Source organism: Streptomyces sp. NPDC101776 (assembly GCF_044766845.1).
Lineage (GTDB): Bacteria > Actinomycetota > Actinomycetes > Streptomycetales > Streptomycetaceae > Streptomyces.
Window position 1 is genome coordinate 574648 of sequence record NZ_JBIWMV010000004.1, and the last position, 56240, is coordinate 630887.

Annotated in this window: 52 protein-coding genes, 1 tRNA gene and 1 pseudogene (2 of these 54 only partly in view); 27 read left to right on the top strand and 27 right to left on the bottom strand. The window is 69.1% G+C overall.

The genetic code is table 11. The features are described from left to right. Positions 1-615: the 5' portion of an aldo/keto reductase gene (locus tag ACIRRY_RS17930; protein WP_403973354.1), read on the bottom strand. Its footprint begins 378 nt before the window's first position; the window shows 615 of its 993 coding nt (coding positions 1-615); it begins with the start codon at positions 613-615; its stop codon lies beyond the left edge, outside the window. A 123-nt stretch (positions 616-738) separates the two neighbouring features. Here ACIRRY_RS17930 and ACIRRY_RS17935 point away from each other — a divergent pair, with 123 nt between their 5' ends. Next, positions 739-1365, top strand: coding sequence for a TetR family transcriptional regulator (locus ACIRRY_RS17935; protein ID WP_403973356.1), 627 nt, complete (start codon positions 739-741; stop codon positions 1363-1365). 400 nt (positions 1366-1765) lie between these two features. Here the strand turns inward: ACIRRY_RS17935 and ACIRRY_RS17940 are convergent, their stop codons facing one another. Next, a complete protein-coding gene (locus tag ACIRRY_RS17940; protein WP_403973358.1) occupies positions 1766-2716 on the bottom strand; it encodes a helix-turn-helix domain-containing protein in 951 nt (316 codons plus the stop codon). A gap of 130 nt (positions 2717-2846) precedes the next feature. Here ACIRRY_RS17940 and ACIRRY_RS17945 point away from each other — a divergent pair, with 130 nt between their 5' ends. The 4 genes from ACIRRY_RS17945 to ACIRRY_RS17960 all read left to right on the top strand — a co-directional run bounded on the left by ACIRRY_RS17945 (position 2847) and on the right by ACIRRY_RS17960 (position 5448). Next, positions 2847-3242 carry an MmcQ/YjbR family DNA-binding protein gene (locus tag ACIRRY_RS17945; RefSeq protein WP_403973360.1) on the top strand — a complete coding sequence of 132 codons (396 nt, stop codon included), beginning with the start codon at positions 2847-2849 and terminating at the stop codon, positions 3240-3242. Then, the gene (locus ACIRRY_RS17950; RefSeq protein ID WP_403973362.1) at positions 3239-3583 is read left to right on the top strand and encodes an MmcQ/YjbR family DNA-binding protein; all 345 of its coding nucleotides are present in this window, start codon (positions 3239-3241) and stop codon (positions 3581-3583) included. The genes ACIRRY_RS17945 and ACIRRY_RS17950 overlap by 4 nt, the downstream gene beginning before the upstream one ends. A gap of 734 nt (positions 3584-4317) precedes the next feature. Then, positions 4318-5019 carry an SDR family oxidoreductase gene (locus tag ACIRRY_RS17955; protein ID WP_403973364.1) on the top strand — a complete coding sequence of 234 codons (702 nt, stop codon included), beginning with the start codon at positions 4318-4320 and terminating at the stop codon, positions 5017-5019. Between the two features lie 57 nt (positions 5020-5076). Then, the gene (locus tag ACIRRY_RS17960) at positions 5077-5448 is read left to right on the top strand and encodes a DUF1330 domain-containing protein (protein WP_403973366.1); all 372 of its coding nucleotides are present in this window, start codon (positions 5077-5079) and stop codon (positions 5446-5448) included. A gap of 108 nt (positions 5449-5556) precedes the next feature. On the opposite strand, the gene ACIRRY_RS17965 is transcribed toward ACIRRY_RS17960, so the two are convergent. Then, positions 5557-6372 carry an oxidoreductase gene (locus ACIRRY_RS17965; RefSeq protein ID WP_403973369.1) on the bottom strand — a complete coding sequence of 272 codons (816 nt, stop codon included), beginning with the start codon at positions 6370-6372 and terminating at the stop codon, positions 5557-5559. A gap of 115 nt (positions 6373-6487) precedes the next feature. On the opposite strand from ACIRRY_RS17965, the gene ACIRRY_RS17970 reads away from it, so the two are divergent. Beyond that, on the top strand, positions 6488-7012 hold the full coding sequence (locus ACIRRY_RS17970; protein WP_403973371.1) for a TetR/AcrR family transcriptional regulator: 525 nt from the start codon (positions 6488-6490) through the stop codon (positions 7010-7012). Between the two features lie 37 nt (positions 7013-7049). Here ACIRRY_RS17970 and ACIRRY_RS17975 read toward each other — a convergent pair whose 3' ends face one another. The 4 genes from ACIRRY_RS17975 to ACIRRY_RS17990 form a co-directional block, all read right to left on the bottom strand. Beyond that, complete coding sequence (locus ACIRRY_RS17975; protein WP_403973373.1) at positions 7050-7619, bottom strand: TetR/AcrR family transcriptional regulator; 570 nt, start codon at positions 7617-7619, stop codon at positions 7050-7052. A gap of 280 nt (positions 7620-7899) precedes the next feature. Further along, the gene (locus tag ACIRRY_RS17980) at positions 7900-9024 is read right to left on the bottom strand and encodes a 4Fe-4S binding protein (protein ID WP_403973375.1); all 1125 of its coding nucleotides are present in this window, start codon (positions 9022-9024) and stop codon (positions 7900-7902) included. A 500-nt stretch (positions 9025-9524) separates the two neighbouring features. Then, on the bottom strand, positions 9525-10094 hold the full coding sequence (locus tag ACIRRY_RS17985) for a TetR/AcrR family transcriptional regulator (RefSeq protein WP_403973378.1): 570 nt from the start codon (positions 10092-10094) through the stop codon (positions 9525-9527). A gap of 208 nt (positions 10095-10302) precedes the next feature. Beyond that, a complete protein-coding gene (locus tag ACIRRY_RS17990; protein ID WP_403973381.1) occupies positions 10303-11802 on the bottom strand; it encodes an MFS transporter in 1500 nt (499 codons plus the stop codon). 322 nt (positions 11803-12124) lie between these two features. Here ACIRRY_RS17990 and ACIRRY_RS17995 point away from each other — a divergent pair, with 322 nt between their 5' ends. After that, positions 12125-13003, top strand: coding sequence for an alpha/beta fold hydrolase (locus tag ACIRRY_RS17995; RefSeq protein ID WP_403973383.1), 879 nt, complete (start codon positions 12125-12127; stop codon positions 13001-13003). A gap of 498 nt (positions 13004-13501) precedes the next feature. Here the strand turns inward: ACIRRY_RS17995 and ACIRRY_RS18000 are convergent, their stop codons facing one another. From ACIRRY_RS18000 to ACIRRY_RS18015, 4 genes are all read right to left on the bottom strand, one after another. Further along, positions 13502-14353 carry a carbohydrate ABC transporter permease gene (locus ACIRRY_RS18000; RefSeq protein WP_403973385.1) on the bottom strand — a complete coding sequence of 284 codons (852 nt, stop codon included), beginning with the start codon at positions 14351-14353 and terminating at the stop codon, positions 13502-13504. A gap of 8 nt (positions 14354-14361) precedes the next feature. Further along, positions 14362-15360, bottom strand: a complete 999-nt coding sequence (locus ACIRRY_RS18005; RefSeq protein ID WP_403973387.1) for a carbohydrate ABC transporter permease — start codon at positions 15358-15360, stop codon at positions 14362-14364. A 96-nt stretch (positions 15361-15456) separates the two neighbouring features. Next, positions 15457-16800, bottom strand: coding sequence for an ABC transporter substrate-binding protein (locus ACIRRY_RS18010; RefSeq protein ID WP_403973389.1), 1344 nt, complete (start codon positions 16798-16800; stop codon positions 15457-15459). A gap of 159 nt (positions 16801-16959) precedes the next feature. Beyond that, a complete protein-coding gene (locus ACIRRY_RS18015; protein WP_403973392.1) occupies positions 16960-17979 on the bottom strand; it encodes a LacI family DNA-binding transcriptional regulator in 1020 nt (339 codons plus the stop codon). A gap of 180 nt (positions 17980-18159) precedes the next feature. Here ACIRRY_RS18015 and ACIRRY_RS18020 point away from each other — a divergent pair, with 180 nt between their 5' ends. Then, the gene (locus ACIRRY_RS18020) at positions 18160-19500 is read left to right on the top strand and encodes a mucin-1 (RefSeq protein ID WP_403973394.1); all 1341 of its coding nucleotides are present in this window, start codon (positions 18160-18162) and stop codon (positions 19498-19500) included. Beyond that, positions 19497-20373, top strand: a pseudogene (locus ACIRRY_RS18025) (family 1 glycosylhydrolase). The gene ACIRRY_RS18020 and the pseudogene ACIRRY_RS18025 overlap by 4 nt, the downstream one beginning before the upstream one ends. 294 nt (positions 20374-20667) lie before the next feature. Here the strand turns inward: ACIRRY_RS18025 and ACIRRY_RS18030 are convergent. Beyond that, positions 20668-20738: transfer RNA gene (locus ACIRRY_RS18030), tRNA-Gly, on the bottom strand. A gap of 511 nt (positions 20739-21249) precedes the next feature. On the opposite strand from ACIRRY_RS18030, the gene dcd reads away from it, so the two are divergent. The 3 genes from dcd to ACIRRY_RS18045 all read left to right on the top strand — a co-directional run bounded on the left by dcd (position 21250) and on the right by ACIRRY_RS18045 (position 22986). After that, entirely contained in the window at positions 21250-21825 is a 576-nt protein-coding gene (gene dcd / locus ACIRRY_RS18035) for a dCTP deaminase (protein WP_329254500.1), read from the top strand. 2 nt (positions 21826-21827) lie between these two features. Continuing rightward, on the top strand, positions 21828-22337 hold the full coding sequence (locus ACIRRY_RS18040; protein ID WP_262059512.1) for a phosphoribosyltransferase: 510 nt from the start codon (positions 21828-21830) through the stop codon (positions 22335-22337). Positions 22338-22518: 181 nt separating this feature from the next. After that, complete coding sequence (locus tag ACIRRY_RS18045) at positions 22519-22986, top strand: VOC family protein (protein ID WP_403973396.1); 468 nt, start codon at positions 22519-22521, stop codon at positions 22984-22986. A gap of 37 nt (positions 22987-23023) precedes the next feature. Here the strand turns inward: ACIRRY_RS18045 and ACIRRY_RS18050 are convergent, their stop codons facing one another. The 5 genes from ACIRRY_RS18050 to ACIRRY_RS18070 form a co-directional block, all read right to left on the bottom strand. Beyond that, entirely contained in the window at positions 23024-23827 is an 804-nt protein-coding gene (locus ACIRRY_RS18050; RefSeq protein ID WP_403973398.1) for a hypothetical protein, read from the bottom strand. 228 nt (positions 23828-24055) lie between these two features. Next, complete coding sequence (locus ACIRRY_RS18055) at positions 24056-25099, bottom strand: YIP1 family protein (protein ID WP_403973400.1); 1044 nt, start codon at positions 25097-25099, stop codon at positions 24056-24058. Positions 25100-25757: 658 nt separating this feature from the next. Continuing rightward, positions 25758-26189, bottom strand: coding sequence for a hypothetical protein (locus ACIRRY_RS18060; RefSeq protein ID WP_403973402.1), 432 nt, complete (start codon positions 26187-26189; stop codon positions 25758-25760). Positions 26190-26256: 67 nt separating this feature from the next. Beyond that, positions 26257-26658: a hypothetical protein gene (locus ACIRRY_RS18065; protein ID WP_403973405.1), complete on the bottom strand. Its 402-nt coding sequence runs from the start codon at positions 26656-26658 to the stop codon at positions 26257-26259. A 193-nt stretch (positions 26659-26851) separates the two neighbouring features. Continuing rightward, positions 26852-29143: a (Fe-S)-binding protein gene (locus tag ACIRRY_RS18070; protein ID WP_403973407.1), complete on the bottom strand. Its 2292-nt coding sequence runs from the start codon at positions 29141-29143 to the stop codon at positions 26852-26854. 225 nt (positions 29144-29368) lie between these two features. On the opposite strand from ACIRRY_RS18070, the gene ACIRRY_RS18075 reads away from it, so the two are divergent. The 5 genes from ACIRRY_RS18075 to ACIRRY_RS18095 all read left to right on the top strand — a co-directional run bounded on the left by ACIRRY_RS18075 (position 29369) and on the right by ACIRRY_RS18095 (position 34690). Further along, positions 29369-30391 (top strand): MraY family glycosyltransferase, encoded by a 1023-nt coding sequence (locus tag ACIRRY_RS18075; protein WP_403973410.1) that lies wholly within the window; start codon positions 29369-29371, stop codon positions 30389-30391. A gap of 96 nt (positions 30392-30487) precedes the next feature. Further along, the gene (gene dnaK, locus ACIRRY_RS18080) at positions 30488-32332 is read left to right on the top strand and encodes a molecular chaperone DnaK (RefSeq protein WP_403973413.1); all 1845 of its coding nucleotides are present in this window, start codon (positions 30488-30490) and stop codon (positions 32330-32332) included. Continuing rightward, positions 32329-32985: a nucleotide exchange factor GrpE gene (gene grpE, locus ACIRRY_RS18085; RefSeq protein ID WP_403973416.1), complete on the top strand. Its 657-nt coding sequence runs from the start codon at positions 32329-32331 to the stop codon at positions 32983-32985. Before dnaK ends, grpE begins: the two co-directional genes overlap by 4 nt. 33 nt (positions 32986-33018) lie before the next feature. Further along, positions 33019-34224, top strand: a complete 1206-nt coding sequence (dnaJ, locus tag ACIRRY_RS18090; protein ID WP_403973418.1) for a molecular chaperone DnaJ — start codon at positions 33019-33021, stop codon at positions 34222-34224. A 7-nt stretch (positions 34225-34231) separates the two neighbouring features. Next, positions 34232-34690 (top strand): heat shock protein transcriptional repressor HspR, encoded by a 459-nt coding sequence (locus ACIRRY_RS18095; RefSeq protein WP_403973421.1) that lies wholly within the window; start codon positions 34232-34234, stop codon positions 34688-34690. A 78-nt stretch (positions 34691-34768) separates the two neighbouring features. Here ACIRRY_RS18095 and ACIRRY_RS18100 read toward each other — a convergent pair whose 3' ends face one another. After that, positions 34769-36799 carry a fibronectin type III domain-containing protein gene (locus ACIRRY_RS18100; protein WP_403973423.1) on the bottom strand — a complete coding sequence of 677 codons (2031 nt, stop codon included), beginning with the start codon at positions 36797-36799 and terminating at the stop codon, positions 34769-34771. Between the two features lie 296 nt (positions 36800-37095). On the opposite strand from ACIRRY_RS18100, the gene ACIRRY_RS18105 reads away from it, so the two are divergent. Beyond that, a complete protein-coding gene (locus ACIRRY_RS18105) occupies positions 37096-38202 on the top strand; it encodes a substrate-binding domain-containing protein (RefSeq protein WP_403973425.1) in 1107 nt (368 codons plus the stop codon). Positions 38203-38224: 22 nt separating this feature from the next. Here the strand turns inward: ACIRRY_RS18105 and ACIRRY_RS18110 are convergent, their stop codons facing one another. The 3 genes from ACIRRY_RS18110 to ACIRRY_RS18120 are packed head-to-tail and all read right to left on the bottom strand — an operon-like array spanning position 38225 to position 41545. Then, complete coding sequence (locus tag ACIRRY_RS18110; protein WP_403973427.1) at positions 38225-39067, bottom strand: transglutaminase domain-containing protein; 843 nt, start codon at positions 39065-39067, stop codon at positions 38225-38227. A 1-nt stretch (position 39068) separates the two neighbouring features. Beyond that, positions 39069-40001, bottom strand: a complete 933-nt coding sequence (locus tag ACIRRY_RS18115) for an alpha-E domain-containing protein (RefSeq protein ID WP_403973429.1) — start codon at positions 39999-40001, stop codon at positions 39069-39071. Next, positions 39998-41545: a circularly permuted type 2 ATP-grasp protein gene (locus ACIRRY_RS18120; protein ID WP_403973431.1), complete on the bottom strand. Its 1548-nt coding sequence runs from the start codon at positions 41543-41545 to the stop codon at positions 39998-40000. Before ACIRRY_RS18120 ends, ACIRRY_RS18115 begins: the two co-directional genes overlap by 4 nt. Before the next feature lie 263 nt (positions 41546-41808). Here ACIRRY_RS18120 and ACIRRY_RS18125 point away from each other — a divergent pair, with 263 nt between their 5' ends. Continuing rightward, complete coding sequence (locus ACIRRY_RS18125) at positions 41809-42867, top strand: LuxR C-terminal-related transcriptional regulator (RefSeq protein ID WP_403973433.1); 1059 nt, start codon at positions 41809-41811, stop codon at positions 42865-42867. Here ACIRRY_RS18125 and ACIRRY_RS18130 read toward each other — a convergent pair. Together ACIRRY_RS18130 and ACIRRY_RS18135 are read right to left on the bottom strand one after the other, a co-directional pair. Then, on the bottom strand, positions 42830-43804 hold the full coding sequence (locus ACIRRY_RS18130; RefSeq protein ID WP_403973435.1) for a LuxR C-terminal-related transcriptional regulator: 975 nt from the start codon (positions 43802-43804) through the stop codon (positions 42830-42832). The two genes, ACIRRY_RS18125 and ACIRRY_RS18130, sit on opposite strands and share 38 nt — an antisense overlap. Then, positions 43801-44838: a helix-turn-helix transcriptional regulator gene (locus tag ACIRRY_RS18135; protein WP_403973438.1), complete on the bottom strand. Its 1038-nt coding sequence runs from the start codon at positions 44836-44838 to the stop codon at positions 43801-43803. The genes ACIRRY_RS18130 and ACIRRY_RS18135 overlap by 4 nt, the downstream gene beginning before the upstream one ends. A gap of 294 nt (positions 44839-45132) precedes the next feature. Here ACIRRY_RS18135 and ACIRRY_RS18140 point away from each other — a divergent pair, with 294 nt between their 5' ends. After that, a complete protein-coding gene (locus tag ACIRRY_RS18140; protein ID WP_403973440.1) occupies positions 45133-45468 on the top strand; it encodes a hypothetical protein in 336 nt (111 codons plus the stop codon). Positions 45469-45609: 141 nt separating this feature from the next. On the opposite strand, the gene ACIRRY_RS18145 is transcribed toward ACIRRY_RS18140, so the two are convergent. Continuing rightward, positions 45610-46035 carry a pyridoxamine 5'-phosphate oxidase family protein gene (locus ACIRRY_RS18145; RefSeq protein ID WP_403973443.1) on the bottom strand — a complete coding sequence of 142 codons (426 nt, stop codon included), beginning with the start codon at positions 46033-46035 and terminating at the stop codon, positions 45610-45612. Between the two features lie 121 nt (positions 46036-46156). Here ACIRRY_RS18145 and clpB point away from each other — a divergent pair, with 121 nt between their 5' ends. Both clpB and ACIRRY_RS18155 read left to right on the top strand, forming a co-directional pair. Next, the gene (gene clpB, locus ACIRRY_RS18150) at positions 46157-48754 is read left to right on the top strand and encodes an ATP-dependent chaperone ClpB (RefSeq protein WP_403973446.1); all 2598 of its coding nucleotides are present in this window, start codon (positions 46157-46159) and stop codon (positions 48752-48754) included. 125 nt (positions 48755-48879) lie between these two features. Then, positions 48880-49416: a YbjN domain-containing protein gene (locus tag ACIRRY_RS18155; protein ID WP_403973449.1), complete on the top strand. Its 537-nt coding sequence runs from the start codon at positions 48880-48882 to the stop codon at positions 49414-49416. A gap of 80 nt (positions 49417-49496) precedes the next feature. Here the strand turns inward: ACIRRY_RS18155 and ACIRRY_RS18160 are convergent, their stop codons facing one another. Beyond that, entirely contained in the window at positions 49497-49979 is a 483-nt protein-coding gene (locus tag ACIRRY_RS18160) for an ATP-binding protein (RefSeq protein ID WP_403973452.1), read from the bottom strand. Between the two features lie 176 nt (positions 49980-50155). Here ACIRRY_RS18160 and ACIRRY_RS18165 point away from each other — a divergent pair, with 176 nt between their 5' ends. The 5 genes from ACIRRY_RS18165 to ACIRRY_RS18185 all read left to right on the top strand — a co-directional run bounded on the left by ACIRRY_RS18165 (position 50156) and on the right by ACIRRY_RS18185 (position 53472). Continuing rightward, the gene (locus ACIRRY_RS18165) at positions 50156-51070 is read left to right on the top strand and encodes a helix-turn-helix domain-containing protein (protein WP_403973649.1); all 915 of its coding nucleotides are present in this window, start codon (positions 50156-50158) and stop codon (positions 51068-51070) included. Continuing rightward, positions 51033-51149, top strand: coding sequence for a DUF397 domain-containing protein (locus tag ACIRRY_RS18170; protein ID WP_403973652.1), 117 nt, complete (start codon positions 51033-51035; stop codon positions 51147-51149). The genes ACIRRY_RS18165 and ACIRRY_RS18170 overlap by 38 nt, the downstream gene beginning before the upstream one ends. Positions 51150-51445: 296 nt before the next feature. After that, complete coding sequence (locus ACIRRY_RS18175) at positions 51446-52354, top strand: hypothetical protein (RefSeq protein WP_403973455.1); 909 nt, start codon at positions 51446-51448, stop codon at positions 52352-52354. 85 nt (positions 52355-52439) lie between these two features. Further along, the gene (locus ACIRRY_RS18180; protein ID WP_403973654.1) at positions 52440-53096 is read left to right on the top strand and encodes a DUF433 domain-containing protein; all 657 of its coding nucleotides are present in this window, start codon (positions 52440-52442) and stop codon (positions 53094-53096) included. Then, complete coding sequence (locus ACIRRY_RS18185) at positions 53086-53472, top strand: toxin-antitoxin system, toxin component, PIN family protein (RefSeq protein ID WP_403973457.1); 387 nt, start codon at positions 53086-53088, stop codon at positions 53470-53472. The genes ACIRRY_RS18180 and ACIRRY_RS18185 overlap by 11 nt, the downstream gene beginning before the upstream one ends. Before the next feature lie 193 nt (positions 53473-53665). On the opposite strand, the gene ACIRRY_RS18190 is transcribed toward ACIRRY_RS18185, so the two are convergent. Together ACIRRY_RS18190 and ACIRRY_RS18195 are read right to left on the bottom strand one after the other, a co-directional pair. Then, on the bottom strand, positions 53666-54982 hold the full coding sequence (locus ACIRRY_RS18190) for an SWIM zinc finger family protein (RefSeq protein WP_403973459.1): 1317 nt from the start codon (positions 54980-54982) through the stop codon (positions 53666-53668). After that, positions 54979-56240, bottom strand: partial view of an SNF2-related protein gene (locus ACIRRY_RS18195; RefSeq protein WP_403973461.1) — the 3' end only. It continues 1657 nt past the right edge of the window; only the last 1262 of its 2919 coding nucleotides appear in the window; the start codon falls outside the window, past its right edge; the stop codon is at positions 54979-54981. Before ACIRRY_RS18195 ends, ACIRRY_RS18190 begins: the two co-directional genes overlap by 4 nt.

Consider the following 56240-nt stretch of genomic DNA (forward strand, 5'->3'; position numbering starts at 1 on the left):
GGAGTAGGGCACCAGGCCGATGCCGAGTTCCCGCAGGACGGGAAGGATCTTCTCCTCGACCTCCCGCTCGAAGAGCGAGTACTCGTACTGGAACACGGAGACCGGGGTGACGGCGTGGGCGCGGCGGATGTACTGGGGGCCGACGTTGCTCAGGCCGAAGTACTTCACCTTGCCCTCGGCGATCAGTTCGCCGACCACGCCGGCGACCTCCTCGACCGGAACGTCGGGGTCGGAGATGTGCTGGTAGAAGAGGTCGATGTGGTCGCTCCGCAGGTAGCGCAGGCTGTTCTCGGCGACCTTGCGGATGTTTTCCGGGCGGCTGTCGAAGCCGGGGCTGTGCAGCGGGGCGGTCATGTCGAAGCCGAACTTGGTGGCGAGGACGACCTCGTCGCGGAAGTCCTTGACCGCGTTGCCCAGGAGGATCTCGTTGCTGCCGGTCCCGGCGCCGTACAGCTCGGCGGTGTCGAAGAAGTCGATCCCGAGTTCGTGGGCGCGGCGGATGGTCGCGATGCCCTCGTCGTCGTTCGAGGCGCCGTAGGCCATGGACATGCCCATGATGCCCAGGCCGAGCGCCGAGACGCGCAGACCCTGAGAGCCGAGGTTGCGGTGCTGCATGAGTTCACTCCTCAGTGTGTCGTCGGCTTCACCCGCAGAGGTCAAACCGAACTGTTCCGTTTGACTCTACGCGCCGATCGCCCGGATGCCAAACCAAACGGTTCGGTGTTCTATCCTGGGGTCATGTCCCAGTCCCGCGACTCCGGCCAGACCGCAGCGCCCGCAGCAGCAGCCGGCGGCGACACCACGCGCGAGCGCGTTCTTACCGCTGCCATGGAGGAGTTCGCCCGCCACGGCATCGCCGGCGCCCGCGTGGACCGCATCGCCAAACTCGCCAGGACCAGCAAGGAACGCGTCTACGCCTACTTCCGCAGCAAGGACGCGCTCTATGCCGACGTCGCCGCACAGGAGCACGCCGTCATCGCCGAGGCCACCCAACTGGACCCGTCCGACCTCCCCGGCTACGCGGGCCGCCTGTTCGACTACTTCGTCGCCCGTCCGGACCACCACCGCCTGATCACCTGGGGCCGCCTCGAACTGCCGGGCACCACAGCCGTTGCCGACGATCACGCCCAAGCGTTGATCGCCCGCAAAATCGGCCTGCTCCGCCAGGCGCAGCAGGCCGGACAGCTCGACTCCGCCTGGGACCCGGCCGACGTCCTCGCCCTGGTCAACCAGATCGCCACCACCTGGGCGGCACAGCCCGAGCACAGCGAGGCCGCCAGCGCACACGCCGAGGACCCCACCACCGCCGCCCGCCGCGCCGCGGTGGTGACCGCCGTCGAACGCCTTTTCCCCCAAGCACGCTGACGTGCCACCACTCGTAAGCCGCCCGATCGTCCATGGTCGCGTCGCGCCGGTCGCACCGACCTCGCCCGAACCACAGGAAGTAGAAGTAGGTACGCAGGTCCCGGGCATGCGCGGCCTGCGCGTTCCACGGTGAAGATGCCGGCCGCACCGAGAAGCAGCGGTTCGACGCCACGTCGTACTTGCCCGCGGGGCTGATCAGAGACGGCTGTCCCTCGGGTACGCCCAGTTCGTCCGGACGCTGCTCCAGACCGGCGAACAGGGCCCTGAACTCCCGCATGAGCGGCGTCACTTCCCGCGGCCGCACCAGGTCCCGGCGAGTGGGGTGCACCCGCCAACCGGTGATCGACATGATGCTGGACGATGGTCCGTGGACAGCTCAACAGCGCATAACCGGAGATCGTCAACCGAAAAGAGGAGGGGGAAGGGTCGGGGCCTCGCCGGCCGTGAAGGCGGCCGGGGTGAGGCCGGTGCGGTCGCGGAAGAAGCGGCCGAAGTTCGCGGGGTCGGTGAAGCCGAGGTGGACGGCCACGGCCCGGGCATCCCACTGGGCAGCTCCCAGCAGGCGCCGGGCTTCCAGGAGGCGCCGCTCGTCGATGAGTTCACGTACCCCCTTGCCGGTGGCGTCCCGGGCGGCGCGGCTCAGGGTGCGGACCGAGCAGCCGAGCAACTCGGCGTAGTCCGCGGCTTGGTGCAGCTCGCGAAAGCGCAGCTCCAGGACGTCCAGGAAGCGTCTGTACCTGTCGGCGCGGCCGGTGCCGTTGGTGGCCGTGCCGGTGGGGGTGATGTCCGGGGAGTTGGCCAGGCGCAGCAGCAGTGATTCGAGGAGGCTGCGCCGCAGGGCGTGGTGGATGCCGAGGGGGCGGCGTCCCAGTGCGCGGTGTTCGTCCAGGAGCTGGACTGCTGTCTGCTGGAGCCAGGCGGTGTCGTCGGGGTGCGGGGTGAGCACGGCGGGGGCCTCGTGTGCCGTGAGCGGGGCCAGGAGGCGGGCGAGGTCGGGCCGCAGTACGTCCGGTTCGAACAGGATGAACAAGCCGCGGGCGGCACCGGGCGGATGCCAGCACTGCGCGTGTCCGGGACGCACCCACAGCCACTGGCCGGGAGCGACGGTCCGCGTGACGTGGTCGACGTCGTGCCGCAACTCACCCTCGGTGACCGCGATGAGGTAGTGGAAGGTGGCACGGCCCGGACGGGGCGGGTTCCACGGCCAGTCGTCGTGCTCGGCGAAGAAGTCCTCGACGGTGCTCACCTCAAGGCCGTACGGGGTACCGACCGGGGGCTGGAAACCGTACAGCGGAACCGCAGCTGGTGCGGCCTGCCCGCTCGGCCCGGAGTGTCGCTTGTCGACCATCACGTGTCCGCAGCCTAGCGCCCGTCCGGTCGGCTGCGGCGGAAGGATGGGACGTGCTACCGCGGCCGCGCGGCGCGCCCTGCGCCTCCTTCGATGCCACAGTCCCGCCCTACCTGAGAAGGCTCACCCCCCTATGAACGGATCGGCCCTGCACCAGACCGCCGCCGACTGCGCGGAGGAACTCCCCGGAGCCCGGCTGGAGCACCCCTTCGGCCCCGACTGGGAGGTCTACAAGGTGCGCGGCAAGGTGTTCATGCTGATGACCGACGTCCCGGGGCGTCCCGTCGTGATCCTCAAGGCGGACCCCGGCGAGGCCGACGCCCTGCGGGAGCAGTACAGCCACATCACGCCCGGGTACCACATGAACAAGAAGCACTGGATCACCCTGGAGAGCGGAGAAGGCGTCGACGAGGAGCTCGTCAGGGAACTCGTCACGGACTCCTACCGGCTGGTCGTCGCCCATCTGCCCAGGGCCGAGCGGCCCGTCGACCCGCGTACCTACGGCACCGGCACGCGGGCGGCCCGGTGAGCGCGGCCGGTGACCGGCTCCAGGACACCGCCCGCCGGGCGGCCCTGGCCCTGCCCGACGTCAGCCACGGATACCCCTTCACCCCGGGACTCGACGTGTACAAGGTCGCGGGCAAGGTGTTCCTGATCGTCACCGACGACCTGGACGAACAGATCATCACCGTCAAGTGCGAGCCCGAGCATGCGCGGGCACTGGAGCGCGGCTGCGCCTCGATCACCCCGGGCCGCTATCTCGACAAGCGCCACTGGATCTCACTGGGGCCGGGACCCGGCATCACCGAGAGGCTGATCACCGACGCGGTCGAGAATTCCTACGACCTGGTCGCCGAGCGGCTGCCGTGACACGACCGTCCCAGTGCCCGATGAGCGCCGCGAGATTCCTGCGGGGTCGCCCGGCCTCGGGAAGAGACCACCACCGTCCGGCGCCCCCGACGACAGCGGCATGGCTTTCGATCCGGTGTCGGCCATCTTCTCCGGCTCGGCGGAACCGCTCCAGGCCGCCGATGGTAAGTGGATCGACTCGCCTCACGGGTGGCGCGGCAATACCGGTCTTAGGGGCACGCTGTGGGCACGGCACTTGCCTAGGGGGAGGTGCCGCGCTGAGGTGGCCCACATTTTGTAGGGGTCGTCCGTGTCGAGGCCGACTGCGCGTGCTGGTGGGCCCCGCAGGTGGCGGCATCCATGGACACCGTGGACCAGTCAACGCGGCCCTGCGCGTCGGCGTCGGCCAGGACGGCCGCGAGGGCCTGCCTAGTGTGCCGTCCGCCGACCTGCGTCTGCGCCTCTCGTAAACGGTCTTCCGCTGCACGGAACGTGCAAGCGAGAACCCTCCACGGCACGCCGGTCCGATTCCGGTACGGAATCCCCTTGATGACCCTGCGGCGGCTGGCGCACCGACTTCCGCGCAGCCCGGCCTTCGGCAGGTGCACGGGCCCTTGGAGGAGCTCCGGGGTCACCCCTGGCCCGAGCTCACCCGCTGACGCGGCGGGGATCGGCCGACGCTTGAGCTTGCGTCGGGAAACCGATCGGTTTACGCTTCTTGAAACCGATCGGTTTCCCGTTTTCTGGAGGTAGCCATGACCGCTCTGAAGGGCGCGAACGTCTTCGTCACCGGCGGCAGCCGCGGCATCGGCAAGGCGCTGGTGGAGGAGTTGTACATGCGCGGTGCCGCCAAGGTCTACGCCACGGCCCGCGACCCGCACAGCGTGACGCACCCCGACGCCGTCCCGGTGGCGCTGGAGGTCACCGACCCGGCCTCGGTGGCGGCGGCCGCCGCGCAGGCGCAGGACGTGACCGTGCTGATCAACAACGCCGGTGCCTCGGTCGGCGCGTCCTTCCTCGACTCCCCGGTCGACGACGTACGCCGGGAGTTCGAGACCAACTTCTACGGCCCGCTCCTCGTCGCCCGGGCCTTCGTGCCGGTCATCGAGCGCAACGGTGGCGGCCATCTCCTCAACGTGCACTCCGTGCTCTCCTGGATCGCGCTCGGCGGCTCCTACAGCGCCTCCAAGGCCGCCCTGTGGTCGCAGACCAACTCCCTGCGCCTGGAGCTGCGACCACGCGGCATCGCCGTCACCGGACTGCACGTCGGCTACGTCGACACCGACCTGACGACAGGCGTCGACGCCCCCAAGTCCGACCCCCGCGACGTGGCCGTACTCGCCCTCGACGGAATCGAGGCCGGCGCCCACGAGGTCCTCGCCGACGACATCTCGCGGCAGGTGAAGGCGGGCCTGGCCGGCGACCTGGCGGGGCTGTACCCCCAGCTCGCCCAGTAGACCGGGCCCCCGACGATGCCCACCACCCATCGCGATTCATCGGAAAGGGTATTGGTAATGAGCGGGAATTCAGAGAAGAAGAAATTTTACGCCCTGAATATGTTTGACGTGGTCGACCTGGAGAAATACCTCGCGTATTTCAGCCGCTTGCCGGAAGCGGCTCCGCAGTACGGTGGTCGCATGGCGGCGTTCGGTCGCTTCCGGGACAACGTCGCCGGTGACCTCGCGCCCCGGCAGGTTCTGTTCCTCGTTGAATGGGAGTCCGAAGAGGCGTTCAACAGGTTCCGGGACGATCCGGAACTGGCCGACCTGCATCCGCTCCGGGAGGACGGGACGGCGTCCTACGTCTGGCAGACTTTCGATGGTTCCGATATGAGTGACCCCGCCGCCGTTTCGCTCGACGATGTACTGGCGGTGCTCAAGCCCTAGGCTGGCCTCAGTCTCGATCTTTTGTGGGTCCGCCGACGGAGTCGGTGGGCCCTTTCGCTTTCCTTTCGCTTTCCGGAGCTGTTCGGAAAGCGCGGGCGGAGCTGTGCGTCAGCCGGCCAGCTGGTTCATCCTGCGGATCTGCTGGTCGAAGACTGCGGCGGGAGCGAGGCGGCGCAGTACGCGTGCGCGTCCGGCCAAGGGGCCGGCGGTGTAGCGCGGCTTCGGCCTCGGGTCGGTCGCGGCCGCCACGATCGCCCTGGCGACGACGGCGGGGGCGTCGCCGCCCCTGACGGCCTCCGCCATCACCCGGTCGACGGTCTGCCGCTGCTTCGCGTACACGTGCAGGGGCATCTCGGGCTTCGCGCTGTTGGCCTCGAACCCGGTCCGGGTGTAGGCGGGTTCGACGATGAGCGCCCGGACACCGTGGTCGCGGACCTCGTGGTCCAGGGACTCCGTGTAGCCCTCGATCGCGTGCTTGGAGGCGGCGTAGGCGGCCATGTAGGGCTGGGGCAGGAATCCGAGCACGGACGAGATGTTGATGATGCGCCCGCTTCGCCGGGCGCGCATGTGCGGCAGGACCTCGTTCACCATGCGCATGACGCCGAAGACATTGGTGTCGAAGACGGCCCGGGCCTGTGCGACGGAGGTTTCCTCCGCCGCCCCCGTCGAGCCGACGCCGGCATTGTTGACCAGGACGTCGATCCGCCCGAACCGCTCGTTCGTCTCCTGGACGGCGGCGGCGACCGAGGCGTCGCTGACCACGTCGAGGTCGAGGAGCGTCACACCCCCGAGCGGGGTGACGCGTGAGGTGTCGCGGCCTGTGCCGACCACGTGGAAGCCCGCTGCGACGAGGGCGAGCGCGGTTTCCTTCCCGATGCCGGATGACGCGCCCGTCACGAGTGCCACCGGCTGTTCTGTCGTCATCCTGGACTCCCGCTCGCTCGCAGTAGAAACCGATCGTTTTCCGATACAATAAACCGATCGGTTTCCGGGTGCAAGGTCAAGCGGGTCCGGGCAAGTTCGAGCAAGGAGTGGGGTCATGGGTGGAGTCAGTGCGCGGGAGCGGCGCGAGAGCGTCATTCGTGCGGCGATCGCCGAGTTCGCGGTCGCCGGCTACCGCGGCACCACCACGGCTGCGATCGCCGAGCGGGTCGGCGTCTCGCAGCCGTATCTCTTCCGGCTCTTTCCGGACAAGAAGGCGATCTTCGTCGCCGCTCTGGTGCGGAGCGCGGAAGACACCCGCTTGGCTTTCGAGAGGGCGGCCGACGGGGTGGAGGGAGGCGAGCGGGCCCGGCAGGCGATGGCGGACGCCTATGCGGAGCTGATCTCGACGTACCCCGAAACGCTCCTGATGCAGATGCAGGGATACGTCACCGTGGCGGCCGCCGAGGCGCAGGGCGACGCCCTGATCGGTGAAGTCGTCCGGGCCGGCTGGACGAGTATCTGGGAAGCCGTGCACCTGCCGCTGGGTGCTGATGCCGAGAAGACCGCGGGCTTCTTCGCCTGCGGCATGCTCGGCAACACGCTCACGGCCATCGGGCTTCCCGCGGACGCCGGGAGGTGAGGGGGCGTTCCGGACGGGGACGCGTCAGCGCATGCCGTCAGCGCACGCCTGCCGCGTCGAGCAGGGTGGTCACGGTGGGTGTGACGAGCCCGGTCAGGTTGTCGGCCTGGATTCCCGCGCGGGCGCTCGCGCCGTCGAAGACCAGGCTGAGCTGCCGGGCCAGCAGATCGGGATCGGCCGCCCCGCCCCGCTCGGCCTCGGCGCGGAAGAAGGCCGTCAGATTCGCCTTGACCTGGTGAGCCACGCGGCTCGCCGGGTGGCTCTGGTCCTTGAGTTCGACCTGCACCGCCAGATACCGGCAGCCCTGGAAGTCGGGTGCCCCTGCCTGCGATTCCACCTGCTCGAAGACGTGCAGGATCCGCTCGCGGGGCGACCGGCCGTCGTCCGCCCCGGGCAGGAGGGTCACCACGTAGGCGGAGGCGCGCTCCTTCAGGCTCGCTGCCAGGAGCTCGTCCTTGCTCTCGAACAGCTGATACATGGAGCGCTTCGACACCCCCGCCGCCTTGCACAGCGCCTCGACTCCGATGCTGACGCCGTCTCGGTAGGTGAGTGTGGCCGCCGCCTCCAGCAGGCGCTCCCTGGGGCTCGATTTCACTTCGGTGCTCATACCGTGAGGTTAACCCGGAGCGGACAAAATGAAAACCGATCGGTTTCCGGCGGCTTCCGGCAGGGGCTCGGCGACGGCCGGGGGAAGGGCCGTCGCCGAGCCGTGAGGGTGTGCGCGCCTGTCGTCCCCGTCCGGGCGACGCACACCGGGGCCACTCCGAGTGATGGCCCGTCCTGGGTGACCCGCCGTCATGCCCGTGCGGCGGTCTTCTCCGGCTTCGGCTTCGTCTTCGCCGGGATGCCGTGCGGTTCCTTGCGGTCGTAGAAGAGGTGACTGCCGCTCATGGCGTACGTCGCTCTCGGTCGGTGGACGCGGAACGGCTCGCCGGGGGCTGCCAGCCGCCGGTGACCTCCTTGGCGGGCTTGTGGGGGAAGCGGCGCCGGGCGTACTCCTGCGCGTGGGAGCCCGGCAGGACGTAGAGCGTTTCCCTCTTGTCCTGGAGCGGGCGCAGCACGGTGTCCATGAACGTCTTGCGGTCGTCCAGGTACGGGCCCAGGACGTCCTCGCCGGCGGGGCAGACGGCCACGCAGTAGCCGGACTTGTAGCCGGGCGGAGAGGTCAGGCTCTGCCACATGGAGGCGCTCTCGGAGTCGGTGACCCGGGAGCGGTAGTCGGCGGCGTCCTCGCTGTCGGCCACGGTCTGCGCCCAGTCGGTGAACCCGCTCATGAACTCACGGTAGTTGTGCGTGGTGCAGGCCAGCGCGTCGAAGGCGCCGTCCTTGGCGATGGCGCCGACCGGGCAGGCGGCGACGCACAACTTGCAGTCGATGCACGGGTTGTAGTCCAGTGCCTGCCCGTACTCGCTCACCTCCGCGTCCACCAGCACGGTGACCAGCAGGACGAAGCTGCCGAACTTCGGGTGGATGACGTTGCGGTGCAGCCCCATCACACCGAGCCCGGCGGCCACCGCGACCGTCTTGTGCGCCACCACCCAGATCCGCTCGCGGGGGAAGCGGTCCATCTCCTGGGGGAAGCCGACGGACGGATTGAGCGCACGGTACCCGGCGTCCTGGAGCGCCCGGGTGACCGTGCGGGCGGCATGGTTGGCCTGCTCGTCGGTCTGATGGAACTCCTGGTTGGCCACGCTGCGGGCGGGGGAGCGGCAGTTGTCGCGGTTCATCCGGACCGCCATCGCGATCAGGGTGCGGGTGCCGGGCAGCGCCGACCGCGCGTACTCGCGCTCGCCGGCCAGGTCGGGGTGGTCCAGGCTGACCGCGGCAGCGTCGTCCGCCCCGGCCGCCAGGCACAGCTCGCGCAGCCAGGCCGCGTCGATCACCGCCGGCGGGCGCGCCGTGTCACCGGTTCCGCGCCGGGCGAGTACGGCCTGTACCGACGGATGTGCCGCCAGTTTCGCCGGAAGCGGGGGGTGGGTGGGTTGCCCCTCGGCGTCGCGCGCGGCAGTCATCCGGGCTCCTGGGGATGCGGGTACGAGGCTCGCCACCAAGGGCGAGATGCGGGTACGAGGCTCGCCACCAAGGGCGAGAAACCGATCAGTTTCACCACCGTAAACCGATCGGTTTTCGCGCGCAAGCCCAAGCGGCGAGCTTCCCCTTCGGGCCGTCGATCGGGTTCCTCGCGGGTGTTGGCGGTCGATCGTCAGGCGATGGGGGCTCGCTCCGCGCATCGGGCCGGGATGTGGGCCCTCGGTCGGCAATGGGCGTGGGCCCCATGGGCGTTGCCAAGCAGGCCGGGCGAAGTCCACCGCGGTTGGGCAGTTCCCTGAAGGGGCGCGGGGAACTGCGCGACCAGCCACAATGGCGCCGCAGACGAACGACGACACATCGCCGCACGTCCAGCGGAGCGCTTAGGCCCCCCGGCGGTGGCTGCGACTAGTCGTGGCGCATCGCTCGCCGCGGCCGCTCGTCAAGAGCGTCGCCCGGCCGCACCCGCTCGTTACGCGCCGCGTCAGCGCATGTCCGCCGCATCGAGCAGGGCGGCCACGGTGGGTGCGACGAGCCCGCCCTGTGTGTCGGCCTTGACTCCCGCACGGGCACTGGCTCCGTCGAAGACCAGGATCAGCTGACGGGCCAGCAGGTCCGGGTCGCTCGCCCCGCCCTGTTCGGCCTCGGTGCGGAAGAAGGCCGTCAGGTTCTCCTTGACCCGATGGGCCACCTGGCTCGCGGGGTGGTCGGGGTCCTTGAGCTCGATCTGTACGACGAGGTACCGGCAGCCCTGGAAGTCGGGTGCGCCCGCCTGCGCCTCCGCCCGTTCGAAGACGTGCAGGATCCGTTCGCGGGGTGGGCGGTCGTCGTCCGCCGCGGGAAGGAGTGACCCCACATAGGCGGAGGCGCGTTCCTCCAGGCTTGCCGCCAGTAGTTCGCCCTTGCTCTCGAACAGCTTGTACATGGAGCGCTTGGACACCCCCGCCGCCTTGCACAGCGCGTCGACGCCGATGTTGACACCGTCTCGGTAGGTGAGTGTGGCCGCTGCCTCCAGCAGTCGCTCGCGGGAGCTCGGCATTGCTTCGGTGGTCATATTCCGAGGTTAACCCCATTCCGACTCATTGGAAACCGATCGGTTTACGGGTGGGTGCTGTGAGGAGGCGGCAGAAGCCGGGCGGCGCCTTGACGGGGGTGCCGACGTCCGGACGTCGGCACCCCCGTCGCGGTCTGCGGAACCGGTGCGCTCCCCCTTCTCGGCCGCCCTCGGTGTGCCCGGCATTCCCTGCCGTGCGGATTCAGCCTCAGTGGGCGATCACAGGCTCGCCCTCCGACGGCGCCAGAGCCGAATTGGGCATCAGGAACACCGTGAGCACCGCACCGACCGCGAAGATCCCGGCGCCCCACGCCAGGGTGGCCGTGTAGCTCTCGACCCCGGCCCGGGCCACGGTCAGTGCGCCCGGCTTGTGCGAGGACAGGTAGTCGGTCGCGGCCGACGAGGCGACGGTGGTCAGCAGCGCCGTACTGATCGAACCGCCCACCTGCTGGCTGGTGTTGATCAGCGCCGAGGCGACGCCCGCGTCCTCGTGGTGCACGCCCGCGGTCGCACCCTGGAACGCGGTGGTCATCACCGCGCCGATACCGAGACCCAGCAGGATCATGCCCGGCATGATGTCGGCGACGTAGGCGCTGTCCAGCGTGAGCCGGGTCAGCAGGGCCATACCGGATGCGGAGACCAGGAAGCCGGCGCTGACCACGATCTTCGGGCCGACCCTGGGCAGCAGGAGTGAAGGCACCGTGGTCGACGAGGCGACGATGGCTGTGACCATCGGCAGGAAGGACAGACCGGCCTCGATCGGCGAGTAGCCGATGCTGGCCTCCAGGTAGTAGGTCAGGAACAGGAAGATCGAGAACATCCCCATGCCCAGGACGAACACGGCCAGGAACGAACCGCCTCGGGTCCGGTCCAGCACGAGTCGCAGGGGCAGCAGCGGACGCGCGACCCTGCGTTCCAGCCAGACGAACACCGCGAGCAGGACCACGCCGCTGACCATGGAGCCGAGGGCGACCGGGTCGGTCCAACTGGTGGATTCGACGTGCGCGAAGCCGTAGACGATGCCGAACAGCGAGGCGCTCACCACGACGGTGCCGGGAACGTCGATCTTGGGTCGCTCGGTGAGCACGGGCTTGGCCAGCAACAGCAGCGCGCCGGCCAGCGCGACGCCCGCGAATACGACGTTCACGTACATCACCCAGCGCCACGACGCCCATTCGGTGAGCATGCCGCCGAGCAGGAGTCCGACCGCGGCGCCCGCACCGGACAGCGCACTGAAGATGCCGAACGCCTTCGGCCTTTCGGCCGGGTCGGTGAAGGTCACGCTGAGCAGGGAGAGCGCGGCGGGCGCGAGCAGCGCGGCGAAGAGCCCCTGGGCCACGCGTGCCGCGACGAGCATCTCGAAGCTGGTGGCCGCGCCGCCGACGACGGACGCGGTCGCGAAACCGATCAGGCCGGTCACGAAGGTCGTACGCCGGCCGAACAGGTCACCGAGTCGGCCCCCGAGCAGCAGCAGGCTGCCGAACGCCAGGGCGTACCCCGTGATGACCCACTGCCGGCTGCCGTCACTGAAACCGAGGGCATGTTGCGCTTCGGGCAGTGCGATGTTCACGACGGTCGCGTCGAGCGTGACCATGAGCTGTGCCACGCCCAGCACGACGAGCACCCACCAGCGCACGGCATGTGAGCCGCGGCGGCCCGAGTCTGTTTTCCCGGAGGCGGGCGCCCCGTGGTCGAAGGTGGTACTCACTTTTCCCCTTAGTCGCTCAGTCGCTGGTCGTGGGCCGACCGTCGATCGGAAACCGATCTGTTTCCACCCAGGAAAACAGATCGGTTTCCTAGGTGCAAGTGAACGGGTCGCTTCCGGCTCGGAGTGGGCCTGAGGTGCGACCTGGAGAGCTCGTCGCCCCTTGGGTCCGCGGGCGCGGCGCAGCATGGTGAAGCCGGGTCCCCTGTTGGGCTTGCGCTCGGAAACCGATCGGTTTACCTTCATTGAAACCGGTCGGTTTCTCGTTCTCGGGAGAGAGTCACGGCCGTTGTGGTAACCCCCTCACACACAAGGAGTCGGCGAGATGTCCAGCCAAGAGTCACGTCCCACGATTCACATCCCGGGGACCAGCAGCCATACCCTCGCCCCCCGCCCGGGAGCCGACGTCCGCGAGGGAACGCTGCGCTACCTCAAGGCGGGCACCGGCGCCCCGCTGGTCCTTCTGCACACCGTGCGCACCCAGGCCGAGCACTTCCGCCACCTCATCCCGCTGGTCGCGGACCGGTACACCGTGTACGCCCTCGACCTGCCGGGGATGGGCTACTCCGAGATCGTGCCCGGGGCGTCGTACGACGAGCCCGCGATGCGTGCGGGAGTCGAGCGGCTGCTGACCGAACTCGACCTGAATGACGTGACGTTGGTCGGCGAGTCCATGGGTGCGGTGCTCGCCCTGACCACCGCGGCCGACCTCCCCGAACGCGTCAGACGCGTCGTCGCGGTCAACACCTACGACTTCCCGGGCGGGATCGCCCGCTCCAGCCTCCTCGCCCGTGTGGTGGTCAGCGGTGTCCTCGCCCCCGTGGTGGGCCCGGTGATCGCTGGGGTCGAGCCGAAGCCCGCGCTCAGCAAGATCCTCCAGGGTGGTCTGGGCGACAGGAGCGCGCTGCGGGCCGACTACCTGGACGAGCTGCTCCGGGTGGGCGGCCGCCCCGGCTACCCGACCGTCGCGCGAGGCGTGTACCAGGCCCTGCCCAGCCTCATCGCGGCCCGCTCGCACTACCCCGACGTCAAGGCCCCCGTCCACCTCGTCTACGGCGAGAAGGACTGGTCCCGGCCCTCGGACCGGGAGGCCAACAGGAAGCTGCTGCCGGCCGCCGACTTCACGCAGGTGCCGAAGGCCGGCCACTTCATCGCCCTGGAACGGCCCGACGTACTGGCCGACTTGCTGAACGCGGTGGCGTAGGCGCTCCGGGCGCGCACCGGCCGGTCCTCCGAAGGGCGGCGCTGATCTATCAGCACTCCGACGAGGAGCGGCAGCGCGACCTGGCCGCCGGGCTCGACGACATGGTCCGCGCCGAACGTGCGAAGAACCACAACGACAGCCGCGCGCACAGTAAGGAGAAGCCCACCGCCAGCTAGCAGCGCCCCTATGGTGCGGTTGTGGTGCGCACCCCACCCACAGGTCTAGACAACAAACAACCCCCGGGTCATCGACCTGGGGGTTCACGTTGGAGCGGGTGACGAGAATCGAACTCGCACTCTCAGCTTGGGAAGCGACGCCGCTCAGGTGTGCTCCCGTGCTCTGAACTGCGCAGGTTCGCTGTCCTACTGTCGGCGTGAGTGCCTGGTGGCACCGCTGCCGACCGTGGGTTTCCGCTCGGAAGGGCACTCCAAGGGCACTCCAAGGGCACTCCATGGGCGCGACGAGGGCACGGCGCCAATCGCCGTGTTGATGCAGTGCTCACCCCTTGACGGCGGAACTGGCGACGCCCTGGACGAACCAGCGCTGGAAGAAGGCGAAGACGATGAGGACGGGCAGCACGAGCAGGACGCCGAAGGCGAGGATCTGGCCCCAGTCCGGGGGCTGTTGGCCCTGGAAGACGCTCATTTCGAGGGGGAGCGGGCGGACGGAGGGGTCGGAGACCATCAGGACCGGCCACAGGAAGGAGCCCCACTGGGTGAGGAAGGTGAGGATCGCGACCGAGGCGAACGCCGGCTTGGACATCGGCACGATGATCGCGAAGAAGGTGCGCCAGGGGCCCGCGCCGTCCAGCCGGGCGGCTTCCTCGATGCTCGGCGGGATCGAGCGGAAGAACGTGTGGAACTGGTAGACCGAGAAGGCGTTGGCGATGAACGGGATCGCCTGGACGTAGATCGTGTTGCGCTGGTCGTTGAACATGTAGAAGAGCGGGACCGCCACCGACTCGAACGGCACCAGCATCAGCAGCAGGACCAGGGTGAACACCGCTTCCCGGCCCCGCCACTTCAGCCGTGACATGCCGTACGCCGCCATCGAGTTGACGAACAGGCCGCCGGTCACGACCACGAACGCGACGAGCAGTGAGATGCCCATGAAGCGCCAGAAGTAGCCGGTGCTGTCGGAGTTCAGGGCGTCGAGGACGTGTGCGTAGTTGTCGAAGGACAGGTGGGTGGGGAGGAAGCCGGACAGGCCGTTCAGCACTTCGTCGGAGGGTTTGAGACTGCCCAGCAACAAGTAGAGGACGGGCAGGACGAAGAGGAACGCCAGGACGCTGAGGACGGCATAGTCGGTGAAGCGGCGCAGGTGGTGGTAGGGCGCGCGGGTCGTGGCCATGGTCGGTGTCAGACCTCGTTGTCGTTGTCGGGCCGGACGACGCGGCGCTGGATGAGGGTCAGGGCGACGACGATCAGGAAGAAGACGACGGTGATCGCGGACGCCTGGCCGATGTTGTTCTGGTCGAAGGCTGTGGTGACGGCCTGGTACATGACCGTTCGGGTGGCGTCCTCGTCGAGACCGCCGCCGTGGATGAGGACGTAGACCTGGTCGAAGACGCGGAAGGACAGCACCGAGGTGAGCATGGCGACGAAGACGAGGGTGCCGCGGATGCCGGGCAGGGTGACGTGCCGGAACTGCTGCCAGGGCGTGGCGCGGTCCAGTTCGGCGGCCTCGTAGAGCTCGTCGGGGATCTGCTGGAGGCCGGCCAGCAGGATGACCATCTGGAAGCCCACCCCCTGCCACACCGACAGCACGATGACCGAGGCCATCGCGGTGGCCGAGTCTCCGAGCCAGTCGAAGGCGCCCCAGTTGCCGAAACTCACCGTGTGCAGCGCGGAGTTGAGCAGGCCCTGGTCACTGCGGGCGAGGATGAGCCGCCAGATCACGGCGACCAGCGTCATCGGGAAGACGACCGGCATGAAGAACAGCGAGCGGAACAAGCCGATCGCCTTCAGCTTGCGGTTGAGGAGGATTGCGAGAGCCAGCGCCAGGCCGGTCTGGAGCGGAACGACGACCACGGCGAACGTCAGGTTGTTGAGCAGGGCCCGCAGGAACGGCCCCGAAAGGTCCGGGTCGGTGAACAGCCGCCGGTACTGCTCCAGGCCGAAGAATCTGGGCGCGAGCGGGGAACCCAGGCGCACGTTGTAGAAGGAGAGGACGACGGCGTACCCGAACGGGACGCCGACGAAGGCGACGAGGCCGGCCACGGCGGGCGTGGACATGAGCAGTCCGTGCAGCCCGTCGCGGTTCCTGGGCCGCCTGGCACGCGCCGGCTTCACGGAGGTCACGGGCGGGCCTGCTTCCCTGCCGGAGGGCGCTGCGGGCGCGGTTTCCACGGTCATCACGGGGTCCTGTTCCCGGCCGGGGCGGGCGCGCCGTCGACAGTGTCGTACGCGCACCCGCCCCGCCGAAGCGTCCTGCTGGGGCACTGGAGCACTGGCTTACTGGATCTTGTAGCCGTCGTTGTCGGAGAAGTCCTGGTCGATGGAGCGGGCGGCCTTCTCCAGAGCGCTCTTCGGGTCGGCGCCGCCGTAGACGGAGTTCAGGGCGTCGCTGAACTTGGCGGTGACCGTGGGATATCCGGCGGTGACCGGGCGGGTCACGGCGACGCAGGACTTGGTGATGTCGCTGTCGCCGCAGGGCTTGGCCAACTGGTCGGCGAAGAGCTGGAGCGGGCCGCCCTGCTTGTAGAGGGGGCTCTTGGCGAGCGCGGTCTTCGTGGCGGGCGGGGCGCCGTTGGCCGTGGTCATCGCGGTGACGTTGGTGTCGTTCAGGAGGTAGTCGAGGAAGGCGCCGGCGGCCTTGCCGTTCTTGGAGTTCGCGCCGATGCCCCAGGCCCAGGAACCCTGGCCGGTCTTGGGGCCGTTGCCGAAGTCGGGCAGCGGCAGGGCGACGAGGTCGCTGCCGAGGGCCGTGCTGTAGGCGGGGTACATCCAGTGGCCGACCCAGCTCAGCGCGACGCGGCCCTTGGCGAAGGCGTTGCCGTCCGTGTTGGGGTCGACGTACGTCTTCCAGGACTGGAAGGTCTTCATCGCCGACACCACGGCCGGGGTGTCGAGGGCGCCTTCCGCTTTGCCGTCCTTGAGGAGCGAGCCGCCCGCCGACCAGACGACGGGGGCGAAGCCGTAGGTGCCCCACTCGGTGGCGAGGCCGTTGTTCTCCTGGATGTCCAGGGTCTTGCCGTCGGAGTCCTTGGCCTTCAGCGCCTTCAGCGCGGCGGTGAACTGTGCGGCCGTCCAGTCATCGGACAGGCCGGTCGGGTACTTCACCCCGGCCGCGTCCAGGATTTTCTTGTTGCCGTAGATGCCGAGCCCCGAGTCGTACATGCCCAGGCCGTAGTGCTTGCCGTCGATCTCGCCCTGCGCCTTGCTGGCGTCCGTGGCGTTGCCCATGGTCTTGGCGGAGACGTAGGAGTCGATCGCGGCGAGCTTCTTGTTGTAGACGAAGTTCGCGATGGTCGGCCCGTCGAACTCCATCACGTCCGGCAGCTTGGAGGCGTCGGTGGCGGTGATGGTCTTGGTGTAGTCGTTGGCGGGGATCAGCTTGAGCTCGACCTTGATCTTGTCCTGGGAGGCGTTGAAGGATTTCACCGCGTTCTGCAGGGCGGTGTCCTCGCTCTTCTGCCCCTGGTGGGCCCAGACGCTGATGGTGCCCTTGCCGCTGCCCGCCGCGGCGGAGGCGTCACCGCCGCTGCCACCGCCACAGGCGGCCAGGGCGGCGAGGGGCAGGACGAGAGCGAGGCCCGTACAGGCTGTACGGCGGTACCTTCTGCTGGTCGAGCTCATGGCTGTGCCTCCGTGCGGTGCGAGGGTTGCGAGGGTTTCGAGGGTTTCGAAGTGCGCTGGTGCTTTCCGGCGTGGGGGAGTGGGGCCTCGGGGGGCCTTGATGGTCGTGGAGGGGCTGAGGGGTTACCGGGGGCTGCGGAGTTGCTCGGGTCTGAGGGGTTACTGGGGTCCGCGCGGGCGCGGCGGTGCGGTGGTCTCGCGCAGGACCAGACGGATGGGCATCTGCACATGCCCGGGTGCCTCGGTGTCCGGCCCGTCGAGCTGGCGCAGCAGCAGCCGGGCGGCCTCGGCGCCTTGCCCTGCGACCGGCTGGGCGACGGTGGTCAGCCCGATCACGTCGGCGAGTTCGTGATCGTCGAAGCCGACCACGGACACGTCGTCCGGCACCTTCAGCCGGTGCCGCCGCAGGGCCCGCAGGGCGCCCATCGCCATCTCGTCGGACTGGGCGAACACGGCGGTCGGCGGCCGGGAGGCGGCCAGCAGTTCGGTCATGGCCCGCTCACCGCCCTCGACGGTGTAGTCGCCGTCCGCCTCCAGGGCCGGATCGTGATCGATCCCGGCCTCGGCCAACACGTCGAGGTATGCCTGGCGGCGCGCGACGGGCGTGGTCCAGTGCTGCGGCCCGCTCGACCCGCTGATCATGCCGATCCGGCGGTGGCCGAGGTTCACCAGATGTCGTACGGCGCTCTCGGTGCCGGCCCGGTCGTCGATGCCGACCACGGTGAAGCCGGGCCGGGCGCCGCCGACCGTGCTGGCCAGCGGCACCCCGAGCGACCGCAGCGCCGCCGACTCCTCCTCGTCGGGGATGAGCAGCGACAGCACGGCGTCGACCCGCTTGCGGACCGGCATCCTGGTGAAGAAGCGCTTGCGTGTCTCCGGGGAGCCCAGGTTGTACAGCAGGACGTCGTAGCCGGCGGCGCTGAACACGTGCTCGGCGGCGTCCAGCACGGTGCCGAAGAACCAGCGGCCCACGTACGGCACCACGACCCCGATCGTGAAGGTCCGCCCGCTGGCCAGGCTGGAGGCCGAGCGGGACGCCGTATAGCCGAGTTGTGCGGCGACGGCCGTGATCTGTGCCCGCACTTCGTCGGAGACACCCGGCCGGCCGCGCAGGGCACGGGACACGGTGGACGCCGAGACTCCGGCGGTGCGGGCGACATCGGTGATGCTGACGGTCACAGCGCTTTTCTCCCGTCGGTTTCACGTCGGTGTGATCTGTGGGTGACGTGACCGTAAACCCGGCCTCGTTGTTGCGCAAGCGTTTGCGTTCAGTTTTACTGGGGCCGATTCTCAAGCGAGACCTTCGAGATCATTGGTCAGCGCACGCGTTTGAGCGCTGCGAGCCGACAGGAACTGTGCATGCGATACGCCCCGCCCGGCCTCTGCGTGAACGACTTCGCCCTGCTCCGCGACGACGACGGCACCTACACCGTGCTGCACCTTCAGGGCCCCTGGACGAGCGAGTTCGACCACCTGAGGATGGAGACCTCCTACGGCAGGGCCACCTCCACCGACCTGGTCGCCTGGCGGCCCGAGGGCACCGCCTTCGGCAACGGCCTGCCCGGCCGATTCGACCAGCAGGCGGTGTGGACGATGCACCCCGTACGACAGGGGGCCGGGTCGGCGATGTTCTACACGGGCGTCAGCGGACTGACCGACGGCGGCTGGCCGTTGCAGTCCGTCGGCCTCGCGTACTCCGACCGCACGGACGGCACCGGCTGGCGCCGCCACGGCACCGGGCCGGTCGCCGAGGCGGACGACCGCTGGTACCGCACCGGCGAACGCATGGGCTGGCGCGACCCGTTCGTGGTGCGCGACGACGAGTCGGACGGCTGGGTCATGGTCGTCTGCGCCGCCGACGCGTCGCTTCCCGTCGAGGTCAGCGGCTGTGTGGGGTGGGCGACTTCGGACGACCTGGAGCACTGGACGGTCCACCCGCCGCTCATCTCACCCGGTGACGTGGACGAGTTGGAGTGCCCGGTCCTCGAACGCCTCGACGACGAAAGCTGGTTGCTGATCGGCTCGCTCGGCGCGACCCGCGGCTTCGAGGCGTGGACCGCGCCGCGGCTGCGGGGACCGTGGACCCGTCGTGGTCCGCTGGGCCCGACCGGCTCGTACGCCCCTCGCGTCATCACGGCTCCCGACGGCTCCCGCGTCGTCCTGCACACCACACCCCGCCGGGTCGATCTGAAGGATGCGGGTGACCGCTGCCGCGGCATGCTGGCCCAGCCCAAGTCCCTTGTCATACGCGAGGGTTCGGCACCCCGCCTGGAGTGGTGGCCCGGCCTCGACACCTGGCTGCTGGAGGAGACGACGGACCCGGCACTGCACGCGGTCGGCGATATCGCTGTCTCCGGGCGTGTGGAGGTCACCCTTCGAACCGGCGACGACGGTCCGGCCCTGGTGGTCGGCTGCGACGGCAAGAACCTCTGGATCACCGGTCCCGCCGGCGCGCCACTGGGCGAGACCGTCCTGACCGAGCCCGCGACCACCCTGCGTGTACTCACCATCGGCGAGTACGTCGAGGTCTACGCCGACGGCGTCTTCGTTCTGACCGGCCTGTGCTACGCGGGACACCCCGCCCGCTGGACGGCGGTGACGCAAGGGCACACCCGCACCGTCCCGGTCCGCCCGGTCCGCCTGCCCGATCCCGGTCGCGACGACGCGTCCGCCGTCTGGCCCGGACCGACCACGAGTTGAGCGGCCCGGCCGTGAAAACCCCTTCCACAGGTCACCCCTTCCCCGCAGATTCCCTCCGGGGCACCTCCACCGCCGCCCACCGGAGCGAGGGCAACAACGTCAACAGCGACTGGTGACACCGGGAACACGAAGCGGACAGCACGCTCCCCGAACCCCAGTGGTGACGCCTGCGACAGCTACCACCGCCGGCACGAGGACATGGACCTGCTCGCCGAACAGGGCTTCACCGACTACCGGTTCAGCATCGAACGGGCGCGCGTCGAACCCGCCCCTGGAAGGTTTTCCAAGGTGGAGATCGCCCTCCCTCATAGCCCTAAAGGCCGCCAACCAGGTCCATCAGCAGGCGATGCCCGGCGCGGAGGCCGCGACCGCCGCCTACGGCAACCCCCGAGAGGACGTCTTCGTCGAAGCCGCCCGCGACGACGACTGGATCGGAGTCCGGTCCTCCACGCGTGCGAGGATCGGCGTGGACGGCCCGATCCCGACCCCCGACGACGCGGAGCGCACTTCACGGGCTGGGAGCACTACCCCGAGGCCATCCGCCACGCTCGGCGTCACACCGCCGCCATCATCGGCGACGTCCCGCTGATCGTCACCGAGAACGGCATCGCCACCGCCGACGACAGCCGGTGCGTCGACTACGGCGCCGGCGCCCTCTCCTCGATCGCCGCCGCCCTGGCGGGTGGCCTCGACATCCGCGGCCATCTTTCCTGGAGCGCCCTCGACACCTATGAATGGGGGCTCCTACCAACCCACCTTCGGCCTGATCGCCGTAGACCCCGACACTCTCGAACGCACCGCACCCCTAAGCCCTCCGCCGCCCGGCTGGGGAACCTGGGACACACCAGGATGCTGCCGAGAGCGCACCACTGAAGCGCCCCGCACGGCAAGGGCGAGGCGGAAAGCCCGGCCCGCTTCCGTGGAAGCCTCGGCGTAAGCGGCGGACTGCGTCGAGGGACGGCGAAGCTGAGGGCTTTCACCGGCGAACGTGCCGATCCTTCGAGCAACATTGCAGATCAGCGGCCTCCCGCTGGCCGACTCTGCGACATGCCCCGGGAGTTCGTGCCCTCCGCGTGCCCGATCTTCCGAGACTTCACCTGCCGCAACGGCACCGAAAGACCCCGCAAAAGCAGAAGCCCCAGGTCGCTGACCTAGGGCTTCAAAAAGAGCGGGTGACGAGAATCGAACTCGCACTCTCAGCTTGGGAAGCTGATGTTCTACCACTAAACTACACCCGCGTGAGACGCCGGTTGAACCGGTGTCGGAACGCTCTGTCACTGTACCGCATGTCGGGTCCCCGGTGCTGAGGCCGCGGTGGCCCGGTCGCGTTTCGGAGGGCGGACACGGCTGCGGGGGGCCGGAGTTGGGGCGTACGGTGGAGGCGTGGAAGAGGGTCTGGGTGAGACCGGAGTGCCGCCTGGAGAGTCGTTCCTTTCATCCCGTAATGTGGCATTTGGTGTTCGGCGAGCAGCAGCCGGACGCGGCTCTTGGGGAAGGGACTCATGGACTTGATGGAGCGCACCGTCGTCCGATGTGCCGATGGGCACGTGTTCAGTACCGCTTCGTTCCCGATGCAGCAGGCGGAGCGCCTCGGCCCCGGCCGGCTCGTGCGGTGTCCGCGGTGTGCCCGGCTCCGCAGTGTGGTGCTGGTGACCTTGGAGAAGCAGTAGCGGTGACACGGTAGGCAGTCGCTGGCGCGCGGGTCCGTCCGATGGTGGTCGGTCCGCGCGTCTTGCGTATCCTCGGGGCGTGCTTCTCTCAGACAAGGACATCCGGGCCGAGATCGACGCCGGGCGGGTCCGGATCGATCCCTACGACGAATCCATGGTGCAGCCGTCGAGTGTCGACGTGCGCCTCGACCGCTACTTCCGGGTGTTCGAGAACCACCGCTACCCCCACATCGACCCCTCCGTCGAACAGGCGGATCTGACACGGCTGGTGGAGCCGGAGGGCGACGAGCCGTTCATCCTCCACCCCGGCGAGTTCGTGCTCGCCTCGACCTACGAGGTCGTGTCGCTCCCCGACGACCTCGCGTCCCGCCTCGAAGGGAAGTCCTCCCTCGGCCGGCTCGGGCTCGTCACGCACTCCACCGCCGGCTTCATCGACCCCGGCTTCTCCGGGCACGTGACGCTGGAGTTGTCGAATCTCGCGACGCTCCCCATCAAGCTCTGGCCCGGCATGAAGATCGGCCAACTGTGCCTGTTCCGGCTCAGTTCACCGGCCGAGTTCCCCTACGGCAGCGAGCGCTACGGCTCCCGCTACCAGGGCCAGCGCGGGCCGACCGCCTCCCGCTCCTTCCTCAACTTCCACCGGACGCAGGTGTGAGCGTGGACGCCGTACGGGAGAACCTGACCTACGACACGTTCGGCGTCGCCGTGCGCGAGCTCGCGCAGACCATCGCCGACGACGGCTACGAGCCCGACGTCATCCTCAGCATCGCCCGCGGCGGGGTCTTCGTCGCCGGGGGCCTCGCCTACGCCCTCGACTGCAAGAACATCAGCCTCGTGAACGTCGAGTTCTACACGGGCGTCGGCACCACCCTCGACATGCCCGTGATGCTCGCCCCCGTCCCCAACGCGATCGACTTCTCCTCCAAGAAGGTCCTGATCACCGACGACGTCGCCGACACCGGCAAGACCCTCAAGCTGGTCCGCGACTTCTGCCTGGACACCGTCGCCGAGGTGCGCAGCGCGGTCGTCTACGAGAAGTCGCAGTCGCTGGTGAAGTGCGAGTACGTGTGGAAGCGCACCGACGACTGGATCAACTTCCCGTGGAGTGTGCTGCCGCCGGTGCACAGGTCGGGAGAAGCGGCCAAGCCGAACACGGAAGCGGTCTGACCTGGGGGTGGGGGTTGGGGGTGCCGTGGCCGGCGGGGTTGCAGGCGCTGGGCAGCAGGGCTTTGAGCGCGCCGATCAGTGAGCGAAGGGGGGTATGTCGGGGGCGAGTGACCGATGAGTTCCGTCGGCCGGAGCGGTCTACAGGGACGTACGCCATCGAGCCAATGACCGGAGACCCGTCATGACCACTTCCGCACACCCCGGCCGCATGCTGTTCCTGAACATCCCCGTTGTGGACATCGAGCGCAGCAAGGCGTTCTTCGCCAAGCTCGGGTTCGGCTTCAACCCGAAGTTCGCCGACGAGAGCTCCGCCTGCATGCTGGTCGGCGAGCAGGCCTTCGTCATGCTGCTCAGCCGGGAGAAGTTCGCGCAGTTCGCGAAGCTGCCGCTGGCCGATCCCGCCACGCACACGCTGGCGCTGTACTGCTTCAGCGTGTCCTCCCGCGACGAGGTCGACGCGGTCAGCGCCGCCGCCCTCGCGGCGGGCGGCACCGAGGTCGACGGCGCCGAGGACTACGGCTTCATGTACTCGCGCAGCTTCTACGACCTCGACGGCCACGGCTGGCAGGTCATGTGGATGGACCCGGCGGCGGCGGAGCAGGGCCCCGAGGAGTTCGCCGCCGCGCAGGACACCGACACCCCGGCCTGACCCGCCACCGCGTTCCGTTCGAGTCAGCGGGCAGGGGTCACTTCACGTCGACGTAGTCGGTCCAGCCGCTCGCGGGCTGGGTGAGGCTCGTGCCCGCGAACTCGTAGCGGTACGCACCGTCCGCCGTCGCCTTCACGGTGGCCCCGGCCCAGCCGTTGCTGTCGGTCTTGAGCTTCTTCAGCGTCACGAAGGGGCCGCTGGTGCCCTTGCGGTACTGGAGCAGCACCTGGTGTCCGATGAGGGGCACGTTCTTGTGCTGCGCCCAACTGGCCACGGTCATCTGGGCCTTGACGCTCAGGTTCTGGCCCTTCTTCACCGGCTCGGGGGTGGCGTCGGTCTGGGACAGGTAGGTCGGGCGCTTGATGCGGGCGAAGTAGGCGCCCTCCCCGCGGGTGACGTTGCCGTCGCCGTCGACGGCGACGGGGGCCATGTACCAGAGACCGGCGAGGGCGTTGCTGCGGAGGTTGACGTTCGGGTCGGCGGTCAGGAGGGCCTCGCAGTAGGAGGTGAGCGCGTTGATCTTGTGGCACTGGGCGGAACCGGTGATGACCCCGTCGGCCTTCGCCCGGTCCTCGTCCCCGTGCCACAGCTCGAACGACGCGCTCTTGACGCCGGACGGGTCGCTGACGGTCGCGGAGACCGAGAACACTCTCTTCTGCGTGGCCGTGACGCCGACGGTGTAGTCGCGGTCGTGGTTGACGTCGATGTTCCAGAACGTCGAGGCCGAGTCGTCCTGGGCGCCCCGGGCGGCCCCGGCAGCCGGGGCGGCGAGTGCGGCGACGGCCAGGGCTGCGCTGAGGGCGGCGGCGGTCGCGGTGGCGACGACGGTACGGATGCGCATGGTGTGGTTTCCCCCCACGTGTGATGCGTCGAGTGGTGACTTCACCCGCATCTGACAGAGGGGGTGGATGGGAGGTTGTGCGTGATCGCCGAACCGGCCCAGCACTTCATCCCGGCTTCGCCGGGGGTTGGCGGGCTCGCCGGCTGCCAGTCAACTTCCGCCACTCGCCCCTTCCACGCCGAAGGGCTCCCGGTACGGAACCGGGAGCCCTTTGGCGTGGTGAAGTCTCTAGAACGTGCCCAGCTTCACGATCGACAGCAGGGCGATCAGTTGGATCGACGCGGCACCCAGGGCCTTGGGCCAGGGGAGGTCGTGGGAACGGCTGACCATCATGGTCAGGAGGGCTCCGGCCGCGATCCAGGTGGCCCAGCCGAGGGCCTGGACGAAGGTCGCGTCGCCGCCGAAGAACATGGCGAAGACCAGGCGGGGGGCGTCGGTGAGGGACATGATCAGCATCGACAGGCCGACCGTGGGCTGCCAGGCTCCGTCGCCGCCCAGTTGGCGGGCCAGGGTGTGGGTGACCACGCCCAGGACGAAGGACGACAGCACCATCGCCACGGACGTGATCAGGACGATCGGGACCGCGTTCGCCAGGGTGGCGCTTATGGCGTCCGCGCGGGCGCCGTCGAAACCGAAGACCGCGAGCAGGCCGTAGAGGAACGTCACGATCAGGGCGGGGCCCCACATCGTGTAGTCCCGCATCTGGAGGAAGGTCTGCTGGGGGGCCAGGACGATGCCTCTCAACAGGTCCTTCCAGTGCAGGCGGGGGCCGACCGGGCCCGCGGGCGCCTGGGTGGAGCCCGCGCGGTACGTACCGCCCTGGGTGTACGGGTCCTCACCTACGGAGAAGGCCTGGGTGTTGCCCGGGTTGTTCGCCGCGTACGGGTCCGGGGTGCCCGGGTGGGCGCCCTGCGGGTACCCGCCGCCGTCACCGAAGTACTCCGGCTCGTCGCCGTAGGCGCCGTTGCCGCCGTTCCCCTGGGACCACTGCCGGCCGCCGCCACCCGCAGGACTTCCGTACTGCGGGTGCTGCTGCGGGTACGGCTGCGGCGCCGAGGGGTAGCCGTACGGCTGTCTCTGCGGTGCCCCCTGGGGTGCGGGGGGTGCCTGCTGCCCGTACGGAGGTTGTTGAGGGCGCGCTTGCGGGGCCCTGTTGTCCCGGCCGCCGCGTCCGATCCTGAATCCAGCCACGTCATCGAACGTACCTGGTTCCGCGGAGACACGTGTCGGGCCGGGGGTTTCAGGTGGGGCTTTGCTGCCGAGCTGTGACATCCCCTAAGGGACGGACACGGGGTCTTGTGGGGGGTGGTGCGATGTGACCGTTGGGCCACTCGCTTCTTTACCAGTGTCGGGCTTCCACGGCCCGAGTAAAGGGCGCTCCGCTGCGCTACGCGTCGGCTTCGCCGATTCCGCTCCGCTCCACCCTTGACACGGCCCGCTCCAGCCCGTGGGAGAAGCGAGCGAGCGGCCCGAAGGAACGGGTGGCCGAGGCATTCATGCCCTTACCTGTACTGCGTTCTCGGCCGGAGTGGAGGGGCGCGCTGCCGTCTCGCCTGCACGCCGGGCCGGCTCAGCGGCCAACGGTGGATGGGTGGGCATGGGTGGGTGCTGGAAGCTGGGGTCGTTTCTAACCACTGTCAATACTTGTTACTGGTTAGAAGTGACCCCAGCTTCCTGAGGGTGCAGGGTGGGAACCCAGGGGGCGGAACCGATCGCAGACGCACCCACCACCCGGGCCGAGCCGGATGGGCCCGGTCCAGGGCCGGTCGGGAGTTTGGTTCTGGAAGTCCCCACCGGGGGTTGGCCGCTGAGCCTGCCCGGCGTGCTGGCGAGGCGCGGGTGCGTCCCTGCACCCCGGCCGAGAACACAGCTCACCCAAGGGAGTTCATGCCTGGCCCAACGGTCACGTCCGAACAGGCGCTCTCTGTCGCTATGACGTGCAGACGTTCTTGAGTTTGTCCGCTGCCGCGTCGATCTTGCTGGAGTCGGGGTTCGTATCGCCGTTGAGGATCGACTTGTTGTAGTCGGAGATCGCCTTGTCGAGGTCGCCGACCGCCTTGTCGACCTTGTTGTCGTCCGAGTCGGAGCCGATCTTGTCCAGGTTCTTCTCGAGTGAGTCGATGGCCCTGTCGCTCTTGGTTGCGTCCGTCGGGTCCTTGGCCGCAGCTTCGCCGGTGTCGTGGATCTCCTTGAGGCTGTCGGAGATCGTGCCCCAGTTCTGGATGCAGTCGAGGGAGTTGGACGTGTCGGTGGGGTCGCAGGCCGTGAGGAGCCCGGTGGTCAGGGCTATGGCTGCGGCGGTCATGGTCAGGGTGGTCGTACGGCGGCGACGGTTCGTGGTTGTGGTCGTGGTCCTGGTCATGGGCGTGTCCTTTTCGGGTGAGGTCGGAAGAGAGGGACGTCGCGGGCGAGCTCGTCAGGCCCAGAGGTCAGGCCCAGGGCTCTTCCACTCGCGCCTCGGTGGCCGGCGCGCGGTGCGCCGCGACCAGACCGCCCGCCGCGCCGATGGAGACCAGGCCCATACCGGCGGCGGTCGCGATGCCCTTGATGCCGTCCATGGAGAAGTAGCAGAACGCGGCTACACCGCCGTTGAAGAGGAACAGGAACCACAGGGTCGACGGCTTCGACAGGAACGCCTTGATCCTCGGCTTCTTCGCGATGCGTGAACCGGTGAACAGGGAGACGGCGATACCGGCGAAGGTGGCGGCGCTCTTCGCCGTACCGTCCAGCACCGCCCCGGAGGCCGTGCTCGCGGCGAGGCCGCCGACGAAGAACGACCACAGCAGCAGGTTGGCGACGAACGACTTCACGGTGGCGAGCAGCGACTTCACGGGAATTCCTAAGGGAGGAGGGGACGTGATCTCTGCCCTCTACGATTCCGTCGCGCGCCCGCCGCCACGAGGGACCGCCCTCCCGGATCCATGGTGTAGCGCACTACACCATGGGGACGGACGGCGGACGCTACGACGACGCCCCGCGCCCTCCGATGAGGGTGCGGGGCGTCGTCGTAGCGGACTGGCTGGGTTACTTCACCGGCTGGGGCTCCGGGGCGTTCTCCGGTTCCGTGGTGCCCGCCGGGGGCTCGTCGTCTGCCGGCTTCTTGACCGAGTCGAGGAGCAGTTGGGCCACGTCGACGACCTGGATGGACTCCTTGGCCTTGCCGTCGTTCTTCTTGCCGTTGACCGAGTCGGTGAGCATGACGAGGCAGAAGGGGCAGGCCGTGGAGACGATGTCGGGGTTGAGGGAGAGGGCTTCGTCGACGCGTTCGTTGTTGATGCGTTTGCCGATGCGCTCTTCCATCCACATCCGCGCGCCGCCCGCGCCGCAGCAGAAGCCGCGTTCCTTGTGGCGGTGCATCTCCTCGTTGCGCAGGCCCGGGACGCTCGCGATGATCTCGCGCGGGGGTGTGTAGATCTTGTTGTGGCGGCCCAGGTAGCAGGGGTCGTGGTAGGTGATGATGCCCTCGACCGGCGTGACCGGGACCAGCTTGCCCTCGTCCACCAGGTGCTGGAGGAGCTGGGTGTGGTGGATGACCTCGTAGTCGCCGCCGAGCTGCGGGTACTCGTTGCCGATGGTGTTGAGGCAGTGCGGGCACGTCGCGACGATCTTCTTCGCCGACTTCGGCTTCGCGGAGGCCGCGACCACCTTGCCGTCGTCGTCGAGTTCCTCGCCGAACGCCATGTTGAGTGCCATGACGTTCTCCATGCCGAGCTCCTGGAACAGCGGCTCGTTGCCCAGACGGCGTGCGGAGTCGCCGGTGCACTTCTCGTCACCGCCCATGATCGCGAACTTCACGCCCGCGATGTGGAGGAGTTCCGCGAAGGCCTTCGTGGTCTTCTTCGCGCGGTCCTCCAGGGCGCCGGCGCAGCCGACCCAGTACAGGTACTCGACCTCGCTGAGGTCCTCGATGTCCTGGCCGACGACCGGGACCTCGAACTCGACCTCCTTGAGCCACTCCAGGCGCTGCTTCTTCGCCAGGCCCCAGGGGTTGCCCTTCTTCTCCAGGTTCTTCAGCATCGTCCCCGCCTCGGACGGGAACGCGGACTCGATCATCACCTGGTAGCGGCGCATGTCGACGATGTGATCGACGTGCTCGATGTCCACCGGGCACTGCTCGACGCAGGCTCCGCAGGTGGTGCACGACCACAGGACGTCCGGGTCGATGACCCCGTTCTCCTCGGCGGTGCCGATGAGGGGGCGTTCGGCCTCGGCGAGGGCTGCGGCGGGGACGCCTGCGAGCTGCTCCTCGGTGGCCTTCTCCTCGCCCTCCGCCGACTTGCCGCCACCCGCGAGCAGGTAGGGGGCCTTGGCGTGCGCGTGGTCGCGCAGGGACATGATCAGGAGCTTGGGGGAGAGCGGCTTGCCGGTGTTCCAGGCGGGGCACTGCGACTGGCAGCGACCGCACTCCGTACAGGTGGAGAAGTCCAGGAGGCCCTTCCAGGAGAACTGCTCGACCTGGGACACGCCGAACACGTCGTCGTCACCGGGGTCGGTGAAGTCGATCGGCTTGCCGCCCGACGTCATCGGGAGCAGGGCTCCCAGGGACGTCTCACCGGTCGCGTTCCGCTTGAACCAGATGTTCGGGAACGCCAGGAAGCGGTGCCAGGCGACGCCCATGTCGGTCTTCAAGGCGACCGTGATCATCCAGATGAAGGAGGTCGCGATCTTCACGCCGGCGAAGAGGTACGTGAGGTTCTGGAGCGTGGAGACGTCCAGGTGCCGAAGGGCCGAGACCACGGGGTACGAGATGAAGAAGGACGCCTCGTACGCGTCGACGTGGTGCTGGGCGCCTTCGAGGGCGTGCAGCATGAAGATGCAGACGCCGACGATGAGGATGACGGCCTCGACGAAGTACGCCTGGCCGAAGTTGGAGCCGGCGAAGCGGGACTTGCGGCCCGGCCGGTTCGGCTTGCTGAGCTGGCGGATCGCGATCAGGACGAGGATGCCGAGGACCGTCATCGTGCCGATGAACTCGACGAAGACGTTGTACGGCGCCCATTCGCCGATGACCGGCAGCAGCCAGTCGGCCTGGAAGAGCTGGCCGACGGCGTTGACGATCGTCAGCAGCAGTGAGAAGAAGCCCACCGCCACGAACCAGTGCGCGACGCCGACGACACCCCAGCGGTTCATCCGGGTGTGGCCGAGGAACTCCTTGGCCACCGTGACAGTGCGCTGGACGGGTTCGTCGGTGCGGGTGCCCGCGGGCACGTTCTGGCCGAGTCGCATGAAGGTGTAGATCTGCAGGACGGCGCGGGCGAACAACGCCACACCGACCACGATCAGAACCAGCGACACGATGATCGCGGCGAGTTGCATTTCAGGGCTCCTCGGGCCTGCGAGGGGTCAAGGCATTACCAAGAGCATGACCAAGAATATTACTAAGCGGTAACTTAATCGGTCCGACCGAGATTACCCCCATTCTCTGTCGCACTGTAGCCAGCCGTGCGGTGATCTATGTCGCTGAGGGTCGCCTTAAAAACCTGTGACGGTCCGATCGTGTTATTCGTACTGAATTGGTACATTTGCGTCTAATTTAGAACCGTGCTCTACGGGATTCTCGCCGCCACGACCGCCCTTCTCCTCGCCGCCCTCCTCGCCGCACTGCTCCGGGTGCCCGCACTGCGGGCGGGAGTCGTCGACCGCAGACGGCGGACGCGGCAGGTACCGCTGCTCGGGGGACTGGCCGTCGCGCTCGCCGTCGTGTCGGTGACCTGGGCGTGCGACCGGACCGGCGTCGCCCCGCTCGGTGACGGCGTCGGCGGACTGCTCACCGCCGGATCCGCGGTCGCCGCGCTCGGGCTCGTCGCCGACGTCTGGCGGCTGAAGGCGCGGTTCCTGGTCTTCGGTACGGCGGTGGCGGCGGCCTGTGTCGTGCCGTACGGCGAGATCGGGGTGCCCGGCGGGCTGCTGGCCGTGGTGTGGATCGTGTGTGTCGCCGCCGCCTTCAAGGGGCTCGATCACGCGGACGGGCTCGCGGGGACCGTGGGGGTGGTCACCGCCTTCGGGGTGGGGGCCTGTGCCGCGCTGGAAGTGATGGACGGGCTCGCGGTGTTGTCGAGTGTGCTGGCCGCGGCGCTCACCGGGTTCCTGATGCACAACTGGCATCCCGCGCGGATCGCGCTCGGCGCGTGCGGGTCGCTGTTCACGGGGTTCCTGCTCGCCTCGGCGGCCGTGCTCACGCAGGCGGGGCGCGGGTTCGCGTCCGGCGCTGGGGTGCTGTTCGCGCTCACCGCCGTCGTCGGCGCCGATGCCGTCCTGGTGCTGCTGTCGCGGCGGCTGGCCGGGCGGGCGCTGCTGCGGGGCGGACCCGACCATCTCGCCCACCGGCTGCGGAAGTTGGGGCTCACCCCGCAGGGGGCGGTGGTGCTCGTGGGGGCCGGCGCGTTCTCCGGAGTGCTCGTCGGGGTGCTCGTGCACAACGGGTGGGCAGGTGAATCCGCCGTCGTGTGGGTGGCGGGCGGGGCCGTCGTGGTCGTATTCGGACTGCTTAAAGTCGCTGTCTACGGGACGCGGCGTGCGGTGTCTTCGCAGGTCAGGGCTCAGTTGCGTGTAAGGAACGGATAAGAGTTGAGCCTGGTCGACTCAGCTCTGTTGACCCAGCGGTGAGTGTCGTGCACACTTGAGCCTGTTCCACTCAAGTCATTGCTGGAGGAATCAACCATGGCACGTGCGGTCGGCATCGACCTGGGCACGACTAACTCCGTCGTCAGCGTTCTTGAAGGCGGCGAGCCCACCGTCATCACCAACGCAGAGGGCGCCAGGACCACGCCGTCCGTCGTCGCCTTCGCCAAGAACGGCGAGGTGCTCGTCGGCGAGGTGGCCAAGCGCCAGGCGGTCACGAACGTGGACCGCACCATCCGCTCCGTGAAGCGCCACATGGGCACGGACTGGAAGATCGAGCTGGACGGCAAGAGCTTCAACCCGCAGCAGATGAGCGCCTTCATCCTGCAGAAGCTGAAGCGCGACGCCGAGGCGTACCTGGGCGAGAAGGTGGCCGACGCGGTCATCACCGTCCCGGCCTACTTCAACGACTCCGAGCGTCAGGCGACGAAGGAGGCCGGCGAGATCGCGGGCCTGAACGTCCTGCGCATCGTGAACGAGCCGACGGCGGCGGCGCTGGCGTACGGCCTCGACAAGGACGACCAGACGATCCTCGTCTTCGACCTCGGTGGCGGCACCTTCGACGTGTCCCTCCTGGAGATCGGCGACGGCGTCGTCGAGGTGAAGGCCACGAACGGCGACAACCACCTCGGTGGTGACGACTGGGACCAGCGGGTCGTCGACTACCTGGTGAAGCAGTTCGCGTCCGGCCACGGCGTGGACCTGGGCAAGGACAAGATGGCCCTCCAGCGTCTCCGTGAGGCTGCCGAGAAGGCCAAGATCGAGCTGTCCAGCTCCACCGAGACCTCGATCAACCTGCCCTACATCACGGCGTCCGCCGAGGGCCCGCTGCACCTGGACGAGAAGCTCACCCGCGCCCAGTTCCAGCAGCTGACGGCCGACCTGCTGGAGCGCTGCAAGACGCCGTTCCACAACGTCATCAAGGACGCCGGCATCTCCATCAACGAGATCGACCACGTCGTCCTCGTCGGTGGCTCCACCCGGATGCCCGCCGTCGCGGAGATCGTGCGCGAGCTCACCGGCGGCAAGGACGCCAACAAGGGCGTCAACCCGGACGAGGTCGTCGCCATCGGCGCGTCCCTCCAGGCCGGTGTCCTCAAGGGCGAGGTCAAGGACGTCCTGCTCCTCGACGTGACCCCGCTGTCCCTCGGTATCGAGACCAAGGGAGGGATCATGACCAAGCTCATCGAGCGCAACACCACGATCCCGACCAAGCGGTCCGAGATCTTCACCACCGCCGAGGACAACCAGCCCTCCGTGCAGATCCAGGTCTACCAGGGCGAGCGCGAGATCGCGGCGTACAACAAGAAGCTCGGGATGTTCGAGCTGACCGGTCTGCCGCCGGCCCCGCGTGGTGTCCCGCAGATCGAGGTCTCCTTCGACATCGACGCCAACGGCATCATGCATGTCACGGCCAAGGACCTCGGCACCGGCAAGGAGCAGAAGATGACCGTCACCGGCGGCTCCTCGCTGCCGAAGGACGAGGTCGACCGCATGCGCCAGGAGGCCGAGCAGTACGCGGACGAGGACCACCGTCGCCGCGAGGCCGCCGAGTCCCGCAACCAGGGCGAGCAGCTCGTCTACCAGACGGAGAAGTTCCTCAAGGACAACGAGGACAAGGTCCCCGGCGAGGTCAAGACCGAGGTCGAGGCCGCCGTCGAGGAGCTGAAGGCCGCGCTGAAGGGCGAGGACACCGCCGAGATCCGCACCGCCACCGAGAAGGTCGCCGCGGTCTCGCAGAAGGTCGGCCAGGCCATGTACGCCGACGCCCAGGCCACGCAGTCCGCGGGCGGCGACGCCCCCGGTGCCGAGGCCCCGCGGGCGGACGACGACGTGGTGGACGCCGAGATCGTGGACGACGAGCGCAAGGACGGTGCCGCGTGACGGAGGAGACTCCGGGCTTCGACGAGAAGCCCGACGTCCCCTCCGGCGCCACCCCCGACGACGCCGAGCCGCAGGTCGCCTCCCCCTCCGGTAGTGGGGAGGGGGCGGCCCCGGCAGGGGACGCAAGTGCTCAGATCGCCGGTCTGACGGCCCAGCTGGACCAGGTGCGCAAGGCGCTCGAAGAGCGCACCGCGGACCTCCAGCGGCTCCAGGCCGAGTTCCAGAACTACCGCCGCCGGGTCGAGCGCGACCGGATCGCGGTCAAGGAGATCGCCGTGGCGAGCCTCCTGACCGAGCTGATGCCGACGCTCGACAACATCAACCGCGCGCGGGAACACGGTGAACTCGTCGGCGGTTTCAAGTCGGTGGCGGAATCGCTGGAGACCGCCGCGGCGAAGATGGGACTGCAGCAGTTCGGCAAGGAGGGCGAGCCCTTCGACCCGACGATCCACGAGGCCCTGATGCACTCGTACGCGCCGGACGTCACGGAGACGACCTGCGTGGCGATCCTGCAGCCCGGGTATCGCATCGGTGAGCGCACCATCCGCCCCGCGCGGGTGGCCGTCGCCGAGCCGCAGCCCGGCGCCGTCAAGGCCGAGGACGAGTCCGAGGCCGGCGACGAGAAGAAGGACAACGGCCCTGAGGAGGGCTGACGCAACGCGCGCACGAAAGGAGGGACGTCGAGGATGAGCACCAAGGACTTCATCGAGAAGGACTACTACAAGGTCCTCGGCGTCCCCAAGGACGCCACCGAGGCCGAGATCAAGAAGGCGTACCGGAAGCTCGCCCGCGAGTTCCACCCGGACGCCAACAAGGGCAACGCCAAGGCCGAGGAGCGCTTCAAGGAGATCTCCGAGGCCCACGACGTCCTCGGTGACCCCAAGAAGCGCAAGGAGTACGACGAGGCCCGCGCCCTGTTCGGCAACGGCGCCCTCTTTGATAGGCACGGTCGCCCGGGACCGGGCGGCGCGGGCGGCGGCAACTTCAACTTCGACCTGGGCGACCTCTTCGGAGGCGGCGCCCAGGGCGGCGGCGGTGCCGGGGGCGCCGGTGGCTTCGGCGGCGGCATCGGTGACGTCTTCGGGGGCCTGTTCAACCGCGGCGGCACGGGCACGACCCGTACGCAGCCCCGGCGCGGCCAGGACATCGAGTCCGAGGTCACGCTCAGCTTCACGGAGGCCATCGAAGGGGCCACGGTGCCGCTGCGGATGTCCTCGCAGCAGCCCTGCAAGGCCTGTTCGGGCACCGGCGACAAGAACGGCACACCGCGCGTGTGCCCGACCTGCGTCGGCACCGGCCAGGTCGCGCGCGGCTCCGGGGGCGGCTTCTCGCTCACGGACCCGTGCCCGGACTGCAAGGGCCGCGGCCTGATCGCCGAGCACCCCTGCATCGAGTGCAAGGGCAGCGGGCGCGCCAAGTCGTCGCGGACCATGCAGGTCCGGATCCCCGCGGGGGTCACCGACGGCCAGCGCATCCGGCTGCGCGGCAAGGGCGCTCCGGGTGAACGGGGCGGTCCCGCGGGCGACTTGTACGTCATGGTGCACGTCGACACGCACCCCGTGTTCGGCCGCAAGGAGGACAACCTCACGGTGACGGTCCCGGTGACGTTCGCCGAGGCGGCGCTGGGCGGCGAGGTCAGGGTGCCCACCCTGGGCGGGCCGCCGGTGACGCTGAAGCTGCCGCCGGGCACGCCCAACGGCCGCACGATGCGGGCCCGCGGCAAGGGCGCCTTCCGCAAGGACGGCACCCGGGGTGACCTCCTTGTGACCGTGGAGGTGAGTGTCCCGAAGGACGTCACGGGGAATGCTCGTGACGCGCTTGAGGCGTACAGAGAGGCGACCGCGGACGAAGACCCGCGGGCGGAGCTGTTCCAGGCCGCGAAGGGAGCATGAGAGAGCCATGGATGGGACCGGCCGTCGACGCAACCCGTACGAGCTGACCGAGGAGACCCCGGTCTACGTCATCTCCGTGGCTGCCCAGCTCTCCGGCCTGCACCCGCAGACGCTGCGCCAGTACGACCGTCTCGGCCTGGTCTCCCCCGACCGCACGGCCGGACGCGGTCGGCGCTACTCGGCCCGCGACATCGAACTGCTGCGCACCGTCCAGCAGTTGTCGCAGACCGAGGGCATCAACCTGGCTGGCATCAAGCGCATCATCGAGCTGGAGAACCAGGTCGTCGCGCTCCAGCAGCGCGTCGCCGAACTCCAGTCGGCGGTCGAGGGCGCGGCGGCGACGATGCAGCAGCGGGAGGCGGCGGTACACGCTTCGTACCGGCGCGACCTGGTGCCGTATCAGGAGGTCCAGCAGACCAGTGCGCTGGTGGTGTGGCGGCCGAAGCGGCAGCAGTCCTCGGACTGACGTCCACTCTCACACGGAAGAAAAGGGGCCCGGAGGTCAGTGACCTCCGGGCCCCTTCCGTTCGTGTTCCGTTCGTGCTTACGCGGAGGTGCCGATCCGGAACACGTGGTCGCCGGCCGTCTCTGCCTCGGTGCCGTCCGTGTACACGGCGGTGACCTTGTAGAAGACGGTGGTGTCGGTCGGCGCGCCGGTGTCCGAGTAGTGGTCGCCGAGCCCGACGGGAGTGTCGGTGAGCAGCGTGTAGGCGCCGGTCGAGGTGTCCCAGCGGTAGACGTTGAAGCCGGTCGCGGTGCCGTTCGGGTCGCGCCGGGCGTTGTAGTCCACCCGGATGTCGGGACCCTGGGCGATGTCCGTCGCGTCCACGTACAGGGCACCGGAGGAGGACTCGTCCGGGTAGGTCTCCGTCGGCACGATGTCGAGCTCCGTGACCTCGACGCCGGCGGCGGAACCGAGATCCAGGGTGTTGCCGTCGTGGTCGACGGCCACGACCACGTACCGCAGCTTCTCCCCGTCGGGCAGGCTCACGTCCCGGTTCTGGGACCAGATGCTGCCGAACGGAAGGGTGTCGGTGATGTCCGTGTACGTCCAGGCGCCGTCGACGTACACACCCCGGTGGATCCGGTAGTCGGCGAAGTCCCCGGCCGGGCTGTCGTCCCAGTCGAGCCGGACGCCGTACCCCATCGGCGTCGCCGTCAGGCCGGTCACCGCGGCGGGGGCGGTGTAGTCGCCGACATGGTCGATGGTGACCGAGTTCGAGACGGGGCCGAAGTTGCCGTGCCGGTCCACGGCCCGGACCCAGTAGGTGTGCGTCGTGGAGCGCTCGATCTCCGTGTCCGTGTAGGACTCTCCGGCGATGGAGCTGTCCAGTCCGACGCCGTCCCGGTAGACGGAGAAGTACGCGATGTCGTCGTCCGCGTCCGTGCTCCAGGTCCAGTTCAGGGTGACGCCGCGTTCCCCGTCGACGGCCGTCACGTCGTCCGGGGCGTAGACCGGGGCGACGGTGTCGATGTCCTCCGACCAGTACTCGGCCGTGCCCGAGGGCGGTGACGCGTTGCCGTGGGTGTCGACGGCGGTGACGACGTAGTAGAAGGGCTCGCCGGTCGTGGGCAGGTCCTCGATCCAGACGCTGTCGCTGATCGGCGTCGGGCCGCTCACCAGGTTCGCGGCGGTGACGGCGACGGGGTATCCCGTCGACCGGTACACCCGATAACCGGCCAGGTCGGACTCGGTGTTCGAGCCCCAGTACAGGCGCGCCGTGATGACGTTGCCGATGGCCCAGTTGTCCTCCACACCGGTGGGTGCGGCGGGAGCCGTCGTGTCGACGGTGGTGACACCCTGGTCGGCGGTGCCGGTCGACTCGCGGCCGGCCTTGTCGTAGGCGCGGACCTCGTAGTAGTAGGTGTCGCCCGTCTTCGGGAGCGCGCTACCGGTGTACGACGTGGCGGTGGTCGTCGCCAGCGGTCTGCTGCCGAAGGAGGCACCCTTGAGGCGCCGGTAGACGTGATACCCGGCGAGGTCCATCTCCTTGTTCTTGGACCAGGTGAGCTTGGCCTTGCCGGTGGTGGTGTCGTACGTCACTGAAGTGCCCGTCGGGGTAAGCGGCTTGACCTTGTCGACGGTCGCCGAGGTCCGGGGCGCGTACGTGAACTTCACCGTCGCCTTGCCGGTCCAGTTGACGTAGTCGACGCGGAGGGTGTGTTTGCCGGACGGGACGGTGACGTTGACGGTCTTCTTGACGGTCGACGTGACGTTCTTCCACAGGTCGATCTTGCGGCTGCCGTCGAGGTAGACGCGGATGCCGTCCTGGGCGGACGCGGCGAAGGAGAAGGGGCCGCCGGAGCCGAAGTCGCGGGTCACGGACCAGCGGACGCCGAAGTTGTCCTTGGGGAGTCCGGTGGCGGGGGCGCCGGTCCAGTTCTGGTCGATCGCGTTGTCGCAGTCCGTCTTCTTGGGGGTGCCCTTGAAGGTGGTGTTCGCGAAGAACTGCCGTTTGTGGACCGGGGAGGCGCAGGTCGTGGCTGCGGAGGCGGTCGCGGTCGCGCCGGCGAGCAGACAGCCCGCGATGGAGAGGGCGACGGTGACGGCCGTCGCGGGTCTTGCTGGGTTCATGCGTACCTCTGTGGGATCGGGCACGGCGACAGGTGGCCGTTGACGATCACGACTCGCGAGGAACGGACTTGGTTGTGCTGATCTTTGCCCGTTCATGAACTCCCGTTGAGTGAAGGGTCGGTAAAGAGCGTTTGGATGGGATTCCGCAGCACCTCCACATACCAAACGGAACGTGCTGTTGCCATCTCGTTAAGTGGTTCCGCTTGACGCCGGTGGTGGCAGCCGCGTTGGCTTTTCAGTCACCTGGGTTGCAATGCTGCACCCTCGTCCGGACGGCACCAGAAGTGAGCACCCCAATGCGTCGTATCGCCATATCCGTGGCCGCGTCCTCGCTGGCCCTCCCGCTGGCCGCCTGTGGCGTGCTCAACTCCTCAGGGAGCAGCGCGGAGGAGACTCCGGCGAAGGGCAACGACATCACGGTGGGCGTACTGATGCCCGAGAAGACGAACACGCGGTACGCGGAGTTCGACTACCCGATCATCAAGTCGACGGTCTCCGAGCTGACCAGCGGCAAGGGCAAGAGCGAGTACGCCAACGCCAGTGGCGACGCGAAGATCCAGGACGGCCAGATGCAGAAGATGATCGACAGCAAGGTCGACGTCATCCTGCTCGACGCCGTCGACTCGCACCTCATCCTGCCGATGGTGAAGAAGGCCAAGGCCGCGGGCATCCCGGTCATCGCCTACGACCGCCTGGCCGAGGGGCCGATCGACGCGTACATCTCCTTCGACAACGAACTGGTCGGCGAGGTGCAGGGGCGCTCCCTGGTGGAGGCGCTGGGCGGCAACGTCGACACCTCCGACAAGATCGTGATGATCAACGGCTCGCCGACCGACCCGAACGCCGGACAGTTCAAGGCGGGCGCGCTCTCCGAGCTCCAGGGTAAGGTGACGATCTCCGAGAGCTACGACACGAAGGCGTGGAGCCCCGAGGTCGCGCAGGCGTCCATGACCAAGGCGATCGACAAGCTCGGCAAGGGCAACATCGCGGCCGTGTACTCCGCCAACGACGCGATGGCCGGCGGCGCCATCAAGGCCCTCCAGGCGGCGGGCGTGACCACGATGCCGCCGATCACCGGCCAGGACGCCGAACTCTCCGCCGTGCAGCGGATCCTCACCGGCGAGCAGTACATGAGCGTCTACAAGCCCTACCCGGACGAGGCCGAGGCCGCCGCCAAGGCCGCGGTGTCCCTGATCCAGGGCCACGACATCGAGTTCGACTCCCTCACCCGCGACACGGTCGACAGCCCCACGAACAAGAAGATCCCGGCCCAGCTGGTCTCCGTGGTCGCGCTGACGAAGGACAACATCAAGTCGACGGTGGTCGCGGACGGGATCTACAAGGTCTCCGACATCTGCACGACCAAGTTCAAGTCGGCCTGCGCGGCGCAGGGGTTGAAGTAACCCGCCCGCCCCGCAGGGGAGTTCACGCCACCCGCGTGAACTCCACGGTCACCTCCGGCGGGCCCCCGGCCACTCCCCGGTAGATCCCCTTGTGCGGCGTCACGTCGTCGTAGTCCCGCCCCCGCCCGACCACCACATGGGACTCGTCGGGCCGGGTCCGGTTGGTCGGGTCGTAGCCGGACCAGTCGCCCGCCCAGTACTCCACCCAGGCGTGGCTCTGGCCGGCGACCGGGCGGTGCAGCTCCGCCTCGCTCTCGGGGTGGAGGTAGCCGGAGACGTAGCGCGTGGGCAGACCCAGGCTCCGCAGCAGGGCGATGGTGACGTGGGCGATGTCCTGGCAGACGCCGGCGCCCTGTTCCCAGGCCTCGGCGGCGGAGGTGTTCACGCCGGTGACGCCCGGGAGGTACGACACCCGGTCGGCGACCAGCGCCGAGACCGCCACCGCCGTCTCGTGCGGGTCCAGGCCCGTGGCCGCCTTGCGCGCCTTCTTCAGCAGCTTCGGCGGGACCGTCGTACGGACCGTGGGGCCGATGAACTCCAACAGGCGGGAGTTCGTGGTGCGTTGGCCGATCTCCTGCCAGGTGGGGGCGGGGGCCGGTGCGTCCGGCGGGGACGTCTCGACCAGGCTCGACGCGGTGATCGTCAGGTCCGCGTGCGGGTCCATCAGGTCGAAGCCGGTGACCTGGGTGCCCCAGTAGTCCCAGTACGACCAGGTGGGGGTGGTGGGGTTCACGGTCACCCGCGCGTCCAGTGTCGTCTGGCCGGGGAGCGTGAGCGGGGTCATCCGCACCTCGTTGTGCGAGGACACGGCCGCCTGGGCGTACGACACGCGCGTGGTGTGACGGATGCGAAGCCTACGGGTCATCTCAGGCTCCTTCCTGGGCCCACTCGACGGGCCCCTGGTACGGGAAGAACAACTCCGCGACCGCCTCCGCCGAGGCCATGCAGGCGTGCTGCAAGTCCTTGAGGAGAGCGGGGAGTTGTTCCTCCAAGGCGTGCGAGTCCAGGTATTCGAGGCGGGTGCGGAGCCGGCCGATGGGACGGCGCGCGGGGTCCTGGCGCTGGCGGCCCAGCGCCGTGAGGCACTCCTCGGCCGTCGTCAGCGCGTGCAGCGCCGAGCGCGGGAAGTCCCGGTCCAGGAGCAGGAATTCGGCCACGCGCGGGGTGTCCCCGAAGCCGCCGTACACGCGCGCGTACGCCTCGTCGGCGCCCGAGGCGCTCAGCAGCGTCGTCCAGTCGGGCGCGTGTGCCGCGTCCAACACCCGTACCGACAGCAGCCGTACGGTCATGTCCACCCGCTCCAGGCTGCGGCCGAGGACGACGAAACGCCAGCTGTCGTCGCGGCTCATCGTGGAGTCGGCGAGGCCGAAGAACAACGCGGCGCGTCTGCGCACGAGTTCGAGATAGGCGTAGGGGCCCGTACGGCGGGCCGCGAGGCGTTGGTCGGCCAGCGCGTGCCAGGTGGAGTTGAGGCACTCCCACATCTCCGAGGAGACGGCTTCCCGGGCGCTGCGGGCGTTGAGGCGGGCGGCGCCGAGCGCGCCCTCGATGGAGCAGGTGGAGCGGGCGTCGAACGCGAGCTGGTCCAACACCTGCTGCATGTCCACGCGTTGGCCGCCCGCGTCGACCCCGAGGATCGCGTACAGCGACCGGCAGGCCACGTCCTCGTCGCGCCAGGGGTCCTCCAGCATGCGGTGCAGATACGCGTCGAGGATGCGCCCGGTGGTGTCCGCGCGCTCGACGTAACGGCCCGTCCACGTCAGGGCCTCGGCTATCCGGGAGAGGATCACGTCGTTCACTGCTGCTGCGCCCCTTCCTGTACGACCGTGGGGTTGCCGTCGGGACCGTGCTGGCGGGGTGCCACCTCGGGCGGCCGGCCGTCCTGGGCCAGTGGCTCGGGCTGTTCGGCGGGGCCCTCCGCGAGCACCCAGGTGTCCTTGGAGCCGCCGCCCTGGCTGGAGTTGACGATCAGGTTGCCCTCCTGGAGGGCGACGCGGGTGAGGCCGCCGGGGAGCACCCAGACGTCGGTGCCGTCGTTCACGGCGAACGGGCGGAGGTCGATGTGGCGCGGTGCCATGCGTTCACCCGCGAGGGTGGGGGAGGTCGACAGGGCGACGGGGCGCTGCGCTATCCAGCCGCGCGGGTCGGCGGCGACGGCTTTGCGAGTGCGTTCGAGGGTCTTCGCGTCCGCCTTGGGGCCGATGACGATGCCCTGTCCGCCGGCGCCGTCCACCGGCTTGATGACCAGGCGGTCGATCTGGTCGAGGACCGCCTCCAACTGGCCGGGCTCGTCAGGGCGGTACGACTCCACGTTGGGGAGAATCGGTTCCTCTGAGAGGTAGTAGCGGATGAGGTCGGGGACGTAGGTGTAGAGGAGTTTGTCGTCCGCGATGCCGTTGCCAACGGCGTTCGCGAGTGTGACGTTCCCGGCCTGGGCGGCGTTCATGATGCCCGGGCAGCCGATCACCGAGTCGGGGCGGAAGTGCAGCGGATCGAGGAAGTCGTCGTCGAGCCGCCGGTATACGACATGGACGGGGACCTCGCCGCGGGTGGTGCGCATCCACACCCGGTTGTTGCGGCACGTCAGGTCGTGCCCCACCACCAGTTGCACGCCCATCAGCCGCGCGAGCAGGGCGTGTTCGAAGTAGGCGGCGTTCCCCGGCCCCGGGGTGAGGACCACGACCCGGGGGTCCTGGGTGCCGGCGGGCGCGGCGGCGCGCAGCGCGGCCAGCAGCCGCCCCGCGTACCCGTCGACGGGGACCACGTGCTGCTCGGCGAAGAGGGACGGGAAGATCCGCGTCATGGCCCGGCGGTTCTCGATGACGTACGACACCCCGCTGGGGACCCGCACGTTGTCCTCCAGCACCCGCAGGTCCCCGGCCTCGTCGCGGACGAGGTCGATGCCGGCGACGTGGATGCGGACCCCGCCCGGTGGCTCGACGCCCTGCGCGGCCCGATGGAAATGAGCCGAGTTGAGGAGCAGCCGCCAGGGCACGACCCCGTCCTCGAAGGCGCGGCAGTGGGAGTAGGCGTCGGAGAGGTAGGCCTCAAGTGCCCTGACCCGCTGGGCCACTCCGCGCTGGATGAGATCCCACTCCAGCGCGTCGATGATCCGCGGCACCAGGTCAAGCGGCCAGGGCCGTTCCTCGCCCGCGAAGGCGTAGGTCACGCCGCGGTCGGTGAACGCGCGGGCCATCTGGTCCGCGCGGAAGCGCAGTTCACTCGGCTCGATGGGCTGGAGTGCCGCCAGTACCGGCTCGTAGGCGGTTCTGACCTCACCCGGCCGCACAAACATCTCGTCCCACGCATCGGCCAATGCGTATGCGTCAAATATGTCCGCCATGAGGGGACGTTAAGTGCGATACGTAACACGGCGATCTCTGAGTGATTTCCGGCAGCTCACGCGGAAAGTGATACGACGAGGGACTCGGTGCTACTGGCCGGACACCCCCCCAGCTTGTTGCAAGGTGAGGCTCGGAGGCCGGGAGATAGCGGGCGATATCGTCGGTTTTCGGGGTCCGTTCGAGGGGAAGCCGTGTTGCGGAGCAGGTCCCGTCCGCGCATAGTTGCGCTGCAAAGAGCCGGGAACCGGGGGTGGGATGGGCGATGGCCGGGCACGGGACGGACGAGCATCCACACGGTGCTGACCGACTCTGCGACGCCGGGGAGCGTGTGTACTCCCGGGCCGTACGACGGGGCCGGGTGCCGCGCACGGACGCCGAACCGGTGCCGTGCCTGCTGGAGTTGGCCCTCCTCCACCCCGACCCCGACGACATGGCCTGGCTGGTGCCGACCTCCCCGCAGGAGGTCATGACCCGGCTGCTGCGCGGGGTCTACGACGAGGTCAGCGAGAGCCACCGGCGGGTGGGTTCGGCGGTCGAGGCCTTCGAGCTGTACGCCGGTCTGGGCCGCCGGGTGCAGGCGTCCGCGGCGGCGTCGGGCTCCCTGGAGGGCGCCGCGATCCGCGTCCTGGACGGCCTCTCGCGCATCCAGGCGGCGATGGACGACGCGACGGAGGCCTGCACGGGCGAGGTCCTCACCGTCCAGCCCGGCGGCATCCGCCGCGAGCCGGAACTCACGGAGGGCCTGCACCGGGCGGTGGCGCTGCGCTCGCGCGGGGTCCGGATGCGCGACCTGTACACCCACGTCGCCCGGCACGGCCAAGGCCTTCTGAACTACCTGGAGTTGATGGGCGACGCGGTCGAGGCGCGGACCCTGGACGAGGTCGTCGACCGGCTGATCCTCTTCGACCGCACGGTCGCCTTCATCCCCGCAAACGCCGACCACACGATGGCCCTGGAGCTGCGCCACCCGGCGTTGATCGACTACTTCGTCACCGTCTTCGACCGCCTGTGGCGCCTGGCGATCCCGGTCGCCGCTCCCCTGCCGGACACCGGCATCGAGGGCATCTCGCACCGGGAGCAGTCCATCGCGGCGCTGCTCGCGGACGGCCACCAGGACGCGGTGATCGCGGAGCGGCTGGGGATAAGCGTGCGGACCTGCCGCGCCCATATCGCCCGCTTGTCGGAGACGCTGGGCGCGGCCAGCCGTACCCAACTCGGTGTGCGGATCGCCCAGGCGGGCCTGGACGGCACCGCGTCACGTTTGCCGGACGTCCCCGCGCAGCTCACGCCGGTGGATCAAGAATCCCCGACTGCCCTATGAGATAGCCGAGTTGGGCCCGGCTCTCGCTGCCGAGGGTGGCGGCCAGCTTGGCGATGTGGACGCGGGCCGTGCGGATGTTCATGCCCAGCCGGTCGGCGATCACCGCATCGGTGTGGCCCTCGACGAGGAGGCCCGCTATGGCGCGCTGGCGTTGGCTGATGCCGTTCGGGGAGGGGCGCTGGACCGCGTCGGGGTACATCGGGACGGCGAGGTGCCAGAGGCGGTCGAAGACCGTGACGAACCAGTCGATCAGCGAGGGGTGGCGGACCTCCAGGGCGAGGCTGCGGTCCCGGCTGGCGGGGATGAACGCCACCCGCCGGTCGACGACGATGAGCCGCTCGGTGACCTCGTCGAGGGTGCGGGCCTCCGCGTCGCCGCGCAGTTGCTCGTAGCGGGCCAGGACGACGGGTCTGTGGCGCTGGGTGTGCTGGTAGAGGGTACGGATGCGGCCGCCGCGGTCGAGGAATGCCTGGTCGCGTACGAGGGCGACGGCCTGTGCCTCCGGGCTGCGCGGGCCGACGTGCGGCTGGATGGCGAGGAGTTCGTCCGTGGCGTCCGCCATGGCCTCGGTGATGGCCTGGTTGATGCGGTCCCTGTCACCGAGGACGGTGAGCGTCGGGTTCGCCGTGGCCGCCGTACGCGAGCCGTCGAGCCGGAGCAGCGGCGCGAAGGCGCTCTCCAGGCGCTCCTCGCGGCGCCGCTCGTCCGCGATGCGCTCGGCGGACCGCCGTAGCAGACGGTGGAGGACGGCGGCGGGGGCGACCGGCCGCAGGTGGTGGGGGTCCCCCACGTCCGGATGCAGCAGTCCGAGGTCGATCAGGCACGGTGCGGTGTTCGCTTCTTCGACCGGGGCCCGCCCGTCGCGCAGCGCGCGGACGTACAGGCTGAGGCCTTCCGCGCACAGGTCCTCCGCTCCGTGCGTGTGTGCCTCGGTCACGGTCCGCTTTCTCCCTCCTGCGCCGGCTGGTCCTGCTGCAGGATCCCCGACTGGGCTATGAGGAAGCCGAGCTGGGCGCGGCTGCCGCTGCCCAGGGCCGTGGCGAGCTTGGCGATATGGGCCCGGCAGGTGCGCACGTTCATGCCCAGGCGCCGGGCGATGGCCTCGTCGACATGGCCCTCGACGAGCAGCTTGGCGATGGAGTGCTGGATGTCGGTGATGCCGTCGGCGGCGGTCTCGTACGGACTGCCGGCGCTCAGCGGGACCGCGCGGCTCCACATGAACTCGAAGACCTTGATCAGGTAGCTCACCAGCCCCGGGTGCCGCAGCTCCAGGGCGACCTGGCGGTCGTCGCGTATCGGGATGAAGGCGACCGTCTCGTCACAGATGACGAGGCGCTCGACCAGCTCGTCGATGGTGCGGTACTCCACCTTGCCGTTGGCGAACTGGTCCACGTAGGCCAGCCGCTCCGGGATGTAGCGGGCGGTGTGCTGGTACAGCGTCCGGATTCGTACGCCGCGGTCGGTCAGGGTCTTGTCGCGCTCCAGACCCTCCATGATCCGGCGTTCGGGATGGCGGACGCTGGGCTGGACGGTCAGTACCTCGTTGCGGCACTGGTCCGTGGCCAGGTCGAGGGCTCCGTTGATGCGGTCGAGACCCTCCAGCACGGTGATCGAGTGCTCGGGGGTCGAGCCCTGGGCGGTGAGCGTCATGAACGGCTCGAACACCTCGGCCAGCACCATGGACGTGCGCCTGCGCTCGGAGATCTCGCGTTCCAGCGGGTTGAGCCGCAGCGACAGCGCCAACGAGGGAGGCACCGGCCGGAGCCAGTTCTCGTCGTCCGGATCGGCGTGCAGCAGGGCGAACTCCATGAGGCAGGGAGCGCCCGCCACATCCGCGCGGGCTACGCGTCCCGTGCGTAGCGCGTTGGCATATATGCGTCTTCCTTCCTCACACAGTTCAGCAATGGTGTGGGGATGTGTCTCTTCTGTCGGATTTATAGTCAAATCTCCACCCCCCAGGGTCCTGAACATGCAGGAACATGATGCACTCATTGTGTGGTCACGACGTGCCTGAATGAGCCATCGTCTTATCAGACGGGGGAAGAGGGGACCTTCAAGTGAGGACGAAGCCAACTATGCGTAAGAGAATGCTTCGCTCGGTGCTTGTCGCCGCCTTCTCCGCCGTTGTGGCCTTCGGAACGCTGAGTGGCCTCTCTGGTGCGAAGTGCGACATGCGGGCGGGGGACACCCAATGGTCGTCGGTGAGGGCCGACGCGGTTGTCGAAGACGTCGTGGCCACACCCGGCGACACCCAATGGTCCTGACATGACGACTCCTCCCGACGACCGCTCCTTCCGCCGCGAGATGGCCACCGCCTATCGCTCCGGCTGGCACTTCATCGATCTGGCCACCGCCATCCCCCACAGCGGTGACTCGCTCATGGTGACCGTGTTCGGTGAGCCGGTCGTGGTGACGCGGGACGAGGACGAGGACGTCCGGGCGTACCGGTGTCTGCGACGGCCCCGGGGGGCGCCGCAGCCAGTGCGATGCGCCATCCGGTACGGAATGATCTTTGTGAATCTTGACCAGCGAGACCACCGGCTGGTGGATACGGATGCCCCCGACATCCAGACCATCTCAGCCACCCCCCGCAGTGCCTGACGCGATTCCCCCGTCGTAACAAGATCGCTCAGGTGCTTCCCCCCGCAGCGGCGTCACCGTGACCTGAACACGGTGACGCCGCTGCAGTTTGTGCGGAATGTTCTGGTATCTGCCCATCCCGGGTGGCTGAAAATCGGCGCTTCAGCTTTTCCCCGCCGCCTTCCCCAGCGCCCGTGTCAGCTCGATCTCGATCACCACCCGGGACGGGTTCGGCGACGGCGTCCGCCCGTAGCGCCCGGCGTACCGGCGCTCCGCCTCCGCGACCCGGTCGGGTTCCGCGTGCACGAAGGCCCGGCCCTCCAGCGTCGCCCAGCGCCGCCCGTCCACCTGGCACACGGCGACCCGTGCCCCGAGGGGGCCGGCGGCCAGCACGTTCAGCACCTTCCTGCTCGACTTGTTCGCGATGACCCGAGCCAGTCGCGCCTCCGGGTCGTATGTCACTCCGACGGGAACGACATGCGGGCTGCCGTCGGGGCGCGGAGTCGTGAGGGTGCACAGATGCCGTTCCTGCCAGAAGGTGAGGTACGACGGGTCGGGAGCGCCCGGGTCCACCGGATGTACGGCCATGGTCCCGGAACTTAGTCCCCCGATCCGCCCCGCCACTGCCTTGAGTGGAATAGACTCAACTTTATGCACGTTGACCGAGTCAGTCCGTGTACGAAGGTCGTAGGAGGAGGAGCACCGGAACGTGGACGCCGAGCTGACCAACAGGAGCCGGGACGCGATCAACGCGGCCAGCAAACGTGCGGTGACCGGGGGGCACGCCGACCTGACCCCGGCCCACCTGCTTCTCTCGCTGCTCGCGGGGGAGGACAACGAGAACATCACCGACCTGCTGGCCGCCGTCGACGCGGACCAGGCCGCCGTACGGTCCGGGGCCGAGCGCGTGCTCGCGGCGCTGCCCAGCGTGACCGGTTCGACCGTCGCGCCCCCGCAGCCCAGCCGTGAGCTGCTGGCCGTGATCGCGGACGCGGGTGAGCGCGCGAAGGAACTCGGCGACGACTATCTCTCGACCGAGCACCTGCTGATCGGGATCGCCGCGAAGGGCGGTGCGGCCGGGGACGTACTCTCCCAGCAGGGGGCCGGCGCGAAGAAGCTGCTGGACGCGTTCCAGAAGAGCAGGGGAGGGCGCCGGGTGACCACACCCGACCCCGAGGGGCAGTACAAGGCGCTGGAGAAGTTCGGTACGGACTTCACGGCCGCCGCGCGCGAGGGCAAGCTCGACCCGGTCATCGGGCGGGACCAGGAGATCCGGCGGGTCGTCCAGGTGCTGTCCCGGCGCACGAAGAACAACCCCGTCCTCATCGGCGAGCCCGGCGTCGGCAAGACCGCCGTCGTCGAGGGCCTGGCCCAGCGGATCATCAAGGGGGACGTGCCCGAGTCCCTCAAGAACAAGCGGCTCGTCTCCCTCGACCTCGGCGCGATGGTCGCGGGCGCGAAGTACCGCGGCGAGTTCGAGGAGCGGCTGAAGACCGTCCTGGCCGAGATCAAGGACTCCGACGGCCAGATCATCACCTTCATCGACGAGCTGCACACGGTCGTGGGCGCGGGCGCCGGCGGCGACTCCGCGATGGACGCCGGCAACATGCTGAAGCCGATGCTCGCCCGCGGCGAGCTGCGCATGGTCGGCGCGACGACCCTCGACGAGTACCGCGAGCGCATCGAGAAGGACCCGGCGCTGGAGCGCCGCTTCCAGCAGGTGCTGGTGGCGGAGCCGAGCGTCGAGGACACGATCGCGATCCTGCGCGGCCTGAAGGGACGCTACGAGGCGCACCACAAGGTCGTCATCGCGGACAGCGCGCTGGTCGCCGCCGCGTCCCTCTCCGACCGCTACATCACCTCCCGCTTCCTCCCGGACAAGGCGATCGACCTCGTCGACGAGGCGGCATCGCGCTTGCGGATGGAAATCGACTCGTCCCCCGTCGAGATCGACGAACTGCAGCGCTCCGTCGACCGGTTGAAGATGGAGGAGCTGGCCCTCGACAAGGAGACGGACGCCGCCTCGATCGAGCGCCTGGAGAAGCTGCGCCGCGACCTCGCCGACCGCGAGGAGGAACTGCGCGGCCTCAACGCCCGCTGGGAGAAGGAGAAGCAGTCCCTCAACCAGGTCGGCGAACTGAAGGAGAAGCTCGACGAACTGCGCGGCCAGGCCGAACGGGCCCAGCGCGACGGCGACTTCGACACCGCCTCCAAGCTCCTGTACGGCGAGATCCCCACCCTGGAGCGCGACTTGGAGGAGGCCTCCCAGGCGGAGGAAGAGGCCTCCAAGGACACCATGGTCAAGGAGGAGGTCGGCCCCGACGACATCGCGGACGTCGTCGGCGCCTGGACCGGCATCCCCGCAGGCCGCCTCCTGGAGGGCGAGACCCAGAAACTCCTGCGCATGGAGGAGGAGTTGGGCCGCCGCCTCATCGGCCAGCGAGAGGCCGTACAGGCGGTCTCGGACGCGGTACGACGCACCCGCGCGGGCATCGCGGACCCCGACCGCCCCACCGGCTCCTTCCTCTTCCTGGGCCCGACGGGCGTGGGCAAGACGGAACTGGCGAAAGCCCTCGCCGACTTCCTCTTCGACGACGAGCGGGCCATGGTCCGCATCGACATGTCGGAGTACGGCGAGAAGCACAGCGTGGCCCGGCTGGTCGGCGCCCCGCCCGGATACGTCGGCTACGAGGAGGGCGGCCAGCTCACGGAGGCGGTGCGCAGGCGGCCGTACTCGGTGATCCTGCTGGACGAGGTCGAGAAGGCGCACCCGGAGGTCTTCGACGTCCTGCTCCAGGTACTGGACGACGGCCGCCTGACCGACGGCCAGGGCCGCACGGTCGACTTCCGCAACACGATCCTGATCCTCACGTCCAACCTGGGCAGCAACTTCCTGATCGACCCGAGCACCGGCGAGGACGAGAAGAAGGCACAGGTCCTGCAGATGGTGAGGGCCTCCTTCAAGCCGGAGTTCCTCAACCGTCTGGACGACATGGTGGTCTTCTCGGCGCTCAACCGGGAGGAACTGGGCCGTATCGCGGCCCTCCAGCTCGACCGCCTGGCCAAGCGTCTCGCGGAACGCCGCCTCACCCTGGAGATCAGCGACGAGGCCCTGACCTGGCTCGCGGACAACGGCAACGACCCGGCGTACGGCGCGCGACCGCTGCGGCGGCTGGTGCAGACGGCGATCGGCGACCGGCTCGCCAAGGAGATCCTGGCGGGCGAGGTCAAGGACGGGGACACGGTACGGGTGGACGCGTTCGGTGACGGCCTGATCGTGGGGCCGGCGACGGGCAAGACGCTGTAGGTGACACCGTAGGGCCCTGGGCCGACCGGATCAGGTCAGCCCAGGGCGGACAGTCCCGGCAGGGGTTGCCACCCCCCTCCCCGGATGGGGGAGGATGGCGGAATCCGTACGAAGGGAAATACACGGTGAGCATCGACCCGTCCTCGATTCCGAACTTCGGGGGCCAGCCCGAACCGCAGCAAGGACCGGCGGGCCCCGTCGTCCCGGATCAGGACCTTGTGAAGCAGCTCCTGGAGCAGATGGAGCTGAAGTATGTCGTCGACGACGAGGGTGACCTCGCGGCGCCGTGGGAGCAGTTCCGTACGTACTTCATGTTCCGTGGCGAGGACGACCAGCTCGTCTTCTCGGTGCGGACGTTCTACGACCGTCCCCACGAGATCGACGCCAAGCCCCAGCTGCTGGAGTCCATCGACGACTGGAACCGCCGCACCCTGTGGCCCAAGGTCTACAGCCACACCCACGACGACGGCACCGTCCGTCTGATCGGTGAGGCGCAGATGCTGATCGGCACCGGCGTCGACCTGAACCACTTCGTCTCCTCGACGGTCAGCTGGGTGCGGGCCGCCATCGAGTTCGACCGCTGGCTCGTCGAGCAGCTCGGTCTCACCGAGGAGGTCGACGAGGCGGTCGAGAAGCCTGAGGACGAGGGCGACGAGGAGTAGACAACCTCGGTCCCTTTCGACCTGTGTGAACGTAACGGCGCCCGTCCACAGCCTGTGGACGGGCGCCGTCGTCGTGTCGCTCAGCCGGCCGACTGCTTGAGGCGGCCCACCGGTGTTTCGACCGCCACTTCCGCCCACACCGTCTTGCCCAGAGGGCGCCGAGGCGCCCACCCCCAGCGCACGGCCAGGGTGTCCACCAGGAGCAGTCCGCGACCGGACTCACCCTCGGGGTGCGTTGTGGGCGGGATCGCCGACGGCCGCTTCGCCGAGGCGGCGTCCGCGACCTCGACGCGGACCAAGCCCGCGGCCGTGTCCAGAGCGAGCCGGAGGCCGAAGTCGTGGCCGGGAACCCGGCCGTGCCGTACGGCGTTCGCGGCCAGTTCGCCGACGACGAGGGCGACATCGCACGACGCGTCGGACGTCGGCGGGTGGCCCCACTCCGCCATGCTCTGGACGGCGAGACGGCGGGCGAGTCGCGCACCTCGCGGTGAGGAGGCGAACTGCTCGGCGAATAAGGGGAGTTCACGTGACTCGTCTCCCGTGGTGGTCGTTCCTGTCGGCACGGCTGGTCCGTCCTTGTCCGTCGAGCTGAGGCGCCCCGCGATGTACGCGAGTCATCACGTTCCGTGTCCAAGAGTCGTCCGATCGCCCTACGCTCGACAGGTGACGCAGCCTTACTTTTGAGCCCGTAAGGAACGGAAGTGACGCTTTGGCCAACGGAATTGACCCCAGCGAGTCGATGGCCGCGCTGTTCGGCGCACGGGTGCGCAGGCTCCGTATCGCGGCCGGACTGACCCAGGCCGAACTCGGCGGCAAGGCGCATGTGGTGAGCTCGCGGATCACACAGATCGAGCGGGCGTCCGGAGCGAAGCCGACGCTGGAGCTGACGCGTGTGCTGGACGTGGCCCTCGGCGCGGACGACCTGTTGATCGACCTGTGGCCCTACGTGTACCGGGAGGCGTTTCCGGACTGGTCGCGGAAGTTCATGGAGTGCTCGGCGCGGGCGGTGGACATCCGTGAGTACGCGGCTCATGTGGTGCCAGGTCTGTTGCAGACGCAGGATTACGCGCGGGCGCTGCTGAGAGTCGGCCGAACCCTTGGCAGCGAAGAGCAGTTGGAGGAGCGACTCTCCCTTCGCATGGGACGACAGGAGCGTCTCGGAGTGCCGGATCGGCCCGAACTGTGGGTCGTCCTCGACGAGTCGGTGCTCAGGCGTCCGGTCGGTGGACGGGCGGTGATGGAGGAGCAACTGGTCCGCCTGCTACGGACTATGACGGAGCCTCACATCACCGTGCAGGTGCTGCCGTTCGACCAGGGTGAGCATGAGGTCATGGGCGGCTCGCTCACGGTGCTCACCATGCCGGACGGTTCGGAGATTGCCTACACGGAAGGCGCGCACTACGGCCAACTCATCGAGGATCCGGACGAGGTCAGGAGTTTCGCGCTGACCTACGATCGGCTGCGGGCGGCGGCCCTGCCCCCGCTCATGTCACTCGACATGGTCCGATCCGTGATGGAGGAAAATCACCGTGGAGCGAAGGTCCCTTCCCGAAGTGAACGGCGCCGCCTGGCGCAGGAGCAGCTACAGCAATCAGGAGGGCGGCAACTGCGTGGAGGTGGCCGACGGGTACCGGGCCGTCGTTCCCGTCCGTGACAGCAAGGCCTCGCATGGTCCGGCCCTGTGCTTCGAAGCCGCCTCCTGGGTCGCCTTCATAGGCGAGTTGAAGGCCTGACGCCACCGTCCCCGAGGTTGCCGGGCCCCGGCCGTCGTCCACCTCCCGGGCTCACCGGGCCCTTGTCCGCGAGGGTCCGGCGGGCCACTGACCTCCTGAAAGAACCGGGAGAAAGAACTTCCCGCCCACCCACCCTCCCCGACCGTGAAGCCCGTTTCACCCGTTCGAGTGACCGGCTTGCAGGGGCGGGACACGGAGGGTTACGTTCGCCCCAACAACCGCAGATAGATACGGCCCCCGGCCGGGACGCCAATCCCGAACGAGGGCCTGACCAACCAGGAAGTAGCACCTTCCCGATGGCTGATTCGCAGTCTAACGCGCGCCTGCGCGCCGATGCCGGAGCTCCGACCTCCGGCGTGATCCACGTACGCACTCGCCTCACGGTCGACTTCACGGTGATCTCCAACGCCCTCGCCCAGCGACGAGGCAGCGCGGTCACGGTCGGCGTCGCGGCGTACATCTCCTCACTGCCCGACGGATCGTCCGTGACCATCGCCGCCCTGTGCGAGCACTTCAGCGAGGGCGAGATCCTGATCTCGCGGGCGCTCAGGGAACTCGAAGCGGCCGGATACCTGGAGCGCCGCCGCGAACGAACGCCCTCTGGGCAGGTCCGTACCCGGACGTACTTCTACGACGTCCCCGGTGGCGTTCCGGACGGGTCTCCCGAGCCGCCGAAGCCGCGTCGGTCACGAAAGCAGGCCACCGCCCCTACGGCCGCATCCGCATCCGCATCCGTGTCCGCGCTCGCGGAGGAAACGGTGACCGAGCCCGAGCCCGAGCTTGTGCAGGTGGCCGAGGCGGAGGCGCTTGTCCCGCTCGCCGAGGCCGACCCGCAGGCCATCGCCGTACTCGCCGCTCTTCGCCGGGCCGACTCCCGCCTTGTCCTGTCCGAGCAGGAGGCCGCCCGCCTCGCCCCGGCTGTCACCCGGTGGCTCGCGGCAGGCATCCTGCCCACGCACATCACGGACCACCTCACCGCACGGCTCCCGGACAGCTTCCTGACCCGCCCGGCCGGCATCCTCGCGTACCGGCTCAAGGAGACTCCCCTCGCTCTGCCCGCACTGGCCAGAAGCGTCCAACTCCCCGTACGCCCGGCGGTGTTGCCCCTGCGGAACTGCGACGGCTGCGAGCGGGGGTTCCGCTCGGCGGAACCCGGTCGTTGCCGGGACTGCCGATCCGGGAACCATCTCCGTACGGCCGTCTGAGCCGGTGGCTGTGTATCTGGTCCACCCGCAGGTGGAAGCCTTGATGTGCGACGATGCGAAACTCAGCGCCAAGAGGAGGTGGGGCATGGTCGACAGGTTCCAGGACGGGCTTCTGACGCCCACGGAAACGGCCTCCTACCTTGAGATTCCGCAGTCGACTCTCACGTCGTGGCTGAAGGGCAAGGCCGCCGGAGCACCACTGGTTCACCAGGTTGAGCCGGTGCGGAGGGGGCAGCCCTCGGTGCCGTTCATCGCGGTGGCCGAGGCGCACGTCCTTCGTTCTCTGCGTTCTCTGGGGCTCCGGATGAGCGAGATCAGGGAGGCGGCTGCCGCTGTCAGGGACGCTTTCGACACCCCCTATGGCCTCGTGTCCCAGCGGATCGCCACAGATGGCGTGGACATCTTCGTCGAGCACTGCTGGGGGGATCTCCGCAGAGCTCGCGACGGCCAAGTCCCCATCCAGGAAGTGGTCTCCGACTATCTCCGCTACCTCACCTGGGAGCCAGGCGAGGACTTCCCCTCCAGCCTGCGACTGCGGCAGTACCCGGACTCCGTCCCCGTCGTGATCGACCCGAGGTTCGGCCACGGTCTCCCCGTGGTGGCCGCCAACCGCGTCACGGTCCAGGCCATCACCGACCTGTGGGAAGCCGGGGAGAGCGTCGAGGACATCGCGTACGACTACGGCATGACGCCTGAGCAGGTGGACGCGCTCTGCCAGGCCGTGGTGCACCTTGCCGCCTGAGTTCTTCCTCGACCGGAATCTCGGTCGTCGGGTCGCCGAGGGGCTGAGAGCCTGCGGGTGGACCGTTCACCGCATCGGGGATGTCTTCCCGGACGACGGGCAGGACGTTCCTGACGAGGAGTGGATCTCTCACGGTCTCGACCGGTACTGGGTCCCCCTGTCGAAGGACGGGCGGATCAAGACACGGGACCTGGAGATCCGGCCTGTCCTGGAACGCGAGGCGGTGCTGTTCTACCTGGACAACCAGCAGCTTCGCAGTGCCGAGATGGTCGAGCGGCTCGTCGCCCGCCGTGACGCGATCCATCGGGCCGTCGAGAAGGGCGGCCCGGCGGCGTACGCCGTACGACACGACGGCATCGAGCGCACCTGGCCCTGACGGGCGGGCTTCTTCGGGTGTCCTCGGGTGTCCTCGAAGTCGAGTGGTGTGGCCCGCTGCCTGTGCCCGCCGCGCGGAACCTCCCCCTGCGGAAGTGTGACACTCTCACCCCCGAGCGTCACACTTCTGAGCCACACCCCCCGAGACCGGGAGTTCCCGGCACACCGCCCAACCTCCCCGGACGCGGGGCCGGTCAGTCGGCGGGGAGGGCGGCGAGAAGCGCGGTGAGGACGACGGCGGGGTCGGCGTCGGGGGGTCCGGCCGGCCACCAGGTGCCCTGGTCCTTGGTGTAGGGGTACCAGAGGCCGTCGTGGCCCAGGCGTAGCTGGGCGTCACGGCCCTCCACGGTCCACCGGTTGCGCCAGGAGCGGAGCCGGGGTGGCCGGCCGTCGGCCCAGTCCGCGCGCAGTGTCTCGCGGGCGCGCTCCAGGCGGGAGGCCGGTGGGTTCCAGGGGTTCTCCAGGACGTCCAGGGACACCGCGCCGCCGTGCCGCCACGCACGGGTGGCGGCGGCGAGTTCGCCGGGGGTGCGCCCGCAGTTCGAGGCGATCCTGGCGAAGGTGTCCAGGGTGGGGTGGGTGGCGGCGAGGCGGACGGCGTCCTGCCATTCGGTGAGCGAGGCGGGTGGGGTCGTGTCGGCGTGCCCTGCGCCGAGGGCCGCGGCGAGGAGGTGGTGGGCACGCGTCGCGGCGTCGGCGGCGAGCAGTTCGAGCGCGGCCGGGTCCAGCCCGGGCTCCGGGGTGGCGGAGTCCACCAGCGCGGGTCCGCGACCGGTCCGTTCGGGGAGTTGTGGCGGGTCGGGCAGGGGCGGCAGTGCGGTGTGGGCGGCGAAGGCGGGCCTGGCCGGATCGCCGGGCCGGGGTGAGGGCGCGGCCGTACCTGTGCCTGCGGTCGCGGCGGCTTCGGCGGACGCGCGGGAGGTGTTGCGACGGCCGAGTTCGTCCATCAGCTCCCGCTCGCCGCGACCCCGCAGGAGCAGCAGCACGAAGGGGTCGCGGTCCAGGAGCCGGGCGACCTGGTAGCAGAGGGCGGCGGCGTGTTTGCAGGGGTAGCCCCAGTCGGGGCAACTGCACTCGGGGTCGAGGTCCTGGGGGCCGGGAAGCAGCGGGACGCCGGCGGCAGCGGCGTCGTCGGCGAGTCCGGCGGGCATCTCGCCGTCCAGCAGCGCGGCGATGTTGGCGGCCCGCTCGGCGATCATGTCGAGCAGTCGGTCCCACTGCCGGTCGGTCAACTGCTCGACCGTGATCTTGGAACGGTAGGGGGTCCGACGGCTGCCGTGCACCGGTGCGGTGGCCGAGCCGGGGGCGACGGTGACCGGTCCGACCGCGCCACCGCGCGCGTAGGTCCGGCCGCGTGAGAGGCGGCCGGAGTCCAGCGAGGACTCCTCCAACGAGCGCAGCCATGCGCGGCCCCACCAGGACTCCGCGAAGGGAGCGCGGCTGCCCTTGGCCGGAGGCAGCGCCTCGAAGGTACGGGCGGCGGTCCTGCCCGGTCGGCCGCGCGGGGTCATCGCCCTGTCCTTCGCAGCGTGACCAGTTCGGCCAGTTCGGAGTCGCTCAGTTCGCTGAACGCCGCCTCGCCCGAGCCGAGCACCGAGTCGGCCAGTTCCCGCTTCTGGCGGAGCATCTCGGCGACCCGGTCCTCGACCGTGCCCTCGGCGATCAGCTTGTGCACCTGGACCGGCTGGGTCTGTCCGATCCGGTAGGCGCGGTCGGTGGCCTGGTCCTCCACGGCCGGGTTCCACCAGCGGTCGTAATGGATGACGTGTCCGGCCCGGGTCAGGTTGAGACCGGTCCCGGCGGCTTTGAGGGACAGCAGGAACACCTTCTTCTCACCGCGCTGGAAGGCGTCGACCATCTCCTCCCGGCGTTTGACCGTGGTGCCACCGTGCAGGAACAGGGTGTCCACGCCACGGCCGGCGAGGTGGCGCTCGATCAGCGTGCCCATGGCCACGTACTGGGTGAAGACCAGAGCCGATCCGCCCTCCGCCAGGACGGTGTCCAGGAGTTCGTCGAGCAGTTCCAGCTTTCCCGAGCGGCCGGGCAGCTTGGTGTCCGTGGGCTCCTTCAGGAACTGCGCGGGGTGGTTGCAGACCTGCTTCAGACCGGTGAGGAGTTTCATCACCAGGCCGCGCCGGGCGATGCCCTCCCTCTCCTCGATCTCGGCCATGAGTTCGCGTACCAGTGCCTCGTACAGCGAGACCTGTTCCTTCGTCAGGGACACCGGCTGGTCGGTCTCGGTCTTGGGCGGCAGTTCGGGCGCGATGCCGGGGTCGGACTTACGCCGACGCAGCAGGAACGGGCGGATCAGCGCGGCCAGTCGGCGGGCGGCCTGTTCGTCGCGGTCGCCTTCGACGGCCGTGGCGTAGCGGTCGCGGAAGGAGGTGAGGGTGCCGAGCAGGCCGGGGGTGGTCCAGTCGAGCAGCGACCACAGTTCGGAGAGGTTGTTCTCGACCGGGGTGCCGGTCAGCGCGACCCGCCCGCGCGAGGGGATCCGGCGCAGGGCCTTCGCGGTGAGCGCGTGCGGGTTCTTGACGTGCTGGGCCTCGTCGGCGACGAGCAGTCCCCACGGCTGCCCCGCGAGGCGTTCGGCGTCGCGGCGCATGGTCCCGTAGGTGGTCAGGACGAAGCCGCCGTCCGCTCCGCCGTCGAGGCCGGACAGGTCGCGGCCGGGGCCGTGGAAGCGGCGCACCGGGGCGGCCGGGGCGAAGCGCCGGATCTCGCGCTCCCAGTTGCCGAGCAGCGAGGCGGGGCAGACCACCAGAGTGG

What these genes read in the sequence shown, in the direction of transcription:
- ACIRRY_RS18020 (WP_403973394.1), top strand. Translation starts at nt 18,160, where the DNA reads ATGCGATACGCCCCGCCCGGCCTCTGCGTGAACGACTTCGCCCTGCTC.
- ACIRRY_RS18000 (WP_403973385.1), bottom strand. Translation starts at nt 14,353, where the DNA reads ATGGCCACGACCCGCGCGCCCTACCACCACCTGCGCCGCTTCACCGAC.
- ACIRRY_RS18180 (WP_403973654.1), top strand. Translation starts at nt 52,440, where the DNA reads ATGGTCGACAGGTTCCAGGACGGGCTTCTGACGCCCACGGAAACGGCC.
- ACIRRY_RS18110 (WP_403973427.1), bottom strand. Translation starts at nt 39,067, where the DNA reads ATGACCCGTAGGCTTCGCATCCGTCACACCACGCGCGTGTCGTACGCC.
- ACIRRY_RS18060 (WP_403973402.1), bottom strand. Translation starts at nt 26,189, where the DNA reads ATGACCAGGACCACGACCACAACCACGAACCGTCGCCGCCGTACGACC.
- ACIRRY_RS17970 (WP_403973371.1), top strand. Translation starts at nt 6,488, where the DNA reads ATGGGTGGAGTCAGTGCGCGGGAGCGGCGCGAGAGCGTCATTCGTGCG.
- ACIRRY_RS17955 (WP_403973364.1), top strand. Translation starts at nt 4,318, where the DNA reads ATGACCGCTCTGAAGGGCGCGAACGTCTTCGTCACCGGCGGCAGCCGC.
- ACIRRY_RS17945 (WP_403973360.1), top strand. Translation starts at nt 2,847, where the DNA reads ATGAACGGATCGGCCCTGCACCAGACCGCCGCCGACTGCGCGGAGGAA.
- ACIRRY_RS18070 (WP_403973407.1), bottom strand. Translation starts at nt 29,143, where the DNA reads ATGCAACTCGCCGCGATCATCGTGTCGCTGGTTCTGATCGTGGTCGGT.
- dnaJ (WP_403973418.1), top strand. Translation starts at nt 33,019, where the DNA reads ATGAGCACCAAGGACTTCATCGAGAAGGACTACTACAAGGTCCTCGGC.
- ACIRRY_RS18095 (WP_403973421.1), top strand. Translation starts at nt 34,232, where the DNA reads ATGGATGGGACCGGCCGTCGACGCAACCCGTACGAGCTGACCGAGGAG.
- ACIRRY_RS18055 (WP_403973400.1), bottom strand. Translation starts at nt 25,099, where the DNA reads ATGTCACAGCTCGGCAGCAAAGCCCCACCTGAAACCCCCGGCCCGACA.
- ACIRRY_RS17995 (WP_403973383.1), top strand. Translation starts at nt 12,125, where the DNA reads ATGTCCAGCCAAGAGTCACGTCCCACGATTCACATCCCGGGGACCAGC.
- ACIRRY_RS18010 (WP_403973389.1), bottom strand. Translation starts at nt 16,800, where the DNA reads ATGAGCTCGACCAGCAGAAGGTACCGCCGTACAGCCTGTACGGGCCTC.
- ACIRRY_RS18165 (WP_403973649.1), top strand. Translation starts at nt 50,156, where the DNA reads ATGGCCGCGCTGTTCGGCGCACGGGTGCGCAGGCTCCGTATCGCGGCC.
- ACIRRY_RS17960 (WP_403973366.1), top strand. Translation starts at nt 5,077, where the DNA reads ATGAGCGGGAATTCAGAGAAGAAGAAATTTTACGCCCTGAATATGTTT.
- ACIRRY_RS18190 (WP_403973459.1), bottom strand. Translation starts at nt 54,982, where the DNA reads ATGACCCCGCGCGGCCGACCGGGCAGGACCGCCGCCCGTACCTTCGAG.
- ACIRRY_RS17985 (WP_403973378.1), bottom strand. Translation starts at nt 10,094, where the DNA reads ATGACCACCGAAGCAATGCCGAGCTCCCGCGAGCGACTGCTGGAGGCA.
- ACIRRY_RS18050 (WP_403973398.1), bottom strand. Translation starts at nt 23,827, where the DNA reads ATGCGCATCCGTACCGTCGTCGCCACCGCGACCGCCGCCGCCCTCAGC.
- ACIRRY_RS18100 (WP_403973423.1), bottom strand. Translation starts at nt 36,799, where the DNA reads ATGAACCCAGCAAGACCCGCGACGGCCGTCACCGTCGCCCTCTCCATC.
- ACIRRY_RS17935 (WP_403973356.1), top strand. Translation starts at nt 739, where the DNA reads ATGTCCCAGTCCCGCGACTCCGGCCAGACCGCAGCGCCCGCAGCAGCA.
- ACIRRY_RS18120 (WP_403973431.1), bottom strand. Translation starts at nt 41,545, where the DNA reads ATGGCGGACATATTTGACGCATACGCATTGGCCGATGCGTGGGACGAG.
- ACIRRY_RS18105 (WP_403973425.1), top strand. Translation starts at nt 37,096, where the DNA reads ATGCGTCGTATCGCCATATCCGTGGCCGCGTCCTCGCTGGCCCTCCCG.
- ACIRRY_RS18140 (WP_403973440.1), top strand. Translation starts at nt 45,133, where the DNA reads ATGACGACTCCTCCCGACGACCGCTCCTTCCGCCGCGAGATGGCCACC.
- ACIRRY_RS17975 (WP_403973373.1), bottom strand. Translation starts at nt 7,619, where the DNA reads ATGAGCACCGAAGTGAAATCGAGCCCCAGGGAGCGCCTGCTGGAGGCG.
- ACIRRY_RS18135 (WP_403973438.1), bottom strand. Translation starts at nt 44,838, where the DNA reads ATGTTCAGGACCCTGGGGGGTGGAGATTTGACTATAAATCCGACAGAA.
- dnaK (WP_403973413.1), top strand. Translation starts at nt 30,488, where the DNA reads ATGGCACGTGCGGTCGGCATCGACCTGGGCACGACTAACTCCGTCGTC.
- ACIRRY_RS18125 (WP_403973433.1), top strand. Translation starts at nt 41,809, where the DNA reads ATGGCCGGGCACGGGACGGACGAGCATCCACACGGTGCTGACCGACTC.
- ACIRRY_RS18045 (WP_403973396.1), top strand. Translation starts at nt 22,519, where the DNA reads ATGACCACTTCCGCACACCCCGGCCGCATGCTGTTCCTGAACATCCCC.
- ACIRRY_RS18175 (WP_403973455.1), top strand. Translation starts at nt 51,446, where the DNA reads ATGGCTGATTCGCAGTCTAACGCGCGCCTGCGCGCCGATGCCGGAGCT.
- ACIRRY_RS17965 (WP_403973369.1), bottom strand. Translation starts at nt 6,372, where the DNA reads ATGACGACAGAACAGCCGGTGGCACTCGTGACGGGCGCGTCATCCGGC.
- ACIRRY_RS17980 (WP_403973375.1), bottom strand. Translation starts at nt 9,024, where the DNA reads ATGACTGCCGCGCGCGACGCCGAGGGGCAACCCACCCACCCCCCGCTT.
- ACIRRY_RS18145 (WP_403973443.1), bottom strand. Translation starts at nt 46,035, where the DNA reads ATGGCCGTACATCCGGTGGACCCGGGCGCTCCCGACCCGTCGTACCTC.